The sequence below is a fragment of the Microbacterium arborescens genome, from assembly GCF_049707515.1.
Taxonomy (GTDB): domain Bacteria; phylum Actinomycetota; class Actinomycetes; order Actinomycetales; family Microbacteriaceae; genus Microbacterium; species Microbacterium arborescens_B.
In genome coordinates this window covers 223,669-281,339 of the sequence record NZ_JBNAFI010000004.1, presented here as the reverse complement: position 1 = coordinate 281,339, position 57,671 = coordinate 223,669, and the positions used below count along the sequence as shown (strand labels likewise).

At 71.4% G+C, this 57,671-nt stretch carries 45 protein-coding genes and 1 tRNA gene (2 of these 46 only partly in view); 27 read left to right on the top strand and 19 right to left on the bottom strand.

The features are described 5' to 3' along the window. The 10 genes from ACPYN5_RS10625 to ACPYN5_RS10580 all read right to left on the bottom strand — a co-directional run. On the bottom strand, window positions 1-690 hold the 5' portion of the coding sequence (locus ACPYN5_RS10625; RefSeq protein WP_424448946.1) for a protein kinase domain-containing protein. It extends 753 nt beyond the left edge of the window; only the first 690 of its 1,443 coding nucleotides appear in the window; its start codon is at window positions 688-690; its stop codon lies off the left edge, out of view. Continuing rightward, a complete protein-coding gene (locus tag ACPYN5_RS10620; RefSeq protein WP_424448945.1) occupies window positions 683-1,537 on the bottom strand; it encodes a PP2C family protein-serine/threonine phosphatase in 855 nt (284 codons plus the stop codon). The genes ACPYN5_RS10625 and ACPYN5_RS10620 overlap by 8 nt, the downstream gene beginning before the upstream one ends. Further along, entirely contained in the window at window positions 1,537-2,847 is a 1,311-nt protein-coding gene (locus tag ACPYN5_RS10615) for an FHA domain-containing protein (protein ID WP_424448944.1), read from the bottom strand. Before ACPYN5_RS10615 ends, ACPYN5_RS10620 begins: the two co-directional genes overlap by 1 nt. 51 nt (window positions 2,848-2,898) lie before the next feature. Next, entirely contained in the window at window positions 2,899-5,403 is a 2,505-nt protein-coding gene (locus tag ACPYN5_RS10610) for a transglutaminase domain-containing protein (protein ID WP_424448943.1), read from the bottom strand. Beyond that, on the bottom strand, window positions 5,400-6,755 hold the full coding sequence (locus ACPYN5_RS10605) for a DUF58 domain-containing protein (protein ID WP_424448942.1): 1,356 nt from the start codon (window positions 6,753-6,755) through the stop codon (window positions 5,400-5,402). Before ACPYN5_RS10605 ends, ACPYN5_RS10610 begins: the two co-directional genes overlap by 4 nt. Continuing rightward, complete coding sequence (locus ACPYN5_RS10600) at window positions 6,752-7,717, bottom strand: AAA family ATPase (protein ID WP_424448941.1); 966 nt, start codon at window positions 7,715-7,717, stop codon at window positions 6,752-6,754. Before ACPYN5_RS10600 ends, ACPYN5_RS10605 begins: the two co-directional genes overlap by 4 nt. Window positions 7,718-7,747: 30 nt before the next feature. After that, entirely contained in the window at window positions 7,748-13,690 is a 5,943-nt protein-coding gene (locus ACPYN5_RS10595; protein WP_424448940.1) for an Ig-like domain-containing protein, read from the bottom strand. A 1-nt stretch (window position 13,691) separates the two neighbouring features. Next, on the bottom strand, window positions 13,692-14,837 hold the full coding sequence (locus ACPYN5_RS10590) for a serine/threonine-protein kinase (protein ID WP_424448939.1): 1,146 nt from the start codon (window positions 14,835-14,837) through the stop codon (window positions 13,692-13,694). 113 nt (window positions 14,838-14,950) lie between these two features. Then, window positions 14,951-16,000: an FHA domain-containing protein gene (locus ACPYN5_RS10585; protein ID WP_424448938.1), complete on the bottom strand. Its 1,050-nt coding sequence runs from the start codon at window positions 15,998-16,000 to the stop codon at window positions 14,951-14,953. 33 nt (window positions 16,001-16,033) lie between these two features. After that, a complete protein-coding gene (locus ACPYN5_RS10580) occupies window positions 16,034-17,629 on the bottom strand; it encodes a dolichyl-phosphate-mannose--protein mannosyltransferase (protein WP_424448937.1) in 1,596 nt (531 codons plus the stop codon). 22 nt (window positions 17,630-17,651) lie between these two features. Here ACPYN5_RS10580 and rsmI point away from each other — a divergent pair, with 22 nt between their 5' ends. Continuing rightward, window positions 17,652-18,476, top strand: a complete 825-nt coding sequence (gene rsmI, locus ACPYN5_RS10575) for a 16S rRNA (cytidine(1402)-2'-O)-methyltransferase (protein ID WP_424448936.1) — start codon at window positions 17,652-17,654, stop codon at window positions 18,474-18,476. Between the two features lie 115 nt (window positions 18,477-18,591). On the opposite strand, the gene ACPYN5_RS10570 is transcribed toward rsmI, so the two are convergent. The 4 genes from ACPYN5_RS10570 to ACPYN5_RS10555 all read right to left on the bottom strand — a co-directional run bounded on the left by ACPYN5_RS10570 (window position 18,592) and on the right by ACPYN5_RS10555 (window position 24,571). Continuing rightward, window positions 18,592-19,482, bottom strand: a complete 891-nt coding sequence (locus ACPYN5_RS10570; RefSeq protein ID WP_424448935.1) for a sugar ABC transporter permease — start codon at window positions 19,480-19,482, stop codon at window positions 18,592-18,594. Then, on the bottom strand, window positions 19,482-21,110 hold the full coding sequence (locus tag ACPYN5_RS10565; protein ID WP_424448934.1) for an ABC transporter permease subunit: 1,629 nt from the start codon (window positions 21,108-21,110) through the stop codon (window positions 19,482-19,484). The genes ACPYN5_RS10570 and ACPYN5_RS10565 overlap by 1 nt, the downstream gene beginning before the upstream one ends. Window positions 21,111-21,171: 61 nt before the next feature. Then, window positions 21,172-22,404: a sugar ABC transporter substrate-binding protein gene (locus ACPYN5_RS10560; RefSeq protein ID WP_424448933.1), complete on the bottom strand. Its 1,233-nt coding sequence runs from the start codon at window positions 22,402-22,404 to the stop codon at window positions 21,172-21,174. A 145-nt stretch (window positions 22,405-22,549) separates the two neighbouring features. Then, entirely contained in the window at window positions 22,550-24,571 is a 2,022-nt protein-coding gene (locus ACPYN5_RS10555; RefSeq protein WP_424448932.1) for a beta-galactosidase, read from the bottom strand. A 200-nt stretch (window positions 24,572-24,771) separates the two neighbouring features. Between ACPYN5_RS10555 and ACPYN5_RS10550 the strand changes: the two genes are divergently transcribed. From ACPYN5_RS10550 to ACPYN5_RS10540, 3 genes are read left to right on the top strand one after another with little or no spacing between them, the layout of a single operon-like run. Further along, window positions 24,772-25,788: a LacI family DNA-binding transcriptional regulator gene (locus ACPYN5_RS10550; protein WP_424448931.1), complete on the top strand. Its 1,017-nt coding sequence runs from the start codon at window positions 24,772-24,774 to the stop codon at window positions 25,786-25,788. Between the two features lie 59 nt (window positions 25,789-25,847). Then, window positions 25,848-27,416, top strand: a complete 1,569-nt coding sequence (metG, locus tag ACPYN5_RS10545; RefSeq protein WP_424448930.1) for a methionine--tRNA ligase — start codon at window positions 25,848-25,850, stop codon at window positions 27,414-27,416. Between the two features lie 2 nt (window positions 27,417-27,418). Beyond that, window positions 27,419-28,309 carry a TatD family hydrolase gene (locus ACPYN5_RS10540; RefSeq protein WP_424448929.1) on the top strand — a complete coding sequence of 297 codons (891 nt, stop codon included), beginning with the start codon at window positions 27,419-27,421 and terminating at the stop codon, window positions 28,307-28,309. 41 nt (window positions 28,310-28,350) lie between these two features. Here ACPYN5_RS10540 and ACPYN5_RS10535 read toward each other — a convergent pair whose 3' ends face one another. Both ACPYN5_RS10535 and ACPYN5_RS10530 read right to left on the bottom strand, forming a co-directional pair. Beyond that, window positions 28,351-29,328, bottom strand: a complete 978-nt coding sequence (locus ACPYN5_RS10535; protein WP_424448928.1) for a LacI family DNA-binding transcriptional regulator — start codon at window positions 29,326-29,328, stop codon at window positions 28,351-28,353. After that, window positions 29,325-30,641 (bottom strand): glutamyl-tRNA reductase, encoded by a 1,317-nt coding sequence (locus tag ACPYN5_RS10530; protein WP_424448927.1) that lies wholly within the window; start codon window positions 30,639-30,641, stop codon window positions 29,325-29,327. The genes ACPYN5_RS10535 and ACPYN5_RS10530 overlap by 4 nt, the downstream gene beginning before the upstream one ends. A gap of 116 nt (window positions 30,642-30,757) precedes the next feature. Between ACPYN5_RS10530 and hemE the strand changes: the two genes are divergently transcribed. The 10 genes from hemE (at window position 30,758) to ACPYN5_RS10480 (ending at window position 41,095) form a co-directional block, all read left to right on the top strand. Beyond that, window positions 30,758-31,828 (top strand): uroporphyrinogen decarboxylase, encoded by a 1,071-nt coding sequence (gene hemE / locus ACPYN5_RS10525; protein ID WP_424448961.1) that lies wholly within the window; start codon window positions 30,758-30,760, stop codon window positions 31,826-31,828. Continuing rightward, window positions 31,825-33,228, top strand: a complete 1,404-nt coding sequence (locus ACPYN5_RS10520; RefSeq protein WP_424448926.1) for a protoporphyrinogen/coproporphyrinogen oxidase — start codon at window positions 31,825-31,827, stop codon at window positions 33,226-33,228. The genes hemE and ACPYN5_RS10520 overlap by 4 nt, the downstream gene beginning before the upstream one ends. Beyond that, a complete protein-coding gene (gene hemQ, locus ACPYN5_RS10515; RefSeq protein WP_424448925.1) occupies window positions 33,228-33,917 on the top strand; it encodes a hydrogen peroxide-dependent heme synthase in 690 nt (229 codons plus the stop codon). Before ACPYN5_RS10520 ends, hemQ begins: the two co-directional genes overlap by 1 nt. Beyond that, window positions 33,917-35,131: a ferrochelatase gene (locus ACPYN5_RS10510; RefSeq protein WP_424448924.1), complete on the top strand. Its 1,215-nt coding sequence runs from the start codon at window positions 33,917-33,919 to the stop codon at window positions 35,129-35,131. The genes hemQ and ACPYN5_RS10510 overlap by 1 nt, the downstream gene beginning before the upstream one ends. Further along, window positions 35,128-36,105 (top strand): hydroxymethylbilane synthase, encoded by a 978-nt coding sequence (gene hemC, locus ACPYN5_RS10505; protein ID WP_424448923.1) that lies wholly within the window; start codon window positions 35,128-35,130, stop codon window positions 36,103-36,105. Before ACPYN5_RS10510 ends, hemC begins: the two co-directional genes overlap by 4 nt. Then, entirely contained in the window at window positions 36,102-36,869 is a 768-nt protein-coding gene (locus ACPYN5_RS10500; protein ID WP_424448922.1) for a uroporphyrinogen-III synthase, read from the top strand. The genes hemC and ACPYN5_RS10500 overlap by 4 nt, the downstream gene beginning before the upstream one ends. Continuing rightward, window positions 36,866-37,861 (top strand): porphobilinogen synthase, encoded by a 996-nt coding sequence (gene hemB / locus ACPYN5_RS10495; RefSeq protein ID WP_424448921.1) that lies wholly within the window; start codon window positions 36,866-36,868, stop codon window positions 37,859-37,861. Before ACPYN5_RS10500 ends, hemB begins: the two co-directional genes overlap by 4 nt. Then, a complete protein-coding gene (gene hemL, locus ACPYN5_RS10490; RefSeq protein ID WP_424448920.1) occupies window positions 37,858-39,171 on the top strand; it encodes a glutamate-1-semialdehyde 2,1-aminomutase in 1,314 nt (437 codons plus the stop codon). The genes hemB and hemL overlap by 4 nt, the downstream gene beginning before the upstream one ends. A gap of 57 nt (window positions 39,172-39,228) precedes the next feature. Further along, window positions 39,229-40,074, top strand: a complete 846-nt coding sequence (gene rsmA / locus ACPYN5_RS10485; RefSeq protein ID WP_424448919.1) for a 16S rRNA (adenine(1518)-N(6)/adenine(1519)-N(6))-dimethyltransferase RsmA — start codon at window positions 39,229-39,231, stop codon at window positions 40,072-40,074. 100 nt (window positions 40,075-40,174) lie between these two features. Then, window positions 40,175-41,095 (top strand): phosphodiesterase, encoded by a 921-nt coding sequence (locus ACPYN5_RS10480; RefSeq protein WP_424448918.1) that lies wholly within the window; start codon window positions 40,175-40,177, stop codon window positions 41,093-41,095. Here ACPYN5_RS10480 and ACPYN5_RS10475 read toward each other — a convergent pair. Next, the gene (locus ACPYN5_RS10475; RefSeq protein ID WP_424448917.1) at window positions 41,040-42,455 is read right to left on the bottom strand and encodes a stealth conserved region 3 domain-containing protein; all 1,416 of its coding nucleotides are present in this window, start codon (window positions 42,453-42,455) and stop codon (window positions 41,040-41,042) included. The two genes, ACPYN5_RS10480 and ACPYN5_RS10475, sit on opposite strands and share 56 nt — an antisense overlap. Between ACPYN5_RS10475 and ACPYN5_RS10470 the strand changes: the two genes are divergently transcribed. From ACPYN5_RS10470 to ACPYN5_RS10430, 9 genes are all read left to right on the top strand, one after another. Next, complete coding sequence (locus ACPYN5_RS10470) at window positions 42,423-42,671, top strand: hypothetical protein (RefSeq protein WP_424448916.1); 249 nt, start codon at window positions 42,423-42,425, stop codon at window positions 42,669-42,671. The two genes, ACPYN5_RS10475 and ACPYN5_RS10470, sit on opposite strands and share 33 nt — an antisense overlap. Window positions 42,672-42,830: 159 nt before the next feature. After that, window positions 42,831-43,901, top strand: a complete 1,071-nt coding sequence (locus ACPYN5_RS10465; protein ID WP_424448915.1) for an aldo/keto reductase — start codon at window positions 42,831-42,833, stop codon at window positions 43,899-43,901. Continuing rightward, window positions 43,898-44,839 (top strand): 4-(cytidine 5'-diphospho)-2-C-methyl-D-erythritol kinase, encoded by a 942-nt coding sequence (locus tag ACPYN5_RS10460; protein WP_424448914.1) that lies wholly within the window; start codon window positions 43,898-43,900, stop codon window positions 44,837-44,839. The genes ACPYN5_RS10465 and ACPYN5_RS10460 overlap by 4 nt, the downstream gene beginning before the upstream one ends. Then, the gene (locus ACPYN5_RS10455; RefSeq protein WP_424448913.1) at window positions 44,836-46,146 is read left to right on the top strand and encodes a GNAT family N-acetyltransferase; all 1,311 of its coding nucleotides are present in this window, start codon (window positions 44,836-44,838) and stop codon (window positions 46,144-46,146) included. Before ACPYN5_RS10460 ends, ACPYN5_RS10455 begins: the two co-directional genes overlap by 4 nt. 113 nt (window positions 46,147-46,259) lie before the next feature. Beyond that, complete coding sequence (locus ACPYN5_RS10450; RefSeq protein ID WP_424448912.1) at window positions 46,260-46,550, top strand: DUF427 domain-containing protein; 291 nt, start codon at window positions 46,260-46,262, stop codon at window positions 46,548-46,550. A 4-nt stretch (window positions 46,551-46,554) separates the two neighbouring features. Continuing rightward, on the top strand, window positions 46,555-47,418 hold the full coding sequence (locus ACPYN5_RS10445) for an ABC transporter ATP-binding protein (protein ID WP_424448911.1): 864 nt from the start codon (window positions 46,555-46,557) through the stop codon (window positions 47,416-47,418). 1 nt (window position 47,419) lies between these two features. After that, window positions 47,420-48,103 (top strand): ABC transporter permease, encoded by a 684-nt coding sequence (locus ACPYN5_RS10440; protein ID WP_424448910.1) that lies wholly within the window; start codon window positions 47,420-47,422, stop codon window positions 48,101-48,103. Beyond that, window positions 48,100-48,816, top strand: a complete 717-nt coding sequence (locus ACPYN5_RS10435; protein ID WP_424448909.1) for an ABC transporter permease — start codon at window positions 48,100-48,102, stop codon at window positions 48,814-48,816. The genes ACPYN5_RS10440 and ACPYN5_RS10435 overlap by 4 nt, the downstream gene beginning before the upstream one ends. A 67-nt stretch (window positions 48,817-48,883) precedes the next feature. Continuing rightward, window positions 48,884-49,801: an ABC transporter substrate-binding protein gene (locus tag ACPYN5_RS10430; RefSeq protein WP_424448908.1), complete on the top strand. Its 918-nt coding sequence runs from the start codon at window positions 48,884-48,886 to the stop codon at window positions 49,799-49,801. 107 nt (window positions 49,802-49,908) lie between these two features. On the opposite strand, the gene ACPYN5_RS10425 is transcribed toward ACPYN5_RS10430, so the two are convergent. After that, window positions 49,909-51,735 (bottom strand): ABC-F family ATP-binding cassette domain-containing protein, encoded by a 1,827-nt coding sequence (locus ACPYN5_RS10425; RefSeq protein WP_424448907.1) that lies wholly within the window; start codon window positions 51,733-51,735, stop codon window positions 49,909-49,911. A 58-nt stretch (window positions 51,736-51,793) separates the two neighbouring features. Continuing rightward, window positions 51,794-52,312, bottom strand: a complete 519-nt coding sequence (locus ACPYN5_RS10420; RefSeq protein ID WP_424448906.1) for a MarR family winged helix-turn-helix transcriptional regulator — start codon at window positions 52,310-52,312, stop codon at window positions 51,794-51,796. Window positions 52,313-52,414: 102 nt separating this feature from the next. Here ACPYN5_RS10420 and ACPYN5_RS10415 point away from each other — a divergent pair. From ACPYN5_RS10415 to ACPYN5_RS10400, 4 genes are all read left to right on the top strand, one after another. Then, a tRNA-Gln gene (locus ACPYN5_RS10415) sits at window positions 52,415-52,486 on the top strand. A gap of 1 nt (window position 52,487) precedes the next feature. Then, a complete protein-coding gene (gene glmU / locus ACPYN5_RS10410; RefSeq protein ID WP_424448905.1) occupies window positions 52,488-53,960 on the top strand; it encodes a bifunctional UDP-N-acetylglucosamine diphosphorylase/glucosamine-1-phosphate N-acetyltransferase GlmU in 1,473 nt (490 codons plus the stop codon). Next, entirely contained in the window at window positions 53,935-54,969 is a 1,035-nt protein-coding gene (locus ACPYN5_RS10405; RefSeq protein ID WP_424448904.1) for a ribose-phosphate diphosphokinase, read from the top strand. Before glmU ends, ACPYN5_RS10405 begins: the two co-directional genes overlap by 26 nt. A 117-nt stretch (window positions 54,970-55,086) precedes the next feature. Next, window positions 55,087-57,671, top strand: the 5' portion of a protein-coding gene (locus ACPYN5_RS10400) for a cation-transporting P-type ATPase (protein ID WP_424448903.1). It continues 124 nt past the right edge of the window; only the first 2,585 of its 2,709 coding nucleotides appear in the window; it begins with the start codon at window positions 55,087-55,089; the stop codon falls past the right edge of the window.

The window sequence follows — 57,671 nt, the reverse complement described above, 5'->3', positions numbered from 1 at the left end:
GGTCGCGGTGGCCTCGAGCGTCGCGATCACGAGGGCCTCCAACGCGGCGGGCACCGAGTCGGCGCCCGCCCGGGATGCTCCGGCCTCGGCGATGGGTCTCCCCGTCAGCAGCTCCGTCGCGGCGACCGCGAGGCCGTGGACGTCGGCTGCCCGTGCGCTGGACGACCCGGTGCGCTCGCCCCGGCGAAGCAGTGCGTCGCTGTCGAATCCGATCAGCGCCGGCCAGCCGTAGTCGGTCATCAGCACGTTCTCGATGCGGAGCCGGCCGTGGGCGATGCCGGCGAGGTGCGCGGTCTCCACCGCGCCGCACAGACGGACGAGCAGGCTCAGCGCCTCAGGGACGCTCGCCGGCCGGCGAGCCGTCGTCTCGGCGAGGTCGGCGCGTGAGCAGTACTCCATGACGAGGTACATGCGCCCGTCCTCCGTCGTCCCCGCTGTATGAATCGACGCGACGCTCGGATGCGACGACAGGTCGATCAGATGCGGCCACGCGGTCGCGAACGCAGCCTGCTCGTCGTCGGCGAGAGCATCTCGCAGGATTTTCACCGCGACGGGATCGCGGCCCGCGGCATCCCGGTACAGGTACACGTCGGCGCGGTCGCCCGAGGCGAGCAGCCGGTCGACGGTGCGGCCGGCGATCTCGCTGGGGGCGTGCGCCTCGGGCCGGGGGCGGCGGCGCAGCTCAGCCATGATCCGCGCGGCGCCGTCGAGACCGTGCCGTCGCCACCTCGACCGTCGCGGTGACCGACTCGCTGTTCATGATGCCGCCCGTCGTGTCCTCCAGGCGAGGGCTGATGCCGCCGGCGACGACATCCAGGACGATCGTGCTGATGTTGTCGCGGCCCCCGTGCGAGAGAGCCTGGGTCACGAGCGACTCGGCCGTCTGCGCCGGCGAGCCGCCCATCATTAGCCCCGCGCGAAGCGCCTCGTCGGAAAGTTCGCCGGTCAGCCCGTCCGAGCACACGACGATGCGTTCGCCCGTCACGATCGGGATCAGCCAGAAGTCGGCACGGCTGCGCTCGCCGCCGATGGCGCGGGTGATGACGTTCCGCCCCTCGTAGGTCGCCATCTGGTCGCGCGTCAGCTGCCCGGCATCCACCAGTTCCTGCGCCACCGAATGGTCGATCGTGAGCTGTTCGAGGCGCTCGGCGAGCAGGCGGTAGACGCGCGAGTCGCCGACGTTCACGATCAACCAGCGCCGCACCCCGCCCTGCTGGACGGCGACGACCCCCGAGAGCGTGGAGCCGGCTCCGCGGGTCGTCCCGGCGGCGACGGCGGCGACGGCGGAGTGAGCGCGATCGACCGCGTCGGCCACCTCCTCCGGCCGCAGGTCGTCGCGGCCCACGAGCGGGCGGAACACCTCGACGACCGCCGCCGACGCCCGGTCTCCCGCGTCGTGCCCGCCCATGCCGTCCGCCACCACGAAGACGGGATACTGCGCGAGCAGGGCGTCTTCGTTCACGGCCCGGCGCAGCCCGGTGTCGGTGCGGCTGCCGCTGGTGACGTGGACGTCGATCGGGGGTGTCGCGGTGGTCATCAGGCCTCGGAGAGGTGCAGCTCGGCGTCGCCGAGATGGAAGACGCCCGAAACCGTCGTGGGTCCGGTCGCCTCGACCTCGTCCGGGCCCACGAACACGCCGTTCGTGGATGCGAGGTCGGTGATCGTCCAACCCGCTGCGGAGTGCTGCAGCAGCGCGTGGGTCTTCGAGATCGTGCGGGTCACATCGTCGACGGGGACGATCTGCGCGTCCGGGATGTCGTCGGGGGCGAGCGGGTTGCGTCCGAGCACGGCGGCCGACGATGACAGGACGACCGACGACCCGTCAGGAAGCAGCAGCGTCGCCTGCGGAGCGCGACGAGCGGCCAGGACGGTGTGCTCGTCGAGCTCGCTCTCGTCGGACTGCGGCGACGGCGAGGCCGGGGCGGGGATCGGGCTCGGGATCGGACTCGGGGAGGGTACTGCTACCGGGGCCGGGACGGCGGAAGCGGCGGGAGCGGACCAGGACTGCGGTGCCGGGTCGAGGTTCTCGGATGCGGCAGGCGGGGGCGGCGGGGCCCAGGGGCTCGCACTGATCGGCTCGGGCGCGGCGGGAGCGGCCGAGCCGGCGGGAGCGGAGGATGCGTCGGCGGCGGGGGTCGACGGTGCGAACAGCACGGGAGCGGGCACCGCCGCGGACGCGGGGGCGGTGGTGGCGGAGGCCGGGCCTGTGAGGGGCGCCGATGGGCCGACCTCGGCGCCGCCGCCGGATCGGAACGGAGCGGGCTCGACGGGAGCGTCGCGGCCGAGCCAGCGTGCGGAGCCCCACCCGACGATGCTCGCCCAGACCGGGAACAGCAGGGCCCCCAGCACGACGTATCCGGTGCCCAGACCGAACCCGCGACACAGCGCGCGCAGCATCCGGATGTGGATGACGAGTGCGAAGGCGAGGAAGCCGAGCCACAGCAGCGACGGGACAATCGCGGCTGCGGCGAGCGCGCCGGCGGCGCTTCCCGCGTCGCCGCCGAAGCCGGCGTTGAGCGCGACGCCGGCGAACAGGCCGCCGACGATGGCGGCCACGATGGTGACGAGCACGGCCCCACCCGCGAGGACCGCCGCCCACCAGCCGCGCATCCCGGCGAGGACGAACAGCTCCCAGATGTTGAGAACCGGGACCCAGGCTCGCCACGGCTCGATGCCGACCTTACGGAACACCGCCGTCAGCGCCAGCGCCGTCCAGACGTAGACGGCGATGCCGAGCACGACCTGGACGACGCCCAGCGCCGCGAACGCACCCGCGGGGGAGGCGTTCCCCCCGCCGAGCGCGATCATCGCCGTTGCGTTCTCGATCGTGAAGCCGTGTGCCCTCACTTGTTCTCCTGCCCTCGAGCGCGGTGCATCCTGCGCGTGCCGCGTGCCACCTTATCGATCCCGCCGTCCGCGCGGCAGCCGTTGCGCAGCGCGCGCCCGACGCTCCCGGCTCAGCAGGGAACGGAGCGACACCCGGGTGCGCAGTCGAGCCCAGAAGCCGAGGCCCTCGTCCAGCCGGGAGCGTTCGGACTCGACGATGTCCCAGAAGCGTTCGCCCTCGGCCTCGTCGGGGGGAGCGACGTCGAAGACGGAGCGGTCGGCGAGGGTCGCCAGCTCGGTCGCGCCCGTCGATCCGCCGTATGCGGCCGCCAGCTCGTGCCTTGTCCGCGATCCCGGGCCGGGAAGGCCGTGGTCGACGGCGGCGTCGACGAACTCCTGCCAGCCACCGGTGAACTTCTCCACGGGATCGGTGGCGGCGCGGCGGGCGCGCCGCCGCACGACCTTCACCAGGACGATGAGGGCGAACGGTCCGAACAGCAGCAGCACCACGAGAAGGGACACGCCCCCGATCCGCAGCGCCGTCCACAGTGCCGTGAGGTCCTGCGACGTCGCGGTGTCGTCGCTGGGGCTCCGGCCTCCGTCGCTCGGGTTGGCGTCGGCCGGCTGCACCGTGTCGGCCTGCTCCTGGCGCACCTCGGTCGGGATCTTCGGGTCCTGACGCTGCTGGGTGTCGGGTGAGGGGAAGACGGCGTGCTGCGGCGTGACGTCGACGGGCACCCACGCGGCATCGACCCCGCGGACCTCGAGCCATGCCGCCACATCGCCGGCGGTGCACACGCCGTCGTCGCAGGTCGCCAGCGTCTCGTCCGCCGAGGTCAACCGCGTTCCCACGACGATGCGGGCGTCGAAGCCGAGACGGTCGGCGATCATCATCGCGGCCACGGCGAACTGCTCGTCGTCGCCGACGGCAGCCACGAGCGCGGCGTCGTCGGCGTCGCCGACCTCGTCCTCGCGGGCGAGGAGATCGGCGAAGAGCTGGTCGATGCGGTCGGTGGAGTGCCCGGCGCGGCTCGGCTGGAAGGCGTAGTCGCCCAGAGCCCGCGCCCACAGCGGCGGCGCGGCGGGGTCGATCGTGAGGGCATGGCTGAGGAATCCCCGCGCGCGCAGGAGCTCGATGAGCTCCTCGAGGCTCGCGCCGCCGCTGCCGCTCGCATGTTCGTCCACCCAGCGGATGAGACTCTCCGGCACGAGATCCTCACTGAGCGTCGGACCCGACCGCGCCGGCTCGAGCGACCCCAGTGTCGGGATCTCCTCCGCGAACGCCGTGCCCTGCCGGTACTCGCTGCCCGCGGCCAGGCCCGGCTCGGCCAGTTGCACGCCCGCAGCGGTCTCGGCGTTGTAGTAGAAGCCGTCGGCGAGGGCGGCACCGTCGTCACCCTCGAAGGCCATCGAGGTGACGTCGCCGACCGTCGGCATCCAGACCTCGTTCCAGCCGTCGATCGCGACAGTGGCCGACCCGGTCGACGACCCGGTCGCGGCGGGAAGAGCAGAGGGCACGCGGGTGAAGGAGGACCGCGGGTCATCGGGCGCGGCGGCTGGGTCGACGACGCGGGCCGCGCGACCGTCGTAGAACGGCAGGGTCGCCAGACGCACCCGATCGATTCCCGCCGGCGCCTCGACGCGGAACATCGGCTGCTCGAACTGCTCGTCCGAGAACGACGCACGGTACTGCCCCAGGGGGCTGAGCTCGGCGGCGAGCTCGAGCCGCGGGTCGATGTCGGCGCGAAGCACCTCGCGCGGCGAGCCCGCGAGCGCCCACGGCGCCACGACGGTCGCGCCGACGACGGCGACAGCCACCATCCCCGCCGCCGTGGCCGCCCGACCGGCGAGCCCGCGCACGGGGCGGCCACCGATGCGGACGCCCGACGCGGCCGTCGCGGTGGCGATCGCGCGCCGCCGGTCGGCCGTCGTTCGCCACACGATGGCCACGAGCCCGGCCACGAGGGCCGCCATGCCCACGAGCGCCTCACGGGCGAGCGTCACCGGTCCGATCCCCACCGCGGGCATGGGGGCTGTGGAGCCGAAGGCGACGCCGAACACGGTCGGCACGAGCGCGACGACGACGGCGAGCGCCCACCATCGTCCGCCGCGCCATGCGACGGAGAGCGCGAGCACCGGGACGGCGAGGAACACCAGCAGCGCCGGAGCGAGTGTGGCCTGATAGCTGCCGAGGGGCAGCTCGAGGGTGAGAAGGTCCTTCCAGCCCGTCACGGGTGCCGTCAGGATGCCGCGCAGACCCTGCAGCGCCTGGGCCGGCGATCCGAGCGAACCGGGCGCAGCCAGCGGCAGGCCGAGCCCGATGTAGGCGACGATCGTCGCCAGCGTGAGCCACCAGCCGTTCCATCGCCACCGCAGCCCGGCGGTCGCGATGGCTCCGCCGGCGACGACGGCGACCACGACCAGCACGACGAAGGAGACGCTGCGGTAGATGGGCCACGCGGCGAGCGCGCCGACCGCCACGACGAGCGCGAGCACCGCCGCCTGCGTGAGGAGGAAGCGGAGGGGCGTACGGGACGCGCGGCGGGCGCGCAGGTCGCGGCGAGCCGGCGCGCTCACGACTGCGCCGCCCGGGACAGGAGGTGGCGGAGGTCGTCGAGCAGGCCGATCGAGAGCACGGACATCGCGCCGAGCGCGCGGAACCCCGGCTCGGCCTCGAGCGAACATGTCACGGCGATGACCCCGACGTCTGCGGGGAACGCCAGAGCGGCGGACTGCAGCTGGGCTGGGGTGAGCGGCGACCCGCACACCAGGAACGCGATCGAGACGTCCGGGTGGCTCTCGGCCGCGAGCGAGGCGGCATCGCGCAGGGGGCTGACGTGTTCCCGGCGGTCGAGCCCGGCGAGGTCGTCGAGCAGGGTGCGGGTGGTGATCGTCGTGAGCTCGCGGATGGTGCGGATGCGTCGCCGGGCGAACTCGGGCACCTCGCCGCCGACGACGACATCGACGTCGCGGCCGTCGCGGATCCCCCGGATGCCCAGCGACGCCGCGGCGCTCACGGCGAGCTCGAACTCGTCGTCGGAGGCGTATTCGTCGTCGCCGGCCGCGAGCGCGATCACCATGCGGCTGCGCCGGGTCTCCTCGTACTGCCGGACCATCAGCGTGCCGGTCTTCGCGGTCGACTTCCAGTGGATCTGCCGCTGCGAATCGCCGGCGACATAGGGGCGGATGGCGTGGAAGGAGAAGTCCGCGTCGACGACGGTGCGCGATGCGCTGCCCTCGAGGTCGCGGATGTAGCCGGTCGTGGTGCTGCGCAGCGTCGTGGTGACCGGGTGGATGTAGAGCGTGTGCACGTCGTCCCACGTGCCCTCGCGCTTGAGGATGCCGAGGGGGTCGCCCCGGACGGTGCGTGCGGGACCGACCGTGACGATGCCGCGCCGGTGGGTCGGCACCACGACCTGCTCGGTGTGCGTGTGGCCGTGGCGGAGCAGCGGAACGTGAACGTCGACGATGCCGTCGCCGACGGGCACGTCGATGCGGCCCGGGAGAGCCGGGGCCGCCCCGACATTGGTGACGACGAGCGTTCCCTCGACCTGCGTGCCGGCGACCACGCGATCGTGTTCCAGCCGGAGGTCGACCTGGTAGGCGCGGGCACTGAAGAGGAAGGGAACCGAGAGCACGAGGAGGACGAGCGCCACCACGCCGGCGGCGACGAACTCCATGAGCCCGAGGCTGAGGCCGATGCCGAGTCCCGCAACCGCCGTGACGACCATCAGCCAGCCGGCGACGGTGACGGTCTCGGCGACCCACCGCGCACTCGCCGTCGCCGCGCGCCGCAGCCGGCGCCACGACTGCACGCCGCGCACCGCGAGCACGGTCGTGCGGCCGGTCGTTCCGAACCGCGTGCGCGCGAACCCCGTGCCATCCGCGATGGAGGTCCGGGTCAGACGGGACTCGGTGTCGAAGCTCACACGGTCTCTCTCTGGCTCGGGGGCACCGTGTCGAGGAGCACCTGCCCGATCACGGCGCCGGCGGTGACGCCGTCGAACTCCGCCTCCGGGTCGAGGATCAGCCGGTGGGCGAGCACGGGCTCCGCGAGAGCCTTGACGTCGTCGGGGGTGACGTAGCTGCGGCCGTGCGCGACGGCCCAGGTCTTCGCCGCCTTCGTCAAGCCGATGGCGCCGCGCACGCTGACGCCGAGTCGCACCTCCGTCGCCAGCCGGGTGGCCTCGACCATCCGGGCGATGTAATCGAGGACGAGAGCGTCGAGGTACACGCCGCGGGCGATGTCGGCCATGCTCACGACACCCTGGGGGGTGATGACGGGGGAGACCTCGCGCCGCGCGTCGGCTGCCCCCTCGAGGATGCGGACGGTCGCGGCGTGATCGGGGTAGCCGAGCGTCGTCTTCATGAGGAAGCGGTCGAGCTGAGCCTCGGGCAGCCGGTAGGTGCCGGCCTGCTCGACGGGGTTCTGCGTGGCCACGACGAGGAAGGGCACGCCCACCCGGCGGCTGACGCCGTCGACGGTGACCTGTCCCTCTTCCATGACCTCGAGCAGTGCCGACTGGGTCTTGGGAGATGCGCGGTTGATCTCGTCGGCGAGGACGATGTTGGCGAAGATCGGCCCCTGGTGGAACTCGAACTCGCCCCGGCTCTGGTCGTACACCGTGATGCCGGTGACGTCACCGGGCAGCAGGTCGGGGGTGAACTGGATGCGGCTGCTCGTGCCCTGCACGGTCTGACCCATCGCTCGTGCGAGCGAGGTCTTGCCGGTGCCGGGGTAGTCCTCGAGCAGCAGGTGTCCCTCCGAGACCATCGCGGTGAAGGCGAGCTCGATGACGTGCCGCTTGCCGAGGACGACCTTCTCGACGTTGTCGACGAGCGTCGCGAACGTCTCCTGGAACCAGCTCGTCTGCTCCGGGGTGATGCTCATGGTGTCCTCTCGCTTCGCCGTGCGGCGGGGTCAGGGGGTGTCGCCCGTGGGTGTGGGCGTCGGCGTCGGTTCAGGGGTGGGCGGCGGGGCGATCAGGCGACACTCGATGCGCACCGTCAGCGGATCGAGCCCCGCGAGGGCGCCACGCCAGGTGAGGCGCCACTGCACGCTGCGCGGTCCGCCGAGCGGTCCCTCGTCGACGGTGCGCTCGACGTCGACGACGTTCGAGCCGAAGCCCGCCGGAGACCAGTCCGGCGCCGCCTGGTCCGACCGGCAGGTCGGCAGGTTGTCGGTCGCGACGGACACCGGGTAATCAGCGCTGCGGGACGCGGCCGAGATCGGGCTGGCATCCGAGCACGCCCCGTCGACGCCCAGGAGGGAGTCGCACCACCTCGCGGTCCAGCGGTCGTCGGGGGCGTTGTGGCGAGGTGCGAACGAGTCGCGGGGCTCGCCGTTGAGGTACAGGCGCAGGACCGCGTCGTCGAACGGCTTCTCACCCGGCTCGGACAGGCCGCTGGCGTCGTAGCGGAAGCCGGACGCCTGCGACCCGGAGGGGCGGGAAGCGACGTTGAACGTCATGGGTGCGGGGGCTCCGATGCGGCCGACCGGGCGCGCCGAGACCTCGGCCGTCGTGGTTCCGAAGCCCCGCTCGCCGTCGAAGGTGTGCTCCGCGCACGCCCACACGGTCTTGCGGCGGAACGCCTGAGCCTCGAACTGCTGGCTGGTCGCCGAGCTGGTCGGTCGGCACGCCTCGGCCGACTGGTCGCTGAAACCGATGAGTGTCTGCGTCCCGTCGCCGTTGCGCGCGATGGATGCCGTCACGGTCATCGAGTCCGACGTGTTCGTCTCGGCGAGCGTGAGCCCGGGGGCGCCGACACCATGCGCCGTGACCGCGCGCGCCTGGCCCTCGGAGGAGCCCGCGGCGATGGGCGGCAGGTCGAAGGTCGTCAGGGGGGTCGCCGTCAGGGTCGTCGCCGAGTTCGAGCCGACGTCGTAGTTCGTGAAGGTGGCCGTGCCGCCGACGACCGGACGCGTGTCGGAGCCCTGCCTGCCACCCGTGAGGCGGACGCTGCCGGTCGTGGCATCCAGCCCGGTCACGGTGATGGTCGCGCGGCCGCCGTCGCGCCCGTTGGGCACGGGCTCGAACGACGAGCCGCTGGGCTGTGCCGGCGGGCGGTAGGCCCAGGCCTGTGCACGCACCGTCGAGCGCGATTCGCCGACGGAGCTGTAGGCGCGGGCTTCGTACGTGATCTTCTCGCCGACGGGGGCTGAGATCGGCGAGCACGAGCCGGAGGAGGGGCAGGAGGCGACCTCGCGTCCGTCCGCCAGGATCCGGTAGCCCTGGACGGCGGGGTACGAGCCGCCGTCGGAGGTGACCCGCAGGGTCACCGAGTCTCCGGTGTACGCGGTCCACTCCATGCGGGCGGGGTTGGCAGGCAGGCCCTGCAGGTCGAGGATGACCTGGCCGTTTCGCGCTCCGCTGGACTGCCGGCCCTGAGCGTCTTCGACGGTGAAGCTGCCGGTGCACTCCGCCGCGCCCGGGGCGTCGCCCTGCCAGGTGGCGCGGACCGCGGTGTCGCTCGCGCGCGAGAACGAGACACCGGTGCAGTTGCCGGGGCCGCTCGCCGCCACGAGGCGCAGCGGCGTCCCCGGAAGCGGGTTGACCTCGCCGGCACCGCCGATGACCTCGATCGTGCACGAGGTCGCGCCGCCCGACTGCGAGCATGTCTGCACAGCCGACCCGCCCTTCGGGAGCGTCGATGGCGCCGGGCCGACGGTCAACAGCAGATTCGCCGGACCGGTGTCGGCGTGGCTGGGAAGCGTGATGGCGACGGGTTCCTGGCGACCCGGGCGCGCGGCATCCGCCGCCGTCACGGTCGCCGTGCCGCCCTCGATCGTCACGGCGAACTGATCGCCGCCGTAGGCGCCGGCGTAACGGACCGATTCCCAGTCGGCGCGGCCGGCCCACTGCACCATCTGCGCGAGGTCGTAGGTCTGGGTCGACCCGGGGCTCACCGTGAGCGACGCGCTCCGCAGGCTCGGCTGCGGGATCTCCGCCTCGATGATCACGCGCAGGGTGAGGAAGGTCGGCTCATCCTGCGTGTCGAGTCGTGCCGGCACGATGCAGCTGTCGGTCCAGGGAGCGCCGGCGCCGGCGGAATAGCGGATGGTGGTTCCCGACACGACGCTGCAGACCGCCTCGGAGCGCGCGCCTCCCGGGCGGAGGCCCTCGTCGATCACGAGCGTCGCACCGCGCGGGATCCGCACCGCGTCGGCGAGATCGACCTCGACGCTCTCCTTCTCTCGCACCTGCAGCGGCGGGAAGCCCTCGCGCAGGGCGAGCCGGACGTCGGCTTCGCCCGGGACGCGCAGGAAGCCGTACGAGGTCACCTCCGTGCCGTCGAACGCGGTGCCCGCGACCTCGAAGGGGATGAGCCGCGAACGTTCGGGCAGTTCGCCCGAGATCTCCCAGCCGTCGACGGTCAGGTCGTCGGCCTCGCCCCACAGCGAGAGGCGGAGGCCGGAGACGTCGCCGGTGTTCCACGACACCTGGCCGTCGAGGACATCGATGCCCTGCGGGAAGTCCTCGCGGTTCTCGAGCGTCAGCACGGTGTCGCGCACGACGGGGTAATCCGGTACCGGCTCGCGCACGGTCTTGACCACGATGAGGCCGATGGCGGTGTCGCCTCGTTCGTTGCGCACCGAATAGGTGTACGAGAACGTGCCGAGCACCTCGCCCGCGCGCAGCGTCACCGCGCCGTTCTCGACCGTTCCGATCAGGGCGCTCAGCGCGTCGTACTCGCTCGACCCCTCCTGCGCGTTCGGCGCGACGCTGAGAAGCTCGAGGTCGCTGCCGGCGGGGTCGATGTCGTTGTCGGTGGGGCGCACGACGGCCGTGCTGTCGGCACCCACCTGCACCTGCAGGTAGTCGCTGTACGTGACCGGGCTCGGGTCGGTCTGGGTGTCGATCACGCCGATGCGGACGTCGGCGGTGCCGGTCGCGCCGCTGGGGTCGCGCACGGCGTAGCGGAACCTGACCTGTCCGCTGAAGCCGTCGGGGCTGGTGTAGACGATCGCCGACCCGTCGGCGGAGATCGTCGCCGAGCCCTGCTCGGGCTGCGCGGCGATGCGATCGAGCACCACCGGGTCGCCGTCGGGATCCACGGCGTATCCGTCGAGCGGGATGCTGACGGACTGGCCGCTCAGCACCCGACCGACGAGCGTGCGGGGGAGCGGCGCCTGGTTCGACTCGTCTCCCACGACGGTCACGGTCACGCGGGCGGTGTCGGTGACCTCGGGGAACCCCAGGCGGAAGACGGTGTAGGTGAGCGCGTAGGTGCCGGCCTGCTCGGGAGCGAGGTAACGCAGCAGACGGGTCGTCGCGAACGCGAGCCCGCCGCCGGTCTCGTTGACGATCGATGACGGATCGATCGCGATCAGGGCACCCGACGGGGCGGTGTCGTTGTCGAGCACGGGGATGTCGATCTGGGTGCCGGCGCGCACCGTCACCGCGTCGTCGACCGCGATCGGCGGTTCTGCGCTCGCGGTCGGCAGCAGCACGACGGTCAGCTCGCCCTGCGCGGTCGCCGCAGCGCTGCCGCTGCCGTCGGAGACGGTGTAGCGCACCACCCCGAGTCGGCCGGGCTCGCCCGAGTCGGTCGTGCCGCTCACTCGGAGGAGGCTCTGGCCGACGACATCGACGCCCAGCGAGGCGAAGGGGTCGCTCTCGGGACGGATGTCGCTGAGGAGCAGCACCGAGCCGGCGGGGTTCGACACGGCCGACGCGACGTCGATGGTCGCGTCCTCGTTCGGCCGCACGAAGGCCGTGAGGGGCGGTGTGCTGATCCCGGCTGCCTCGGGGGCGAGCATCGTCACGCGCACGGTCGCGGTGACCTCGGTGAGCGCGTCGCGGACGCTGTACTGCACGAGGTAGGAGCCGGGCGCCGAGGCGCCGACCACCATGCTGAGGGCGGCGGGGTTGGCCGCTGCCGTGGACTGCGCCTCGTCGAGGGCGACCACGCCGCTGAGGGCGACCGGCCCGGCCGCGCCCGTGACGTACGGGGCGACGGAGACGTCGAGCGGTTCGCCCACGACGCCGGTGACGGCGAACGATTCGGCGGTGAGCTCGGGCGTCGGCGTCACCGTGATGGTGAGCGGCTGGGTGACGGTCGCACCGCGCGCATCCGAGACCGTCACGGTGACGGTGACGGCGAGCGCCTCGGTCGCGTTCGGGTCGGGATGCTGGTAGGTCAGCGTGCCCTCGGGAGAGGTCGTCACGGTTCCGACGCCGGTGTCATTGGCGGCGCCGGCGAGGAAGACGGGGTCGCCCTCGGGGTCCACCCAGCCCTCGAGCAACTCCGCCGACACCGTTCCGCCGGGGGCGACGTTCAGCGAGGGCCACGTGGCGAGGCACCCCTCGAGACCGCACCACACCGGCGCGGTGTTCTGGTCGTCACCGACGACGGTGAGCGTCACCGTCGCGGCATCGGAGAGGAGCCCGTCGGCGGCGGTGCCGTCGGTCACGCGGTAGCGGAGCGTCGCGGTCCCCGAGGCATCCGGCGACACCGCGACCGTCAGCTGCTGCTGCTCTCCCGTGATCGACGCCGTGCCGAACGCGGGATCGAGGTTCTCGAGCGACGCGGGGTCGATGCTGAGCACGTCCTCATTGGGGTCGTGGTCGTTCAGCAGCACAGGCAGAAGCGTCACCGTGCCGGCCCGGACGCCGAAGCCGTCGTCGACGGCGACCGGGGGCTTCGGGTCGACGACCCGCTCCGACGTCGCGTCGTCCTGCTGCTCGGTGTCGATCTGGCGGTCGAGGTCCCACTGCTGAGACGACGCGATGAGCTCTCCGTCCGGGACGTTCCAGACCCATCCCGAGCGGCGATCGTTCAGGGCGAGCCGCGTGCCGTTGCCGATGAAGTCGGGGTCGACGTCGTCGCCGATGTCCGCACCGCGGTAATCGAGCGCGGTCACCGCCTCCGGGTCGGCGCTCGACCACAGCGAGCCGCCCGACTCGCCGTCGGCGAGCCACGCGGCGTACACGGTCGAGCCCAGCACGGCCGGTCTCGCCGCGGTGCCCGAGCCGGGGCGGTCGAGCGAGCGGGCGGCGGTTCCCTCGACGAGGTCCACCGAGACGATGCCCTCGGTGTCGGCGACGTACGCCCGGTCGCCCTCGGTCGCGGCATCCTGCAGTCGCGCGCCCGGGGCGAGGTCGGTCGTGATCGGCTCGTCGCGCCCGCGCACCCAGATTTCGCCGGTGGCTTCGTCGAGGAGCACCCACCGGGTGCCGACCACGCTCAGCTGTGCGGTCTCCGCCTCGGCGGGCGCATCATCCTCGCCGAGGACGCTGCCGGTGCGCGACTCGGCCCGCACGACGCGGCTCTCCGCGGCCGAGTAGGCGTAGACGGTGCCGGCCGCGTCGACGGCGACGGATGTCGCCACGAAGCGCGGGCGCTCCTGACCCTCGGGGACGTCGGCATCGGCGTACGGGTCGATCGGGATCGCCTCGCCGCCTCCGGACAGACTCGAGCCGTACACGCCTCCCGCCTCCGTGCGATAGGCGATCGCGTCACCGGAAACCGCGATGTCGGCGGTCCCGGGCGGAGTCGGCGTGAACACGTCTTCCGCCTCGTCGGTGAGGTCGGCGGGCCGGCCCATGTCGACGTCGGAGAACTGCGAGGAGCCGTCGCTGTAGACGAACAGTCGGTCGGTCGTCTGGACGAGCTCGCTGCCGTTGTCGACACGCTTGACGGTGTCGATCTCGCCGAGCTCGAGGTTCACCCGTGCATAGCCGCTGCCGGTGCCGTTCTGGAGTGCCCACACCGTGGGATCGTCCGGCGGTGTGGTCTGCGCGTCGTACCCGGGCCACACCACGGCGAGGGTCGCGGCGACGGCGAGGATCGCGGTGACGGCGCCGGCCGAGATCCACGTGGATCGGCGCACGCGAGGGCGCGTGCTGTCGCGTCGTGACACGTCAGAAGCCTCCGCCGACGAGGAGGAGGGTCGTCAGGGCGCCCGCGCCGGCCACGACCAGCGCGGCTCCCGCGATCAGCGCCACGCGTGCGGCCGTGCCGAGGCGGTGGGCCGGTTCCGCTCCGGCGAGGATGGTGCCTTCGTCGGGACGTCGGTCGACCGCCCGCGGGGTGCGCGCGGGCCGGCGCGACTCGTAGGCGACCGAGGGGCGCACGGGTCCGCGTGCCCGGTCGTCCGCGAAGTCGACGGTCGCCCCGGCCGCCGCCCACTCGTCGACCGCGACCTCCATGGGAGTGTGGGCGAGCCCGAGCTCGTGCTGGACGAGCTGGAGGTCGTGCGCGAGCTCGGCAGCCGTCGCGTGACGCGCGGAGGGGTCGCGGCTCATCGCCCGCGCCAGCACCTGCTCCAGGCGCTCGGGCACATCGGCGCGTCCGATCGGGGTGTACGCGGCCTTGCGGATGCGCGACTTCAGCTGCTCGCGACTGTTCTGCCCGCTGCCGGCGCGCTCGAACGGACTGCGTCCGGCCAGGAGCGAGTACAGGGTGGCCCCGAGCCCCCAGACCTCGGCGGCGACGGACCCGGACACGCGTTCCTCGATGATCTCGGGCGCGCTCCACGGCACCGACATCGCGAACACCTCGTCGCCGTCGGCGCGTCCCGTGATGGCGGCCGCGATGCCGAAGTCCGACAGGACGGGGGTCCCGAAGGTGGTGATGAGGATGTTGGAGGGCTTGATGTCGCGATGCAGCAGGCCCGACCGGTGCGCGGTCTCCAACGCCGAGCCGATCTTCACGCCGAGCTGCAGCACCTCGGCCACGGGGATCACCTCGCGGCGATAGCGGTTCGTGAGAGAGGTGGGGCAGTACTCCATCACGATGTAGGGCCGGCCGTCGGACGAGATCGAGGCTTCGTAGATCGTGAGGATGGAGGGGTGCGAGCTCAGCCGCGCCATGACGTCGGCTTCGGCGTTGAACATCCGCAGCAGGCTCTCATCGACGATGTCCTCCAGCAGCACCTTGACCGCCACGGGGCGGCGGGGAAGGTTCTGCTCGAAGAGGAAGACGTCGGCGAAGCCGCCGGTACCGAGCGGGCGGACGTACGTGAAGCCGGCAAGGCCGGGCGGTGCGGAGGGCAGTCTCGACGCCACGAGTCATGCACCCCCTGTCGACGGGGGCACTGTCTCAGGGTCCCCCGGAATCCGAATCCCGTGAGATTTTTCTAACACACGGGGGTCGGGCCGGGAAATCGCGGGACGCCGATTCACGGAGACGGTTCGAAGGCGGCCAGGATGCCGTCGCCGAGATCGAGGACGGCGCCCGGCGAGACGCGTGCGCTCGCCCCGCCCCGCAGCAGCGCCACCTCGCCCGTCGCGTCCCGCACGATCGTGCCGTTGGTGGAGCCGAGGTCGCTCACGACGAGCAGATCACCGTCCAGGCGGACCTCGACGTGCGTGCTCGACACCTCCTTGCGCGGTGAGGTGACGTTGACGATGCGTGCCCCGGGGTGCTCGGCGGCACGGGGCGCCCGTCCAAGGACGACGGGATGGTCGAGGGGCAGCTCACCGCCGGGCTCGAGACGGAGCACATACCGGCGCGCGGCGGGCGCGGCTGCGACGGCGGGGCCGGGGCGGCGCGAGCCGAGCACCGTGCTGTCGTCGACGTCCAGCGTCGGCGGCGCGGGCGGCGCTGCCGCATCGGCTGCGACGGCATCCCGGTGGTCCGCCTCCGCGCGTGAGCGACGCCGGGGGCCGAGGGCCTCGGACAGCGTGCGACGGTCGACCGCGAACGTTTCGAGCGGGTCGAGGTCGGCGTGCGCGGGGGCGCTCGGTGCGGCGGCCGGTGCCGGGGCGGCCGGTGCGGGGGCGGACGCGCCCCAGGCGAGTGCGTCGGAGCGGACGACGCCGCGACCGATGGGGAGGAGGGCGTGCCCGGGCGCTGCGCCGAGTCCGAGAGAGATGCCGGCGACGTGCTGTGCCGAGCCCTCGACCCAGGTGCCGACACCGCTGCCGGTGTAGCTGCTGCGCTGGGGCCCGTGGAGATCGATCGTGGCGGCGCCGCGGACGGCGACCGAGACGGCGCTCGAGCCCGCGTCGACGAGCTCGACGAGGGCGAAGTCCGGCAACGAGCCGATACCGACCGCAGCGATCACCGACAGCACGTCCTCGAAGGCGGCATCCCGTGCCGTCATCGTCTCCCAGACCGCGGCGGCGAGGCCGTCTCCCGCGCCCGCGCCGAGGAGAAGAGCGAAGCGGTCGGTGACCATCGCGTATCCCGCGCCGGGGGCGTCGTCGGGCGTCGGGTAGCGGAACACGCGCCCAGCCTACGGCGCGGCGACCATCGCGCGTCAGACCCAGCCGGGCAGCCAGTTGTGCAGCCGGTAGAACTCGTAGGGGACGGAGATCGCCGACCAGAGGGGGAACCAGAAGGCCGCCAGCACGATGACGAGCACCAGGAAGGCGAGCACGACCCGTTCGACGGCTCGCGGTCGGGCGGCATCCCTCCGCGACGCCCGCACGGCGGAGCGGATCGCGAAGACGAGCGCGAGCAGCAGGAACGGCTGGATCAGCACCGTGTAGAACTGGAAGATCGTCCGCTCGGGGAAGAGCAGCCACGGCACGTATGTCGCCACGATCCCCGTCAGCACGATCCCGTACACCTCGTCGCGCGTGCGGGCGAAGAGGTAGACGAGGTACAGGACGCTCGCGACGCCCGCCCACCACACGATCGGGTTCGGCATGCTGTAGAGGATCTCCCAGCATCCGTTGGGGTCGGCGCACGAATCCGTGCCCCCCGGGGTGCTCCCGGCGTACATCGAGGTCGGGCGCAGCAACAGGGGCCACTGCCAGGCGGGGCTCGCGTAGGCGTGGGGCGTCGACATGCCCGCCGTCGAGCCGTACATCGACTCGTGGTAGCGCCACAGGCTCTGCAGGGGCAACGGCACCACCGACCACAGGCCGGTCGCGGGCCGCGCGTCGGCGGCGTGACGGTCGTAGCCGCCGTCGGTCGCGAACCACCCGGCCCACGAGGCGAGGTAGACCGCGAGCGCGACGGGGACGAGGAGGACGAACGACACGAGGCCCTGCCGGACCGTCGCGTCGGCCGGCCAGAACAGGATGCCGCCGCGGCGCCGGGCGAGCGCGTCGCTGACGACGAGGTAGATGCCGATCGCCGCGAGCACCCACACGCCCGACCACTTCACCGCCGTCGCCGCGCCCGCGGCCGCTCCTGCCGCGATGACCCACGGGCGGTTCCACAGCACCGGTCCCCATGCGGGCGCGCCCACGTCGTCCCACCGTGCTGCGGTGCGCTCGGCCAGAACGACCCGGTGCCGGCGACGATCGAGCACGACGAACCAGAACGCCAGCAGCGTGAAGAGGGTGAGGAAGATGTCGAGCAGTGCGACGCGGCTCATCACGATGCCGAGGCCGTCGATCGCGAGCAGTCCCGACGTCAACGAGGCGAAGACGACCGAGCCCGACATGCTGCGTGCGAGGAGGTAGAGGACGAGGACGCACGCGGTCCCGGCGAGGGCCGCCCCCAAGCGCCACGCGAACGTCGAGTCGGCCCCGAACAGCGCCATCGGCAGCCCGATGAGGTATTTGCCGAGCGGGGGGTGCACCACGAAGCTGCCGGTCGTCGTGAAGATGTCGGTCTCGCCCGCGAGGAAGCGTTCGTCGGCGCCCTCGGGCCACGTCGCCGCGTAGCCGAGCACCCATTGGCTCCAGGCATCCTTGACGTAGTAGGTCTCGTCGAAGACCACCGCGTGGGGGTGCGCGAGGTTCCACATGCGCAGCACCGCCGCCAGCGCCGTGATGACCAGGGGCGCGATCCAGGCGACGCGTCGGGCGAACACGGGGTCGCCGTTCATGCGCCCGTGCCACCGGTCGAGGAGCGTCGCCGGGCGCGTCTTCGGCAGCAGCGGCTCAGCGGTCGTCGTCACGCCGCCAGCCTATGCTGGGGCGGTGATCATCCTCGCCGCGACGCCCATCGGGAACCTCGGCGACGCCACGGTCCGGCTCGTCGACGCCCTCGAGCGCGCCACCACGATCGCCGCGGAAGACACCCGCACCACGCAGCGGCTGCTGCAGGGGCTCGGGGTGGGCAACCGTCCCCGCCTGATCGCCCTCCACGACCACAACGAGAAGCAGCGTGCCGACGAGCTCGTCGAACGCGCACGCACGGAGGACGTGCTGGTCCTCAGCGACGCGGGCATGCCCACCGTGAGCGACCCCGGGTTCGGCCTGGTCGCCGCGGCGGCCGCGGCCGGGGTCACCGTGACAGTGCTGCCCGGACCGAGCGCCGTGCTCGCCGCGCTCGCCGTCTCGGGCCTGCCGACCGACCGGTTCGCCTTCGAGGGCTTCGCGCCGCGCAAGCCGGGGGAGCGGCGGCGACTGTTCGACCAGCTGGCCGGCGAGCAGCGCACGCTCATCTTCTTCGAGGCGCCCTCACGGATCGCCGACGTTCTCGAGGCGATGGCCGCCTCGTTCGGGGCGGATCGTCGCGCCGCGGTCTGTCGCGAGCTGACGAAGCTGCACGAGGAGGTCGCCCGGGGAACGCTCGCCGAGCTCGCCGCCTGGGCAGCCGACGGCGTGCGCGGTGAGATCGTGATCGTCGTCGACGGCGCCGGTGCGAGCGAGACCGATCCTGCCGATGCGCTCGTGCAGGTGCAGCGCCTCGTCGCCGACGGCATCCGACTCAAGGACGCCGCCGCCGAGGTCTCCGCCGCGACGGGTCTGTCATCGCGCGACCTGTACCAGGCCGCGCTCGCCGCTCGCGGTCAGAAGTAACGCGAGAACGCACCGCCGCCGCGAGAACGCACCGCCGAGGGTACGTTCTCGCGAGGACGGTGCGTTCCCGCAGGTCAGGCGTGCCGGGACCGGTCGAGTGGGGGTCAGGTGCGGGTCAGCCCTTGACGGAGCCCGCGGTCAGCCCGCCGATGATGTAGCGCTGGAGGCCGAGGAACAGCGCCAGCACCGGGATCGACGCCAGCACTGCGCCCGCGGCGAACAGGCCCCAGTTGCTCGCGAGCTGATTCGACACCCACTGGAACATGCCGACTGCGAGGGTCCAGTTGTCCTGGGAGACCAGCACGATCTTGGAGATGATGTAGTCGCCGAACGAGGCGATGAACGCCAGCAGCGCCACGACCGCGAGGATCGGGGTGACCAGCGGCATGATGATGCGCCAGAACACCTGTGCGTGGGTCGCGCCGTCGATCTTCGCCGACTCGTCGAGCTCCATCGGGATCGTGTTGAAGAACCCGTACATGAGGAAGGTGTTCACGCCCAGTGCGCCGCCGAGGTAGACGCAGATGAGGGCGATCTTCGAGTTCAGGCCGAGGGCGGGGAACACCTCGCCGAGGGCCAGGAGCATCAGGAAGATCGCGACGAAGGCGAGGGCCTGCGGGAACATCTGGATGATGAGCAGTGCCGTCAGGCCCGGCCGGCGGCCGCGGAAGCGGAACCGCGAGAACGCATAGGCCGCGGCGGCTCCCATCAGCACGGCGCCGAGGGCCGACGCGCCGCTGACGATGAGCGTGTTGCCGTACCAGGTCCAGTAGGCCGTGCCGCCCAGCGAGGAGAAGTTGGCGAGGTCGAACACGCCGAACAGCTGGTTGCTCGCAGCGAGGCTGCCGCGCGGGTTGAGCGCCGCAGAGAGCACGTACAGCAGCGGGAACATCGCGTAGAAGAGGATGACCAGCGCGACGAGGTACTTCCAGCCGACCTCGAGCAGCCACCGGCGACGGCGGGCGCCGGCGCGGCTTGACGTGGGGCGAGCGGTGGTGGTGGACATCACTGGTACTCCTCCAGCTTGCGGGTCTGACGGAACGCCAGGGCGGAGATCGCGCCGACCACGATGAAGACGAGGATCGACAGGGCGCTCGCGAGGCCGTAGTCGGCGGCGCCGCCCGAGACGCCCGAGATGTCCCAGATCGCGGAGATCAGGATGTCGGTGGACCCGAGCGCGTAGGGCGCGCCGGGGATCGCCGGCCCGCCGCTGTTGAACATGTAGATGACGGTGAAGTTGTTGAAGCTGAAGGCGAATGACGAGATCAGCAGCGGAGCGGTGGCCACCAGGACGAGCGGCAGCACGATCGCCCGGAACTGGCGGACGCGGCCGGCCCCGTCGATCGACGCGGCCTCGAGCGTGTCGGACGGCAGCGCCTGCAGGGCGCCCGTGCACACCAGGAAGTAGTACGGGTACGTCAGCCACACGTTGACGAACAGCACGGCGATGCGGGCGAGCCAGGGATCGCCGAGCCAGTCGATGTTCGCCCCGCCGAAGAAGAACTCGTTGATGACGCCGAACTCGGCGTTGAACATGCCGCGGAACAGCAGCGCGGACATGAACGCGGGGAATGCGTACGGGAGGATGAACAGGGTCCGCAGGATCTTCCGGCCCTTCACCCTCGGATCGTTGAAGATCAGGGCCACCACGAGACCCATGGCGAACGGGATCAGCACCGAGAGGGTGGCCCAGACGAAGGTCCAGAGGGTGACGAGGGCGATCGGTTCGAGGAGGCCGGGATCGGTTGCGAGGCGCAGGAAGTTGTCGAATCCGACGTTGACGACCCATCCGGTCGGCAGCGCTGCGCCGTCGGCCGTGACGAACCTGCCGTCGTCGGAAGCGGTGTAGACGGCGCCGGATGCCGTGTCCGTGATGGTCTGCGCCTCGGCATCCCACGTCAGGGTCGAGAGGTAGACGGCTCCGGTCGAGCCGTCGCGCGTGCGGATGGAGCCGTCGTTGGGGTCGTCCGAGACGGGAACGCGCAGTTCGACGATCTGCTCCTGCAGTGCGGGGTCGCTCAGGAACGTGCCGCGGGAGACGACGTTCCAGCCCGGGACCTCGGTCGGCGCTCCGGTCGCGGACGTGTCGCCCACGACCTCGAGCGGCTGGTCGGCCGATCCGGCCTTGACCTCGCCGTCGTCGACGATGGCGAAGCCGTACTCGCCACCCCGCTCGACCACCGAGAGCGGGTACGTGGGCGAGGTGTCGACGCGGCGCTCACCCTGGGCGAGCGCGGCGGCGACCGCCTGCTCCTGCGATCCGACGTGGCCGGCGCCGTAGTTGGTGAACGCGATGTACGCGGTGTAGCCGAAGATGAAGACCTGGAAGATCAGCAGGAACGCCAGTCCCGGCAGCAGGTACTTCAGCGGCAGTGCTCGCTTGGTGAAGTAGACGATGTCGGCGGCGATGAGCAGCACCGCGGCGGCGGTCGCGATGATCCACGACTCGGCCTGGACGGCGGCGAAGATCCCCATGAGACCGAACGCGTTGACGACGGCCATCAGCACGAGCTTCACGACGAAGCCCCAGCCGAGGCCCGACCAGCGACGGCCGTGGGGTTCGGCCTGCTGCGGCCGATCGGGGGTGCGGGGCGGCGGCGCGCTCTCGCTCACGGTTCCCTGGGGGACCGACATGTGCATCTCCTTCACGAGAGGGGTCCGGGGGCGAAGCGGTGTGCCTCGCCCCCGGAGCGGGTCAGCCGATGGCTGCCTGGACGTCGGTCACCATGGTGTTCCAGGTGCTGACGGGGTCGCCGCCCTTGATGATCTGCACCTGTGCGGCGTTCCACAGGTCCCAGACCGAGCCCATCTCGGGGATGGAGGGCTGGGGCACGCCGTTGGCGGCGGAGGCGAGGAAGCCGGCGACGACCGGGTCGGACGAGACCTCGGCAGCGAGGGTCTTCCAGGCCGGCAGACGGGGGTCGGCCTCGTACAGCGCGCGCTGGGCGTCGTCGGTGGCGAGGTAGGTGGTCAGGAACTCCTGAGCGAGGAGCTTGTTGGTGCTCTCCGAGCTGACGTAGAAGCCCTGCACGCCCACGAACGGCGCAGCGGTCTCGCCGCCGGCCGAGGGGATGGGGTTGACCTTGACGTTCACGCCGTTCGCGGTGAGCGCCTCGATGGCCCAGGGTCCCTGCACGGTGTACGCGGCGGTGCCGGCGGCGAAGAGTTCGTTGTTGGTGTCGTAGTCGATCGTCGTGGAGATCTCACCCGAACCGGCCTCGCCGTGGGCGCCGAGCCACGTGGCGAAGGACTCGCCGCCGGCGCCGCCCATGCCGACCTCGGTCGTGTACGAGCCCGAGGCGTCCTGGACGAACACCGGGGCGCCGAACGAGGTCTGGAACCCGTACATCGTGTACGCGTCGCCCTTCTGTCCCGCCGTGTTGATCACGAACGGACGCTCGGCGCCGGCGGCCTGGGCGCGGGCGATCATGTCGTCGAAGGACGACGGCGCCTCCTCGCCGACGAGAGCGGTGTTCTGCACGAGAGCGATGGTCTCGAGAGCGTAGGGGAAGCCGTAGACCTGGCCGTCGTAGGTGAACGCGTCGATGGCCACCTGCTCGAGCTGCTCGGCCTTGTCGCCGAGGTCGACCGTGTCGACGACACCCGCCGAGACGAACGAGCCGAGGAAGTCGTGGGCGCCGACGGTGATGTCGGGGCCCTCGCCGGTGGGCACCTGGTTGATGAAGTCGTTGCGGATGTCTTCGAAGTTCTTCTGGACCAGCTCGATCTTCGTGCCGGTCTCCTGCTCGAAGGCCTCGGCGGCCGCCTCGATCGCCGGCGCGCGGTTCGCGTCGGTCCAGACGACCAGCGAGGCGCCCGAGCCGCCTTCGGCGTCGCCGCTCTCGCTGGGGGTGCTGCCGCCGGAGCAACCGGCGAGCAGGACGGTGGTCGCCGCGATGGCGACGATTCCGGTCCCGATCTTGCGCATGGATCTTCCTTCCGAAGTGGTCGATCGGAAAACCTCGAGGGAGGTCGCTCCGTCACGACCGGTGTGGATGCCGCTGCCGGATGGCGTCGGCGTTCTTCTCAGTGCGTGCCGGGAGACGTCGGCTGTCTCCCGGCGTTGGGGTCGGTCAGCGACCACCCCCGGGTGCTGTGCGCGGTGCACGGACGACGGCGACGTCGCCCGCACTCACCTCCAGCGTGCCCTGGGTGGCGCGTCCTGTCACCAGGTCGACGCCCTCCAGAGCGAGTTCCGCGTCCGTCGCCGCGTGGTTGATCACGATGACGTACTCGTCGGTGTCCCCGGTGCGGCGCACGATCTCCAGGCCCGCCGGCGCGTCGAGGGGAGCGAGCCCCGCGTCGGCGTAGACCTCGGTCATGATCGCCGCGAGGCCGGCGGCATCCGGTCGGGTGCTGATGTACCAGCCGGTGCCGGCACCGTGGCGGTTGCGGGTCACGGCGGGCATGCCGGCGCCGGGGCCGTCGACGTAGGTGGCCCGCGTCTCCGCGGCCGAGACCACCAGGTGCTCGTGCCAGATGTCGGCTGCGTGCTGCGCGCCGCCGAGATCGATCGACGTCGTGTCACCGGCTCGCAGCGGCAGATGCTCTTCGACCCGGATCCCGAGTGCGGGCTCGAGGGGAGCGGCGAAGCCGCCCGGGTGCACGGCGTCGTTCTCGTCGACGACAGCGGAGAAGAACGACACCACGAGCGTGCCGCCGTTTCCGACGTAACGGTTGAGGTTGTCGGCGTCGGCCTGACGCAGCAGGTACTGGGCGGGCGCGACGACGAGCTTGTAGCCCGACAGGTCGTGGCCGGGCAGCGCGAAGTCGACGGTGATGTTGTCACGCCACAGTCGCTCGTAGAAGGCGCGTATGCGCTCGTCGTGCGAGACGTCTTCGGACGGACGCCACTCGAGGTCCTGCGCCCAGAACGACTCGAAGTCCCACAGGACGGCGACGTCGGCGTGCACGCGGGAGCCCCGCAGCTCGGACAGGCGGTTCAGCTTCGCGCCCAGGTCGACGACTTCGCGGAAGACGCGCGAATCGGTGCCGGCGTGCGGCAGCATCGCCGAGTGGAACTTCTCGGCGCCCGAGCGTCCGGCCCGCCATTGGAAGAAGAGGATGCCGTCGGCGCCTCGGCCGAGGTGCGCGAGGGAGTTCCGCGCCATCTCGCCGGGGCGCTTCGCGATGTTGCGCGGCTGCCAGTTCACCGCCGACGTCGAGTGCTCCATCAGGATCCAGGGCTTGCCGCCCCCAACCGAGCGCGAGAGGTCGGCGGCGATGGACAGGCCGATCTCGCCCTCGACGTCGGCGGCCCACAGATAGTGGTCGTCCGACACGATGTCGACTTCGCGAGCCCAGGCCCAGAGGTCGCAGCCGTGGTGCTGGTTCGCCATGAAGTTCGTCGTGACCGGGAGGGAGGAGAACCGGCGGATGGCATCGCGCTCGGCGACGAAGCACGCTCGCAGCTGCGCATCGGTGAACCGCGCGAAGTCGAGCCGCTGGGCGGGATTGATCACCGAGGGAGCGGCGGCGGGGACGCCGACGTGCTCCCATGCGCCGTAATGCTGGCCCCAGAACGCGGTGCCCCACGCTGCGTTGAGGGCGTCGAGCGAGCCGTACTTCTGCTGCAGCCAGATCCGCCAGGCGCCGAGGGCGTGGTCGGAGTAGTCCTCACCGACGGGGACGCCGAACTCGTTGTGGACGTGCCACATGACCACGGCAGGGTGTTCGGCGTAGCGCTCGGCGAGCGTGGAGGCGATGCGGACGGCAGCTTCGCGGTACGCCGGCGCCGAGTGCGACGCCATGCCGCGCGAGCCGAAGCCCATGACGACACCGTCGCGGTTCACCGCGCGTGCGTCGGGGTGCTGGGCGAAGAACCAGGCCGGCGGGGATGCGGTCGGTGTGCCCAGATCGACGGCGATGCCGTTGTCGTGGAGGAGCCCGATGATCTCGTCGAGCCACTCGAAGTCGAACACGCCCTCGCTCGTCTCGATGAGCGCCCACGAGAAGATCCCGACGCTGACGAGGTTGACCCCTGCCGCGCGCATCAGCCGGACGTCTTCACGCCACACCTCGCGGGGCCACTGCTCGGGGTTGTAGTCGCCGCCGTAGGCGATTCCGTCGATGGCGGGCCAAACGCTCGCGGGCATGAAACGCGTCCTCGTGTCTCGTCAGCGTGACGGTCGGGCTGTGACCGGTCACAGGTGGTGTGTGACAACTGTAAGCGGGCGAGCGATCCGGCGACGGTGCCGTTATCGAACTGTGATCGGTCCCAGTGCAGCTGCCAGCCGCGGCGCGTCCCGATCCGTCCCGGCATGCGGGGGGAGTGCCGCGGAGTAGGCTCGCCGACGTGAACGGCACCACCGGCGCGGCGCGCAAACCGACCATCCGCGATGTCGCGGCTGCCGCCGGAGTATCGCACGGCACCGTCTCGCGGGTCATCAACGGTGGGCACTGGGTCTCTCCCGAGGCTCGCGAGGCCGTCGACCGTGCCATCCGCGAGACCGGCTACACCGCCAACCACGCCGCGCGCAGTCTCGCGACCGGACGGTCGAACTCGCTCGCCTTCCTTCTCACCGAGCCCCAGCACCTGCTGTTCGCCGACCCGACCTTCGCGCTGCTCCTGCGCGGCGCCACCGAGGCGCTCGCGCAGCGGTCGATGACGCTCGTCCTCATGATCGCCGACACCGCCGCCGAGCGCGCCAACGTCGAGCGGTACGTGCGGGCCGGGCACGTCGACGGCGTCCTGCTGATCTCGTCGCACGAGTCCAATCCGCTCCTCGCGTCGCTCATCGCCGCGGGAGTGCCCACCGTCTGCACCGGCGTGCCCCTGGGTGATCGCGCCCATGTGCCCACGGTCTCCGTCGACGAGCAGGAATCCGCCCGCACGATGACGCGGCACCTCCTCTCGCGCGGCCATCGCCGCATCGCGGTGATCACGGGACCGGACGACACCCCGGGTGGCCGTTACCGGCTCGAGGGCTTCCGCGACGAGATGGGCGACCTGTTCGACCCGGCCCTCGTCGAGCAGGACGTCTACTCCAGCGACGCGGGCGCTGCGGCGATGACGCGACTGCTGGAGCGGGCTCCCGACATCGACGCCGTCTTCGCCGCCTCCGATGTCATGGCGGTCGGCGCGATCGCCACGATCCGGCGCAGCGGCCGCCGCGTGCCCGATGACATCGCCGTCGCCGGTTTCGACGATTCGGGCCTCGCGGCGACCCATGATCCGCCGCTGACGACGATGCGTCAGCCGTGGAGCGACATCAGTTCGGCGATGGTCGACATGGTGCTGCAGGTGATCGCGGGAGGCGACCCCGATCCGCTCGTGCTGCCGACATCCCTCATCGTCCGCGACACGGCGTGAGCCTCCGCGGCGGCGTCATGCGGCTCCGGCGACCTGCGGGGTCGAACTAGAATCTCGGGGTGAGCAACGGGCGCAGTTTCTACATCACCACGCCGATCTACTATCCCAGCGACCTGCCCCACATCGGGCACGGGTACACGACGGTGGCGGTCGACACGCTCGCGCGCTGGCACCGCCAGGCGGGCGATGACACGTGGATGCTGACGGGCACCGACGAGCACGGTCAGAAGATGCTCCGCGCCGCTGCGGCGAACAACGTCACGCCGCAGGAGTGGGTCGACAAGCTCGTCGAGGAGTCGTGGTTCCCGCTCCTGCGGACGCTCGACGTGGCCAACGACGACTTCATCCGCACGACGCAGGAGCGCCACGAGGAGCGCGTGAAGGTCTTCGTGCAGACCCTCTTCGACCGCGGCTACATCTATGCCGGCGAGTACGCCGCGCTCTACTGCGTCGGGTGCGAGGAGTTCAAGCCCGAGGCCGAGATCGTGAACGGCACGGGTGCGTTCGAGGGCCTCAAGGTGTGCGCGATCCACTCGAAGCCGCTCGAGCTGCTGCAGGAGAAGAACTACTTCTTCAAGCTCAGCGAGTTCCAGGACCGACTGCTCGAGCTCTACAAGACCGTGCCCGACTTCGTGCGCCCGGAATCCGCGCGCAACGAGGTCGTGTCGTTCGTGAAGTCGGGGCTCAAGGACCTCTCGATCTCGCGCTCGGCGTTCGACTGGGGCATCACCGTGCCGTGGGACCCGTCGCACGTCATCTACGTCTGGGTCGACGCGCTGTTGAACTACGCCACCGCCATCGGCTACGGAACCGACCCCGACGAGTTCGACCGGCGCTGGCCGGCGTATCACGTCGTCGGAAAAGACATCCTCCGCTTCCACGCAGTCATCTGGCCCGCGATGCTCATGGCGGCGGGTCTCGACGTGCCGCGGGGCGTCTTCGCGCACGGCTGGCTGCTCGTCGGTGGCGAGAAGATGTCGAAGTCGAAGCTGACCGGCATCGCTCCCACCGAGATCACCGACGTCTTCGGTTCCGACGCCTATCGCTTCTACTTCCTCTCGGCGATCGCGTTCGGTCAGGACGGTTCGTTCTCGTGGGAGGACCTCTCGGCTCGGTACCAGGCCGAGCTGGCCAACGGCTTCGGCAACCTCGCCTCGCGCTCGATCGCGATGATCGAGCGCTACTACGAGGGCATCGTTCCGGCGCCGGCGGAGTACTCCGAGGGCGACCGTGCGATCCAGCGGGTCGTGGCCGATGCCGTCGATGCGGCCGATGCGGCGATGGAGCGTTTCCGTCCCGACGAGGCGATCGGAGCGATCTGGACGATCGTCGACGCCCTGAACGGCTACATCACCGAGAACGAGCCGTGGGCGCTCGCCAAGGACGAGGCGCAGCGCGCGCGCTTGGGAACCGTGCTGTACACGGCCGCCGAAGGCCTGCGGGCGCTCGCGGTGCTGCTCTCACCGGTGATGCCCGAGTCGACGCGCAAGCTGTGGCTGGCGCTCGGCATCGACGCCCGCCTCGAGGATCAGCTGCTCCGAGACGCCGGGAACTGGGGTGTGCTCCCCGCCGGCACGACGGTGAACGGCCTCGCGCCCCTCTTCCCGCGCGTCGAACAGACCGCCTGAGCATGGTCGACTCGCCGACGGATGACGTGTCGCAGTACGTTCGGCAGCGGTCTCAGGCGGCGCGCGACGTGCGCTGGCCGGATGCACCGGAGCCGCTGAGCGTCCCCGTCTACGACAACCACACCCACCTCGAGATCGAGGACGGTGACGAGCCGCGCTCACTCGAGGAGCAGCTCGAGCTCGCGGCATCCGTCGGCGTCATCGGGGTGGTCCAGGCCGGGGGCGACATCGAGTCGTCGCGGTGGTCGGCGTGGGCTGCGGCATCCCACCCCCGGGTACTCGCCGCGGTCGCCATCCACCCGAACGAGGCGCCGGTCTACGCCGAAGCCGGCCGCCTCGACGAGGCCATCGCCGTCATCCACGAGCTCGCCGCGCAGCCGCGGGTGCGGGCGATCGGCGAGACGGGCCTGGACTTCTTCCGCACGGGCGAGGAGGGGCTGCCCGCCCAGTTCGCGAGCTTCGAGGCGCACATCGAGCTCGCCAAGAAGCACGGCATCGCGATGCAGATCCACGATCGCGACGCCCACGACGCGGTTCTCGAGACGCTGCAGCGCGTCGGCGCCCCCGAGCGGACGGTGTTCCACTGCTTCTCGGGCGACGCCGACATGGCCCGCGTCGCGGCCGACCGCGGCTACTGGCTGAGCTTCGCCGGCAACGTGACGTTCAAGAACGCGCAGAACCTGCGCGATGCCCTCGCGGTGACGCCGCTGGAGCGGATCCTCGTCGAGACGGATGCGCCGTTCCTCACGCCGACCCCGCACCGCGGGCGGCCGAATGCGCCGTACCTGATCCCGGTGACGCTGCGGTTCCTGGCCGCGGAACTCGGCCTCGGCGTCGATGAGCTCGCGGCTCGGGTGACGGCGAACACGCTCGAGGTCTACGGCGAGTTCTGAGCTCGGCGAGTTCTGAGGTCCGGGTTCGACGGGACGGCGCCTCAGCGGGTCGACGAGCCGCGGACGATCTCCCACGGGAGGTCGACGACGTCGGGCGCGGCGGCGTCGCGGATGCTGCTGAGCGCCTGGAACATCGCCGCCGGTGCGAGCTCCGGGTGCACGCACACGTGCGTCACCCCGAGGCGGGTGTTGACGGCGCAGTCGCTCGTGCACAGTGCGACGAACTGCATGTCACGCGGGATGACGAAGTCCATCTCCTCGAGCTGCAGGTAGATCGCCGGACCCTCCTCGGCGAACGAGAAGATCGCATCGGCACCGGCGTCGCGCAGCTCGCCGACCCGGCGGGGGAGCGCGCCGTGCTCGGCGTCCAGGTAGGCCACGAGGGGTTCGCGGCCGCGCACGGTGCTCCAGGCGCGATAGGCGGTCTCGCCGATCTCGTCACGGGGTGAGCCGGCGTCGTCGACGAGGAAGCCGATGCGGCGCGCGCCGCCGGCTTCGAGCAGGCCGAGAGCGGCGCGCACGGCTTCGTCGTAGCCGGTGCGCACGGTCATCGACAGCTCGGTGTCGACGTAGAGGTCGTTGGTGGCGACGGGGATGCCGCGGGCGACGGCCTCGCGCAGCAGCAGGTCGTCTGCGGCCACCTCGGCGAAGTAGACGACGTCGATCTGCGCGCCGCGCAGCAGGTCGGGTCGCGCGGCGGGGAGCATCGTGACGGTGAAGCCCTGCTCGGCGGCGGCGCTCACGAGCGCTCCGATGTGCCGGCTCCGGTGCAGCGCGCCGCGCTTGGACAGGTCGAGCTCGGCGTCCTGGGGCACCACGAAGCCGACCGACATCGTGCGGCCGCTGCGGAGGGCGGCGGCGTACTTGTTGGGCTGGTATCCGAGCTCGGTGGCGATCGCCTTGATGCGTTCGCGCGTCTCGGGACGCAGGCTTCCGCGATCGTTCAGGGCCTGGCTGATGGCGGCCGTGGAGACACCCGCGCGCACCGCGATGTCCTTCAGGGTCACCTGCCGGGTCATGACCGGTCGGCTCCTGCCTCGGCCTCGCCGGGTGCGCTCTCGGTCGGGACCGTGCCGGGACGGGCGGGCGATGCGCTCGCGGTGGGGAACACCGTGCTCACGGCGTCTGCCCACGCCGCTCCCGACCCGGAGGAGGCGAGGGTGTGTCCCTGGGCGATGAGGCGATGCAGCAGCACGCCGGAGAAGTGACGCAGCGCCGCCTCGACCTGGGGTGACTCACCGCGCAGCCGGGCGCGATCGAGCTCGTCGTCGAGGATGCCGGTGATGTACCCGCGCATCGCCACGACCGAGGGCGCGACCTCGTGCACCCGCCGGGCGGCGGCGTGCCGCGCCGCGGCGCCGGCGACGATCTCGCGGGCCTCGTCGAGGGTGGCGAACTCGTCGATCGGCGCGTGGATGCGGATGGTCTCGAGGTCGAGCAGCTCGACGTCGGGCACGTCGCGCAGTGCGGGCTCGACGTTCCGCGGCAGACCGAGATCGATGATCAGCTGCGTGCGATCGGCGCCACTGCGGCGCGCGGCGTGCTCGGCGGCCGTCAGCGCGTAGGTGTCGGTCGTCGTGGTGCACGTGATGATGACGTCGGCCGCCGCCGCTTCCTCGGCGTAGTACGCGGCGTCGACGGCGACGAGGTGCTCGCGCTGCGCGAAGCGGCTGCGGCCCGACCTCGAGTGGACGCGGACATCGACGGCGCCCTTGTCGCGCAGGGCGGCGAGGGATGCCGCGGCGTACCGCCCCGTGCCGACGAGCAGGACCCGCGCCGCCGACCAGTCGGCGACACGCGAGGAGGCCAGTTCGAGGGCCAGCCGCACGAGCGAGCGTCCGGACTCGCCGATGCGCGTGCTGTTCTTCACGGCGCGCGAGGTCTCGGTGGCCCGCTGGAAGAGGTGCTCGAGGGGCGCGGTGGTCAGGCCGCCCCGGCGGGCGTCGTCGAGGGCGCGCCGCACCTGGCCGGCGATCTCGTCCTCACCGACCGCGACGGAGTCGAGTCCCGACGCCACCGAGAACAGGTGGTGGGCCACCTTGTTGCCGTGGGCGAAGTCGACGGTTTCTCGAACGGTGCGGAAGGGCAGGTCGCTCAGCTTCGCGATCTCTTCCATCGCGGCATCCATGGCCGGGATGGTCGAGGGGAAGTCGGCGTCGTCCTGCAGGTCGAAATACGCCTCGAAGCGGTTGCAGGTCGCCAGGACCACAGCACCCTGGATGGCCTCGTGGGCCTCTGTCAACCGGGTGCCGACTTCGTCTCCGATGACGGAGAGTCGCTCGAGTGAAGCGAGTGGCGTGGAGCGCTGATGCGCGGTGAGAGCGACGAGCACGTGCGGAAGAACCCCCTGGAATCGTGACTAGTATATCGATTAACTCATTCGAGGAGATCATCATTCCGGCATCCGCCCACCCTCTCGTCGCGCACGCCACCGGCTCGAGCCGGCTCGTGCGCACCCTGCTCGGCGAACGCGTCGAGAAGACCCCCGTCTGGTTCATGCGGCAGGCCGGCAGGTCCCTGCCGGAATACCGCGCGCTGCGGTCGCAGGGGACCATGCTCGAGGCCTGCCTGACGCCCGAGCTGGCGAGCGAGATCACGCTGCAGCCGGTGCGCCGCCACGGCGTCGACGCGGCCATCTTCTTCAGCGACATCATCGTGCCGCTCGCGATCCTCGGCATCGAGGTCGAGATCGCGGCCGGCCGCGGCCCCGTCTTCGCGCAGCCGCTGCGCACGGCCGCCGACATCGCCCGCGCCGTCGAGATCGATCCGGCGCTCGTCCGCGAGCGCGGTGAGGCGATCGCCCGTGCCGTGCAGCTGACGACCGACATGCTCGCCGAGGAGTCCGAATCGCGGGGCGAGCCGCTGCCGCTCATCGGCTTCGCCGGCGCGCCGTTCACCCTCGCGGCCTACCTCGTCGAGGGCGGCCCGTCGAAGGATCACCTCGCCGCCCGGCGTCTGATCCACGAGGATCCGGCCGCCTGGCGGGCGCTCACCGAGTGGCTCTCGCGGGTGACGGGGGAGTTCCTCGCGCTGCAGGTCGCGTCGGGCGCGAGCGCGGCTCAGCTGTTCGACTCGTGGGCCGGCGGCCTTCCCCCCGAGGACTACCGCGCCGCGGCCCTCCCGGCGTCGGCGTCGTCGTTCGACGCCGTCCGCGCCCTGGCCGTTCCGGAGGGCGCGGGGATCGACCACATCCCCCTGGTCCACTTCGGCGTCGGCACGGGGGAGATCCTCCGCGACATGGCCTCGATCGGCATCGACGCGCTCGGGGTCGACTACCGCGTGCCTCTCGATGAGGCCGCGCGTCGCGTGGGGTCCGACCTGACGCTGCAGGGCAACCTCGACCCCGCCCTGCTGTTCGCCCCCGCCCCGGTGCGGGATGCGGCGATCGTGCGCATCCTCGAGGCCGGACGTGCCGCGCGTGCCCACGTGTTCAACCTCGGTCACGGCGTGCCCATGGAAGCCGACCCCGACGCCATCAGCTCGGTGGTGCGCACGGTGCACGACTGGCGGCCGGCGTGACCGCCGACACCGATCTCGTCGTGGTCGGCGCCGGCATCGCCGGACTCGTCGTGGCCCTCGAGGCCGCGACCGCCGGCGCGCGCGTGACGGTCGTCGAGTCGGACGACCAGATCGGCGGGATGCTGCGCCGCGGTCGCATCGCCGGACTCGACATCGACCTCGGTGCCGAATCGTTCGCCAAGCGCACCGACGCGGTGCCGCGGCTCATCGCCGACTTCGCGCTGCCGCTCGAGGTGGTCGCACCGCGCTCGGGTCCGGCGCACCTCGTCTCACAGCGGGGGCCGGGTCTCGGCGGTGGACGCTGGAGCCGCCTGCCGCTGCCGCGCCGCACGGTGATCGGCATCCCGGCCGATCCGCTCGCACCCGACGTCGTCGCGATCATCGGCGACCGCGCCGCCGAGCGCGCGTCGGCCGAAGTGCTCGATGCGCCGATCGACCCGACCGCCTCACTCGCCGACCTCGTCGAAGAGCGCCTGGGAGCGGGGCTGGTCCACGACCTCGTCGACCCCCTGTGCCGCAGCATCTACTCGCAGCCCGCCGCGGCCGTTCCCCTTCCGCGCCTGCACCCGAAGATGTGGGCGGCGTTCGAGCGCACCGGCTCGCTGCTCGCCGCCGCCGCCGAGGTCGCCCCGAACGCGCCCGGCGGAACCGCCGTCGGCGGGATCGCCGGCGGCATGTGGCGCCTGGCCGATGCCGTCGCGACGCTGGCCCGCGAACGTGGCGCCGTCATCCGGACCGGCATCGCGGTGGCGGGCCTCGACGCGGGCTCCGGTACCGGGGTGGGGGTGGCCCTCGCGGGCGGCGAGCGCGTTCGAGCCGGCCGCGTCGTCATCGCGACCGGCCCGCGCGGAGCCGCGGCCCTTCTCGGCGAGGACGGCGGGACGATCGATGCGGCCGCCTCTGCGCCCATTCAGCCGGCGGTCCGCCTGCTGACGGCAGCCGTCACCTCGTCCGACCTCGCCGCCGAACCCGTCGGATCGGGCGTCATCGTCGCCCCCACGGCCCGCACGGCGGCCAAAGCCCTCACCCACATCGACGCGAAGTGGGCCTGGGCTCGCGCTGCCCTGCCGGAGGGAACGCACCTCGTCCGCCTCTCGGCACGCGCCGACGACACCGTCGGACTCGACTCCGCCGCAGCAGTCGCGCGCGAGATCTCGCATCTCACCGGCGCACGCGTGGATCGGGGCGACATCGGCGAGATCATCACCACGCGCTGGCGCGACGCGGTCGTGCCGGCCGAGTCCGACGCGTGGACGATGACGGTGACGGATGCCGCCGCCCGCGGCATCCACGTCACCGGCGCGGTCGCCGCCGGAACCGGCCTCGCGTCGGTCATCCCGCACGCGCGCGCACTCGCCCACGAACTTCTCGCCGTTCCCTCCGCACGAAAGGAGTCCTGATGACCGAACAGATCCCGCTCGGTTACACCCTCTTCGCGATCCTCGCCGGTCCCCGCCCGCGGCCGCAGGCGCCGACCGACGCCGACCTCTCCGAGCTCGAGCGCGTCGTCTCCGGCCTGCCCGAGGCCGGAGTCACGGTGCGCGGGCTCTACGACGTCACGGGGATGCGCGCAGGCGCCGACCTCATGGTCTGGCTGCACACGTCGCCGGGGTCGGCCGACGACCCCGCGGCACTGCAGCGTGGTCTGCGGGAGCTGCGCCGCACCGCGGCCCTCGCCGCCTTCGAGCTCGAGTGGAGCGCGATGGGCGTGCACCGCGAGGCGGAGTTCAACAAGCGTCACGTGCCCGGCTATCTCCGGGGCGAGCACGCCCGCGAGTGGCTGTGCCTGTATCCGTTCGTGCGCAGCTACGAGTGGTACCTGCTGCCCGAGGACGAGCGCTCGGCGATGCTCGCGCAGCACGGCCGTCGCGGGGCGAAGTTCTCGGACGTCATCGCGAACACCGTGTCGACCTTCGCACTGAGCGACTACGAGTGGCTGCTGCCGCTCGAGAGCGACGAGCTGATCAGCCTCGTCGACCTGATGCGCGATCTCCGCGCGACCGACGCGCGCCGGCACGTGCGCGAGGAGGTGCCGTTCTACACGGGACGGCGCGTCGAGGTTTCCGAGCTGTCCGAGGTCCTGTCCTGATGAGCGCTGCCGAGTTCCGTCCCAAGCCCCCGCGCGCGCAGAGCGCGCCGGCGTGCGCCCCCGGCTGCGCGGTCCCCGCCGCCGGCCCCGCCTCGTGCGGCGGCGCGCCCCACGTCAGCGAGCCGACCTCGTACGACGCCCTGCTGCTGCTCGGCTTCGGCGGACCCGAGGGACAGGACGACGTCCTGCCGTTCCTCCGCAACGTCACCGCCGGTCGCGGCATCCCCGACGAGCGCCTCGAAGAGGTCGCGCACCACTACCGCCACTTCGGCGGCGTCTCGCCGATCAATCAGCACAACCGCGAGCTGAAGGCCGCGCTCGAGGCGGAGATCGCGGCTCGCGGGCTCGACCTCCCGGTGTACTGGGGCAACCGCAACTGGATGCCGTACGTCGACGACGCGCTCCGCGACCTGCACGCCGACGGTCATCGCCGGGTCATCGCGGTCGCCACGAGCGCCTACAGCTCGTACTCGTCGTGCCGCCAGTACCGCGAGGACCTGGCCGACGCGATGGAGGCCACCGCTCTCGCCGGCGAGGTCGAGATCGACAAGGTCCGGCAGTTCTTCGATCACCCGGGCTTCGTCGCGCCGTTCGTCGACGGCATCCGTGACGGGTTCGCGAAGATGCGCGAGCGCGGAATCGCGGAGGAGGACGTGGAGATCCTGTTCTCGACGCACTCGATCCCCAATTCCGACGCCGACCGCTCCGGCCCGCCCGAGCGCGGGTTCGGTCCCGGCGGCGCCTATGTCGCGCAGCACACCGCCGTCGCCGAGGCGATCGTCGCCGAGCTCGGCACCACGAGCCCCTGGCAGCTGGTGTTCCAGAGCCGTTCCGGCCCGCCCTCGGTGCCGTGGCTCGAGCCCGACATCAACGACGCGATCGCGGAGCTTCCCGCGGCCGGCCGCAAGGCCGTGCTCATCGTGCCGCTCGGGTTCGTCAGCGACCACATGGAGGTGCTCTGGGACCTCGACACCGAGGCGATGGAGACCGCCGAGGAGCACGGGCTGTTCGCGGTGCGCACCGCATCGCCGAGTACGCATCCCGCCTACGTCGCCGGTCTCGTCGATCTCGTCGAGGAGCGCCTGAAGGGTACGCCCGTCGAGGAACGGCCCGCCGTGACCCCGCTCGGGCCGTGGTACGACGTGTGCCGTCCGGGATGCTGCGAGAACAAGCGTCTGGGCTTCCAGCCGGCGCTCGCGGGAGTGGCACCGTGACAGCCGAGACGACATCGGGCGGATTCGCACCACCGGTCCTGCGACTCGGAACGCGCGCGAGCCTGCTCGCCACGACGCAGTCGCGCCACGTCGCCGATGCGATCACGGCCGCGACCGGCATCGCCGTCGAGCTCGTCGAGATCACGACCGACGGCGACGTGCTGACAGGGTCGCTCGCGCAGATGGGCGGCACGGGAGTCTTCGCCACCGCGCTTCGCGAGGCGCTCCTGCGCGGCGACTGCGACCTCGTCGTGCACTCGATGAAGGACCTGCCGACGGCGCCCTACCCCGGACTGACGATCGCGGCCGTCCCGCCGCGCGCCCCGCAGCGCGACGTGCTGTGCGGCCCGGCGGGAGACGCGACCCTCGACGCCCTGCCCCACGGGGCGGTCATCGGCACGGGTTCGCCGCGACGCGTCGCGCAGGTGCTGCGGCGCCGGCCCGACCTGCTCGTCCGCGACATCCGCGGGAACATCGACACCCGCCTGCGCAAGATGCGCGACGGCCAGTACGACGCGATCGTCCTGGCTGAGGCGGGGCTTCGCCGCATCGAGCGAGACGCCGCGATCGGCGAGGTGTTCGCCCTCGATCAGTGGCCGACCTCGGCTGGCCAGGGCGCTCTGGCCGTCGAGATCCGCGCGGTGGACGCCGACGGCCCGATCGGTCGTGCCGTCGCCCTCATCGACGACCCCGCATCCTCCTCGCGCGCCCTTCTCGAGCGCGCCGTGCTGCGCCGGCTCGAGGCCGGGTGCGCCGCACCCGTCGGCATCTCCGTCAGCGGGGTAGGCGCCGACTCGGTCTTCGTCGCAGAGGTGTATGCGCCCGACGGTGCGCGCACCGTCCGGTCGCAGCGTGCCGTGATCGACGACCTGGCATCGGCCGAGGCGCGCGAGACGGTCGCCGCGGACGTCGTCGCCGAACTGCTGGACGGCGGTGCCGCCGACATCGCCGATCTGCCGGGGACGAGCCGGTGACGGGGGGCCTCCACGGGCGCCGCATCCTGATCCCCCGAGGCGGCGCGTGGGGCGAGCGCGTGCGCGCCGAGGTCGAACGGCGCGGAGCGACGGGCGTCGTCGCCCCCCTCATCGAGTCGCGGCCGCCGCGCGACCTCGCAGCCCGCGACGCAGCCTTCGCGCGTCTGGCGGCAGGCGACTACGCCTGGGTCTTCATCACGAGCGCCGCCACCGTCGAGCAGCTCGTGGCACAGCGGGTGAGCATCCCGATCGGCACGCGCATCGCGGCCGTGGGGCGACCGACGGCCCGGGCCGTGGCGGATGCGGGATTCGAGGTCGAGTTCGTGCCGGTGGGCACCTCGTCGGCGACCAACATGATCGCCCAGTGGTGCGCGGGACGTTCGCCGCGGTCGACGGGACGATGCCTGGTCCTGCGCTCCGACCTCGCGATGGCCGTCATCAGCGACGAGCTCGAGCTGCAGGGCTACGAGGTCGACGTCTGCATCGCGTACCGCACCGTCGGCGTCGACCTCGCCCCCGAGGTCGCCCGCGACGTGCGGTCGGGGGCGATCGACACCGTCCTCCTCACGTCCCTGAGCGTCGGCCGCGAGCTCCGTCGCCAGGTCGGCATCCCGGGGCCCGAGGTGCTCATCGCCTCGATCGGACCCGGCACCACGCGCGACGCCGAGAAGCTCGGCTACACCGTGCACCACACCGCACACTCGCAGAGCGTCGACGCCCTGATCGCAGAGCTCGACGCGCGACCCGCAGAGGATTCCCCATGAGCACCTTCCCCGAGCGGCGCCTGCGTCGCACCCGCCGCACGCCCGCGATGCGGCGCCTGTCGACCGAGCACCACCTCGTCGCCGCCCAGCTCGTCCTTCCCGTCTTCGTGAAGGAGGGCATCGACGCGCCGCAGCCCATCGCGAGCATGCCGGGGGTGATGCAGCATCCGATCGAGGCCATCGCGAGCGTCGTGACGGATGCCGCGGACGCGGGCGTCGGGGGCATCATGCTCTTCGGCGTGCCGGCTGTCCGTGACGCCGAGGGTTCGGGCGCCGTCGCTCCGGACGGCATCCTCAACCGCGCGATCCGCGTGGCGCGCGATGCTGCGGCGGGGCGCATCACGGTGCAGGCCGATCTCTGCCTCGACGAGTTCACCGACCACGGTCACTGCGGGCTGCTCGCCGCCGACGGCTCGGTCGACAACGACGCGACGCTCGAGGTGTACGCCGAGATGGCGCTCGCGCAGGCGGAGGCCGGGGCGGAGGTGCTGGGGCTCTCGGGGATGATGGACGGCCAGGTCGCCGTCATCCGTGCCGCGCTCGACACCGCCGGACGCAGCGATGTCGCGCTGCTCGCCTACTCCGCCAAGTACGCCTCGGCCTACTACGGTCCGTTCCGCGATGCCGTCGAGTCGACCCTCCAGGGCGACCGCCGTACCTACCAGCTCGATCCCGCGAACGGCCGCGAGGGTGTCGCGGAGGCCATGCAGGACATCGCCGAGGGCGCGGACTACGTCATGGTCAAGCCCGCCGGCCCGTACCTCGACGTGCTCGCCCGCGTCGCCGAGGCCGCCACCGTGCCGGTCTGGGCCTACCAGGTGTCGGGGGAGTACGCGATGATCGAGCTCGCCGCCCGCGCCGGGGCCATCGACCGTGAGCGCACCATCGCGGAGTCGCTCGTCGGCATCCGCCGCGCCGGCGCCGACGTCATCCTCACCTACTGGGCGCGAGAGGTGGCGGACTGGATCCGCGCCGGTAAGGACTTCGCATGAGCCGCAACGACGACCTCTTCGACCGCGCTCGCGCCGTCATCCCCGGCGGGGTGAACTCTCCGGTCCGCGCCTTCGGTTCGGTCGGCGGCACCCCCCGTTTCTACGTGTCGGCCAGCGGTGCCCACGTCACCGACGCGGAGGGGCGCGACTACGTCGACCTCGTCGCGAGCTGGGGACCGGCGCTCGTCGGGCACGCGCATCCCGAGGTCATCGAGGCCGTCGTGGGTGCCGCACGTCGCGGCCTGTCCTTCGGGGCCTCGACCCCGGCTGAGACGGAGCTGGCCGAGGAGATCCGCCGGCGCGTTCCGATCGCCGAGAAGGTCCGTCTGGTCTCGACGGGCACGGAGGCCACGATGACGGCGATCCGTCTCGCGCGCGGCGCGACCGGTCGGGATCTGCTCGTGAAGTTCTCGGGCCACTACCACGGCCACTCCGACGGTCTGCTCGCTCAGGCCGGCTCGGGGCTCGCGACCCTCGCGCTGCCCGGATCCGCGGGCGTGCCGGCGGCGATCGCCGCTCAGACGCTCGTCGTGCCCTACAACGACGAGGCCGCGCTCGAGGCCGTCTTCGCCGAGCACGGACCCAGCATCGCAGCCGTCATCACCGAGGCGGCCGGCGCGAACATGGGCGTCGTCCCGCCGGCGCCGGGTTTCACGACGTTCCTCCGCGAGCTGACGACGCGCCACGGCGCGCTGCTCATCAGCGACGAGGTGCTGACCGGCTTCCGCTCCGGCCCCGCGGGCTATTGGGGCGTGCTGCGCGACGCGGGGGAGGACGTCACCCCCGACCTGCTGACCTTCGGCAAGGTCGTCGGTGGTGGGCTCCCCGTCGCCGCGCTCGCGGGACGTGCTGAGATCATGGACCTGCTCGCCCCGCTCGGCCCGGTGTACCAGGCGGGCACGCTCTCGGGGAATCCCGTCGCGGTGGCCGCCGGCCTCGCGACCCTGCGCCTGGCGGACGCCGAGGTCTACGCCCGCATCGGGCGTGCAGCCGACACCGTGTCGGGCGCGGCGTCGGCTGCTCTCGACGCGGCGGGCATGCCGCATGTCGTGCAGCGCGCGGGAACCCTCTTCAGCGTCTTCTTCGGCGCCGAGGTCGCCGCCGGAGTGCCCGATTACGAGACCGCGACCCGACAGGATGCCGGCGCCTACGCGGCCTTCTTCCACGCGATGCTCGACGCGGGAGTGGCGCTGCCGCCCTCCGCGTTCGAGGCCTGGTTCCTCACCGCGGCGCACGACGACGCCGCTCTCGGCCGCATCCTCGAGGCGCTGCCTGCCGCGGCCCGGGCAGCGGCGGCGGCCGCCGCATGACGCCCGCGCCGCGTCGTCCACCGGGCGACGCGGCGCGTCGCAACTAGGCTGGTCCTCATGCCTGTGACCCTGCTCGGTGCCGCCGAGATCCGCGCCCTCGCGGCCGACCTCGACGTGACTCCGACGAAGAAGCTCGGGCAGAACTTCGTCGTCGACGCCAACACCGTCCGCAAGATCGTGGTCGCCGCCCGCGTGCAGCCGGGGGAACGGGTCGTCGAGATCGGCCCCGGCCTCGGATCCCTCACCCTCGCGATCCTCGAGACCGGCGCGAGCGTCACCGCGGTGGAGATCGATCATCGACTCGCGGCACACCTCCCGGTCACCGCCGCCCGCCACGGCGTCGCCGAGGGGGCGCTCACGGTCGTCGACGCCGACGCGATGCGCGTGACGGAGCTTCCGGGCGTGCCGACCGTGCTCGTGGCGAATCTGCCGTACAACGTCAGTGTGCCGGTGCTGCTGCACTTCCTCGAGACCTTCCCCTACCTCCAGCGCGGCGTCGTGATGGTGCAGGCCGAGGTCGCCGAGCGTCTCGCGGCCGCACCGGGCTCGAAGATCTACGGATCCCCGAGCGTGAAGGCCGCCTGGTACGGTTCCTGGCGCCTCGCGGGAACCGTCTCACGTCAGGTGTTCTGGCCCGTGCCCAACGTCGACAGCCTCCTGGTGGGCTTCGAGCGCGACGCGGTGTCACGGGGTGACGAGGCCCTTCGCCGCCGCACCTTCCAGATCGTCGACGCCGCGTTCGGGCAGCGACGCAAGATGCTCCGACAGGCGGTCGCGCCGCTGTTCGGCGGCACCGCCGCCACCGCGTCGGCTGCGCTCGAGGCCGCGGGCATCGACCCGACGCTGCGCGGCGAACAGCTCGGCATCGACGATTTCGTGCGGCTCGCGGCATCCGTTCACTGAATGCTCATCAGCGCGTCATCGGGTTCTCCCGAAACACGTCTGTAACATCTCCAGGGAGCCGCGAGCGTCGCGGCGAGCATCACCCGACCTGGAAGAGACGATGCGAACCGCCGAGTACCCGGCACCTGAGAGGGTGCTGCTGCACCTGAGCGACACCCACCTGCGAGCGGCCGGCTCGCAGCTCTTCGACCGCGTCGACGCGGCCGCACACTTGCGTCGGGCCCTCGACGCCATCGAGGCGGCGGCCCTCCGCCCCGACGGAATCGTCTTCACCGGCGATCTCGTCGACCTCGGGGAGCGCGGTGCCTACGCCGAGCTGCGCGATCTCGTCGAGCCGTTCGCCGAGCGCCTCGACACGCGCGTGTTCTGGGTCATGGGCAATCACGACGACCGCGCGGGCTTCCGCGAGACCCTGTGGCGTGAGCCGGGTACGGCGCAGACCGCCGACCGGGTCGACGAGATCGACGGTCTGCGACTCATCACGCTCGACACGAGCGTGCCCGGCGCCCACCACGGCGAGGTGCGCCCGGAGCAGCTCGCCTGGCTGCGGGAGGTCCTGTCGACCCCCGCGCCGCTCGGGTCGATCCTCGCGATGCACCACCCGCCCGTCCCCAGCGTGCTGCCGCTGGCCGCGAGCGTCGAGCTTCGCGATCAGCGAGCGCTGGCCGCCGTTCTCGCCGGTTCTGACGTCCGCGCCATCATCGCGGGGCACCTGCACTATTCGACCTTCGCGACCTTCGCCGGCATCCCCGTCTCGGTGGCCTCGTCGACGTGCTACGCGCAGGACCTCACCGTGCCCGTCGGCGGCACACGGCCGCAGGACGGCGCGCAGTCGTTCAACTTCGTGCACGTCTACGACGACACGATCGTCCACTCGGTCGTGCCGCTCGATGTCACGTCCACCCTCGAGTACACCGACGCGGGCGAGGCCCAGCGCCGGCTCGCCGAGGCTGGCATCGCGCCGGTCAGCGCTTCGCGCCGGAGCGCGCCGCCGACGCGCCCCGTGCCCGTCCTTCGCTGACGGCCGGGATCTCCCACGGCGCGCGGATGGGGAACATCCGCTCGAGGACGTCGCGCAGAGACGCCACCCGGATCTCCTCCGGTACCTCGGTCTCGCCGCCGTCGTTCAGGCAGAACATGTCGATGTCGCGGCGCTTGGCGAGACGCTCCATGCCCGCGAGCGAGCGGGCCAGCGTCGTCTGGACATAGCGGGTGCGCGGCACCGCCGTGGGAAGCGCACGACCGGTGAACATCGCGTAGTAGTGGTACAGCGAGTTCGTCACCGAGATGTCGGTGGCAGCGCGGAACCGGGATGCCGCCGTGCGGCGGAAGTCGTCGGGGAAGGTCTCTTCGAGCTCCCGCATCACGCTGCGACGAAGCGGCGCGGCGCAGTGCTCGAGGTCGCGCACGATGACGCGTCCGAACCGCTCCTCGAGGAGCGCCCGGTTCACGCGCAGGCCGTTGTCGTGTCCCGAGCGATCGAGACGGGGATCGCCCGCGCCGATGCGCACGTCGCACTCGACGAACGATGAGATGCCCCCGGGCGAGAAGAAGAGCTCGGGGTGCACCGGACGGCCGAAGAACATGTCGTCGTTGGAGTAGAGGAAGTGCTCGGCGAGCCCCTCGATGCGGTGCAGCTGAGACTCGACGGCGTGGGAGTTGTGCGTCGGGAGCGTCGTGGGGTCGGCGAAGAACTCCTCGCTGCGGACGATCGTCACCTTCGGGTGGTCGGCGAGCCAGGCCGGGGCGGGGGAGTCGGTGGCGATGAAGATGCGACGAACCCAGGGCGCGTACATGTGAACGCTCCGCAGCGCGTACCGCAGCTCGTCGACGTGACGGTAGCGGGCCGGGCCGTCGTCGCCCTCGCCGACGACGTACTCCGACAGCTGCGCGGCGCGCTGCCGCTGGAACTCGCTTGTGGAGCCGTCGACCCACGAGAACACCATGTCGATGTCGTGGGTGACCTCGCGGGGGTGCGAATCGAGCATGCCCGCCACGGTGCGCCATTCGCGTCCGTAGCGCGCCGCAGTGACGATCGTCACGTCCTGCGACGGGGTGATGCGCCGCATGAGCGCGTTGGCCTGCGGTGCTTCGACGGAGGTCTCGCCGAAGCGCCAGAACTCGACCCGAACGCCGTATTCGTGGTCGTAGCGGCGCCCACCGGCGGCGCTGACCCGCGGCCGGTACGCCCGCACCGCGTGCGGCACGGAATCGGGGATGACCGCGTCGACGGCGAAGACGGGAGCCGCACCCTTCGCCTTGAGGTACAGCGGCTCGCGCTGACCGAGGGCGCGCAGCGCCACCGCCGCTCGCTCGGCATCCGCGAGATCGATCGCGAGTGCGGGCGTATGGAGATCGTGCCGGATGAGCAGCGTGCGCACACCGGCTTCGTCGAACGCATCGGCGATCAGCAGAAGGTCGGCGGTGCGCGCGGCGTCGGGTGTCGTGTCGTCATGGACGAGGCGCAGAACGCCCTCGTCGAAGACGACGTCGTCGCGTCGTGCGGGCAGATCGATCCAGGGGTTCTCGCGGCGGGGCAGAGCAGAAAGGGCCAGGGTTTCCTCCTTGGGAAATGGGTGCTTCAGTATGCAGACTAGACATTCTCCGTTACATCGGTGTTTCCCCGCACGTCGAGCGACTCTGCTCCGAGTGCGGACATGGGTCACCGCGAGGCGTCATCCGTCTCTCGAGGTACAACGCGTGCCGGGCCAGGTTCTTCCCGCGCGCCGGTCGCGGGCTGTCGATAGGCTCGGACCGTGACCGCCTCGCCCCGCTTCCCCGCTTCGCGCGGCGGAGACCTCCACCGTCCCTATGCCGCCGCGCCCGACCGCTACGAGAGCACCGGATACCGGCAGGTCGGCTCGTCCGGCCTCTTCCTGCCGCCCATCTCGCTCGGGCTCTGGTGGAACTTCGGCGACAACATCCCCTTCGACCGCCAGCGCGAGGTGCTGCGCCACGCCTTCGATCGCGGCATCACCCACTTCGACCTCGCGAACAACTACGGGCCGCCCTACGGTTCGGCCGAGACGAACTTCGGCCGGATGATGCGCCAGGACTTCGCTCGTTACCGCGACGAGCTGATCATCTCGTCGAAGGCCGGTTACGACATGTGGGACGGCCCCTACGGCAACCACGGGTCGCGCAAATACCTCATCGCGAGCGCCGAGCAGTCGCTCACCCGGATGAGCCTCGACTACGTCGACATCTTCTACTCCCACCGCGAGGACGACACGACCCCCGTCGAAGAGACCGTCGGCGCACTCGACACGCTCGTCCGCCAGGGCAAGGCCCTCTACGTCGGCATCTCGTCGTACTCCGCGGAGAACTCCGCACGGGCCGCCGCGGTCGCCCGCGAGCTCGGCACGCCGCTGGTCATCCACCAGCCGTCGTACTCGATCCTCAACCGATGGATCGAGGACGGCCTCACCGACCAGCTCCGCACCGACGGCATGGGCGCCATCGGCTTCATGCCGCTGCAGCAGGGCCTGCTCACGGGACGCTACCTCGACGACGGCACGTCCGACCGCTCGATGCAGCGCTTCTCGCTGCCCGAGGACGGCCGGCTGTCCGAATCGGCGCTCGCGGGCCTTCGCGAGCTCGGCGATCTCGCTCGCGAGCGCGGCCAGACCCTCGCGCAGCTCGCGATCCGGTGGACGCTGCGCGACCCGGTGGTCGCATCCGCGCTCATCGGCGCCTCGCGCACCGCTCAGCTCGACGAGAACCTCGCCGCCCTGGACGGGCCCGACCTGAGCGACGAGGAGCTTCGGCGCATCGACGACATCGCCGCCCGCATCGGTCAGATCTGGGACGGGCCGGACGGCGCATGAGCCTCACCGCCGTCCCGGACCGCGTGCGGGTGCGGGCCCCCGGCAAGATCAACCTCTTCCTCGAGGTCGGAGCCGAGCAGGACGACGGGTATCACGATGTCGCGTCGGTCTACCAGGCAGTCTCGCTCTACGAGGACCTCGTCGCGACACCGGCCGACGACTTCAGCGTTCGCGTCGTCGACGAGGCGGGCCGGCCGGTCGCCGGCGTGCCGGTCGACGACCGCAACCTCGCACTGCGAGCGGCCCGTCTGGTCGCGCGCGAAGTCGGATACCTCGGCGGCGTGCACCTCGACATCCGCAAGGCCGTGCCGGTCGCCGGCGGCATGGGCGGGGGATCGGCGGATGCCGCCGCCGCGCTCGTCGCGTGCGACGCGCTGTGGGGGGCGGGCCTGACATCACCTGCGCTGCAGGAGATGGCGACGCGCCTCGGAGCCGACGTCCCGTTCTCGCTGATGGGCGGCAGCGCGGTCGGCACCGGGCGAGGCGACCGGCTGAGCCCTGCGCTCGGGCGCGCGCGCTTCGACTGGGTCGTCGTGCCCGACGACGGCGGGCTCGCGACACCCGAGGTGTACGGCGAGCTCGATCGGCTGCGCGCGCAGCGGCGTCCCGACATCGCCCCCGAGCCGGTCGCGCCGGAGGTCGATCCCGTCGTGCTGCAGGCGCTGAGGTCGGGGTCGCCCGACCTGCTCGCGGGCGCGCTGCGCAACGACCTCCAGGAGGCCGCGTGCGCGCTCCGTCCGGACCTCCGCGACCTCCTCGACCGTGCGACCGAGCTCGGGGCGCTCGCGGGTCTGGTCTCCGGATCGGGCCCGACGGTCGCCTTCCTGGCTGCTGACACCGATGCCGCTCGCGCGATCGAACATGTCCTGTCCGCGTCGGGCCACCGCGCCCGCCACGTCTCCGGCCCGGTGACGGGCGCGAAAGTGATGACCCGATGACCGATACACAGAACTCGCTGCTTCTCCGCCCCGTCGACGAGCGCTCCCGCCGGACGCTCGAGCAGCGCGGACTCGACTACCGCACGGTGCCGGCCGCAGAGCCGGCGTTCGACGGGTGGATCCAGGCGGTCTCACGTGGCTTCCAAGACGGCGAGCGATCGGCCGAGCAGGTCGGCGCCGCGCGCGGTCGCAACTCCGCGCGCCGGCTGACCGGCGTGTTCGATGACACCGGACCGATGCCCGGTGTCGCCGTCGGCACGATCGCTTCGTGGCCTTCCGAGCTCACGGTGCCCGGCGGGACGGTCCCCGCCGGTGCCATCAGCGCCGTGACCGTCGCGCAGACCCACCGGCGTCGCGGAATCGCGCGGGCCCTGCTCGAGGGCGAGGTGCGCACGATGGCGGCCGCGGGCCTGCCCCTGGCGATGCTCACCGTGACCGAGTCGACGCTGTACGGGCGCTACGGCTTCGCTTCCGCGGCTTCGGCGGCCACGCTCGACATCGACACGCGTCGCGTCCACTGGACGGGGCCGACCCCGGACGGGCGACTCGACTTCGTCGAGCGGGAGGCCGCACGCGATGCCGTCGCGATGCTCCACGAGCGCACGCGTCGGCGCACCCCCGGCGACATCGCGCTGCCTCCGGGGCACGGCAACCGGTTCACCGGCACGGATCCGGATGCGAAGGACGGGGGAGACATCCGCTGCGTCCAGTACCGCGACGCGGCGGGGGAGGTCCGCGGCATCCTCACCTACACGCTCGCGAGCCACGAGCGCGACATCGTGAAGGGCACGGCGAAGGTGACGTTCCTCGTGGCCGAGACCGACGACGCCTACGCCGCACTGTGGCGCTTCCTGCTCGAGCTCGACCTCGTGGCCCACGTCCACGCCGAGCTCCGCTCGGTCGACGAGCCGGTTCTCTGGATGATCGGCGACCGCCGCGCCGCTGCGGTCTCGGTCGTGGACCACCAGTACCTGCGGATCCTCGACGTGCCGGCGGCGCTCGGTGCGCGCACGTACGGCGCCGCGGGGCGCGTGCTGCTGCGGGTCAGCGATCCGCTCGATCTCGCCGCGGGGGAGTATCTGCTCACCGTGGACGAGAGCGGATCGCCGACCGTGTCGAGCGCGTCGCGTGCCGACGAGGATGCCGCCCTGCTCGAGCTCTCCGTCGTGGAGCTCGCCGCGATCTATCTCGGCGGGGTGTCTCCCGAGACTCTGGCGCGCGCCGGCCGCCTCACCGCCACGGACCCCGCCGCCTGCTCGCGGATGTTCGCCTCGACGACCGTCCCGCGGCTCGGCCTCTGGTACTGAGCGTGCGATCGGGTCGGGATGCGCGGTTTTAGTCCATTTCGCGACATGACGCAACACGGCCCCGGTGTCGGCTCCGAACGCTAGCGTGATAGTCCACAACGGAGGGCGGCGCCATGCGTGCACGACTGGGCGACACGATCATCGCCGAAGCCGAGGAGAGCGATCTCGTTCGGATCGAGGGCAACTGGTACTTCCCGCCGCGGAGCATCGCTCCCGGTGTCCTGACCGAGAGCGACACCGCGTATCGGTGCCCGTGGAAGGGTGACGCGCAGTACTTCGACGTCGCCGGCTCGTCGGACAAGGCCTGGTCGTACCCGACCCCCTATCCGACGGCGATCGAGCGCGTGGGCACCGACTTCTCGGGCTACGTCGCGTTCGACCGCTCGGTCGTGATCGAGAGCTGAGAGGGTGATCGAGTTCCGCGACGTCGTCAAGGAGTTCCCGGACGGCACCCGCGCGGTCCAGGACTTCTCGCTCGTCATCCCGTCGCATCAGACGACCGTCTTCGTCGGATCGTCCGGATGCGGCAAGACCACGCTCCTGCGCATGATCAATCGCATGGTCGAGCCGAGCTCCGGCACGATCGAGATCGACGGCGAGAGCGTGGCCGACGGTTCGCCGGTGCAGCTCCGCCGCCGTATCGGGTACGTCATGCAGAACTCCGGACTGCTGCCGCACTTCACCGTCGCGGACAACATCGCCACCGTGCCGGTGCTCACGGGCACGAGTCGGCGCGATGCTCGGCGACGGGCGCTCGAGCTGATGGAGACGGTCGGCCTCGACACCCGCATGGCCGACCGCTACCCGAGTCAGCTCTCGGGCGGTCAGCAGCAGCGCGTCGGTGTCGCCCGCGGGCTCGCGGCCGACCCGAACATCCTCCTCATGGACGAGCCGTTCGGCGCCGTCGACCCGATCGTCCGCGACGAGCTGCAGCAGGAGCTGCTGCGCCTGCAGCGCGAGCTCGGCAAGACCGTCGTCTTCGTCACGCACGACATCGACGAGGCCTTCCTCCTCGGCGACCAGGTCGTGATCCTCGCGGCCGGTGCGAAGAAGCTGCAGGTCGGCTCTCCCAGCGAGATCATCCGCGACCCCGCCGACGAGTTCGTCGCGAGCTTCATCGGCGTCGACCGCGGCAAGCGCGCGCTGCGCGTGGAGCGGACGGCCCGCGGCGCGGTACTAGTCGACTCGGAGGGGCGTACGCAGGGCACGCTGGTGGAGGGCGATGCGAGCGGTGCGAGCGGCGCCCAGCACCGGGGCGAAGGCGGCGTCTGACGTGTCGTGGATCTGGTCGAACCTCGACCTCATCTTTTCGCTCTCGCTGGACCACGTCCGTCAGAGCGTCATCGCGATCGTCCTCGGTCTCGTGCTGTCCGTTCCGCTCGGGTGGGTGGCCTGGCGCTACCGACTGCTGCGCGGCTGGGTCATCACCCTGACGGGTCTGCTCTACACGATCCCTTCGCTCGCTCTGCTGGTGCTGCTCCCGAGCGCCCTCGGCTACGGCATCCGCACCGAGACGAACCTCATCGTCGGGTTGACGATCTACGCGATCGCGATTCAGACGCGTTCGGTCGCCGACGGCTTCGACTCCGTCGACCCCGGCGTCCGGCAGGCGGCGACCGCGATGGGCTACGGCGGGTTCCGGCGGTTCTGGGCGGTCGACCTGCCCCTGTCGGGACCGGTCGTGCTGGCGGGTCTGCGCGTCATGGCCGTCTCGACCGTCTCGCTCGCGACCGTCGGCATCCTCGTGGGGGTGACGAACCTCGGCTACCTGTTCACCAACGGCATCCAGCGCCGGCTCCTCGAGGAGGTGTTCGCCGGCATCGTGGCCGTCGCCGTGATCGCGCTGGTCATCGACGCGCTCCTGGTCCTCATCGGGCGCCTCGTGATGCCGTGGGCCCACACCGGCTCGCGCCGCCGACGACGCCGCGCGCGCCGCCGAGTGGAGGCGACGGCATGAACGTCTTCGTCGACGCGCTGGCGTGGCTGCTCGATCCGGCGCAGTACACCGGCAGCAACTCGGTGCCCTTCCTCATCGGACAGCAGCTGTTCTACACGTTCGTCTCCGTGCTCATCGCCGCGCTGATCGCCGTGCCGATCGGGTGGGCGATCGGGCACACCGGCAAGGGCCGCGAGTTCGCTGTCGCGGTGTCGGGCGCGGCCCGCGCCATCCCGTCCTTCGGCCTGCTCATCCTGCTGATCCTCCTGCTCGGTGTCACGCAGAAGACCGAGGCGGCCTTCGTCACGTTCGTCGTCCTGGCGATCCCGGCACTGCTCGCGGGCGCATACAGCGGCCTGCAGGCGATCGACCGCCGCACCATCGACGCTGCGCGCGCGGTCGGGATGACGGAGTGGCAGATCCTCTGGCGTGTCGAGGTTCCGCTGGGATTGCCGCTGCTGATCGGCGGATTGCGCTCGGCGGTGCTCCAGGTCGTCGCGACCGTGACGATCGCGGGCTACACCGATCTCGGGGGTCTCGGCTTCCGCATCATCCAGGGCATCGATCTGCGCGCGATCGATCAGGTGCTCGGCGCCGCCCTCGTGCTCGCGCTGCTCGCCCTGATCCTCGACGCCGTGTTCGCCCTCCTGCAGCGGCTCAGCGTGCCCCGCGGCATCCGCGCCGCCGAGGCCGCGCCGCAGCGGCGCCGCCGTCCGCTGGCGGCCACAGCCTGACCGACCGTCCCACCCGCAGCACAGACCCACAGCTCAGACCCTTCGCACCATCAGAAAGAGGAAACCCATGTCCCGCTTCACCACCCGCCGTCTGCTGACGGCCGGTGTCGGCGTGATCGCCGCCACCACCCTGTTCGCCGGATGCGCCAGCTCCGACCCGCTCTCGGAGGGCGGCGGCGAGTCGGCAGCCCCCGCCGACGGCACCATCGTCATCGGCTCGCAGGACTACTACTCGAACGAGATCATCGCGGAGATCTACGCGCAGGCTCTCGAGGGCGCCGGCAAGACCGTCGACCGTCAGTTCACGACCGGCCAGCGCGAGGCGTACCTGCCCGAGCTCGAGAGCGGGGCCCTCACGCTCTTCCCCGAGTACACCGGCAACCTGCTGCAGTACTTCGACGAGAGCACCACCGCCCGCACGTCCGAGGACGTCTACGCGGCCCTCGGCGATGCCCTGCCCGAGAACCTGACGGTGCTCGACCAGGCGACCGCGAGCGACCAGGACTCGTACACGGTCACCGCCGCGTTCGCCGAGCAGTGGAACCTCACCACGATCGCCGACCTCGCGAGCGTCACCGAACCGCTCACCCTCGGCGGTCCCGCCGAGCTCGAGCAGCGGCCGTACGGCCCGACGGGCCTCGCCGACACCTACGGCATCGAGGTGGGCTTCCAGGCCACCGGCGAGACGACGGTCGACGATCTCGTCGCCGGCACCGTGAACGTCGCGAACGTCTTCACCGCCGACCCGCGCATCCAGACCGACGACCTCGTCGTGCTCGAAGACCCCGAGGGCCTGTTCCTCGCCTCGAACGTCGTCCCCGTCGTGAACAAGGACCTCGCGGGCGAGGTGGAGGAGACCATCAACGCGGTCAGCGCCAAGCTCACTCCCGAAGCCCTGGTCGCCCTCAACGTCCAGAGCACCGTCGACAAGCTCGAGCCGGCCGAGATCGCCCAGCAGTGGCTCGAGGAGAACGGTCTCGTCTGACCCCGTCCTCGAACCGCGAGACATCACGTACGCACCGAGACCGAGGCATCACGCCACGGTCTCGGCGCGTACGTGCGCTCTCGGCGAGATGACGCGGGCGACGGCGGTCAGTCGAGCGCCTCGCCGAGCTCGAGCCAACGCTCCTCGAGGGCCGTGGTCTCGGCGACGAGCTCGTCGCGGCGGCGCTGGAGGGTGAGCAGTCGGTCGTAGTCGTCGTGGGCCTCGGCGAGCTGCGCATCCATCCCGGCGATCTCCTTCTGGAGCTTCTCGAGCCGTCGGTCGATCGCCGAGACCTCCTTCTGGGCGGCGCGCCGTTCGGCGCCGCTCAGGACGGGCTCGACGGAGCCCGCCGGAGGACTCGCCGCCTTCGTGCCGCCGCCCGCCGCGGATGCCGTGGCGCTCGAGCCGGTGCGTGCCGGCTGCTCACGCCGCAGTCGCAGGTATTCGTCGACGCCGCCCGGCAGGTGCCGAAGGCGTCCGCCGAGGATGGCGTACTGCTGGTCGGTGACGCGCTCGAGGAAGTAGCGATCGTGCGAGACGACGATGAGGGTTCCCGCCCAGGAGTCGAGCAGGTCCTCGATGGCGGCGAGCATGTCGGTGTCGAGGTCGTTGGTGGGCTCGTCGAGGATCAGCACGTTCGGCTGATCGAGCAGGATGAGCAGCAGTTGCAGGCGCCGCTTCTGCCCTCCGGAGAGGTCCTTCACGGGAGTAGACAGCTGCGCGGAGGTGAAGCCCATCCGTTCGAGGAGCTGACCCGGGGTCAGTTCCTGCGCCTTCGAGCCCGCTCCGATCGTGTAGCTGGTGCGCAGGCTCGAGATCACGACGCGGACCGGCTGGTCGAGGTGCTCGTCGAGTTCGCCCATACGCTGCGAGAGCGTCGCGACCTTGACGGTCTTGCCGTGCTTCACGCGTCCCGACGTCGGCGCGATCGTGCCGGACACCAGTCCGAGCAGCGTCGACTTCCCCGCACCGTTGACGCCGAGGATGCCGGTGCGTTCACCCGGCGCGATGCGCCACTCGACCTTCTCCAGCACCACGCGGTCGCCGTATGCGACTCCGGCGTCGAGCACGTCGACGACATCCTTGCCGAGCCGCGAAACCGCGAGCGACTGCAGCGCCACCGGGTCCCGGATCTCGGGGACATCGGCGATCAGCTCGTTGGCTGCGTCGATGCGGAACTTCGGCTTCGCGGTGCGGGCGGGGGCGCCGCGGCGGAGCCAGGCGAGCTCCTTGCGGGCGAGGTTCTGCCGCCGGGCCTCGATCGCGGCGGACTGCCGGTCGCGCTCGACGCGCTGGAGGATGTAGGCGGCGTAGCCGCCCTCGAACGGCTCGACGATCCGGTCGTGCACTTCCCACGTGGCCGTGCAGATCTCGTCGAGGAACCACCGGTCGTGCGTCACGACCAGCAGCGCGCCCGACCCCGCCGACCAGCGGCGCTTGAGGTGCTCCGCAAGCCAGGAGATGCCCTCGACGTCGAGGTGGTTCGTCGGCTCGTCGAGGAAGAGCACATCGTGGTCGCCGGCGAGGAGGGCCGCGAGTGAGACGCGACGCCGCTGACCGCCGGAGAGGCCGCGGATGGGGCCCTCCCAGTCGAGGTCGCCGAGGAGTCCGGCGATGACGTCGCGAACACGGGCATCTCCCGCCCACTCGTGATCGGCGAGGTCGCCGACGACGGCGTCGCGGATGCGCAGGTCGTCGTCGAGGTCGTCAGCCTGCGAGAGCACGCCGACCCGGATGCCGCCGCGAACGGTGACCCGGCCCGAGTCGGGCTCGACGAGGCCCGCCAGCATCCGCATGAGGCTCGATTTGCCGTCGCCGTTGCGACCCACGATGCCGATGCGGTCGCCCTCGTCGACACCGAGGGATACCCCGTCGAACACCACTTTGGTCGGATACTCGAGGCGAAGGCCCTCGGCTCCCAGAAGATGCGCCATATTGCCTCCAGGCTAGGCCACCCCTGCTCCGCACGAGCTGCGGGGCGTGGTCGGCGGGTCAGCCCGTCGCGGGAGCGAGGGATCCGTCGAACCCCAACGAGAGTTTGCGCAGAAGCGACGCGAGGCGGTCGCGGTCGCCCTTGGACAGCCCCCCGAGAAGCACGGCCTCCGCGTCGACGAGTCGCGTGATGGCGGCGTCGACGCGCACGCGTCCGTCGTCGGTGAGGGTCACCAGGATGCTGCGGCCGTCACCGGGGTCGGACTCGCGCCGCACGAGCCGGCGCGCGACGAGCCGGTCGATGCGGTTGGTCATCGTGCCGCTGGAGACGAGGGTCTGTTGCAGGAGCTGCTTGGGGCTCAGCTGGTACGGCTCGCCGGCGCGACGGAGCGCCGAGAGGACGTCCCATTCCCACGGCTCGAGGTCGCTGCGGCGGAATGCCTCGCGTCGAGCCCGGTCGAGATGACGCGACAAGCGGTCGACACGCGAGAGCACTTCGAGCGGCGAGAAGTCGAGATCGGGTCGCTGCAGCGACCACGCGCCGACGATGCGATCCACCTCGTCGCTCTCGTGCGCCATGGCACCATTATCGCTCCCGCCCCGCGGAGGCCCGACACGGCACCGCGCAGACGTGGCCCGTGCGCTCTGGCAGACTTGACGGGCCGCACCTTCGTGCGGCGTTCCGCCGTGGTGTAATGGCAGCACGACAGCCTTTGGAGCTGTTAGGTCCAGGTTCGAGTCCTGGCGGCGGAGCATGAGCGACACATCACTCGACTCCGGCCTCGCCGTCGTCATCCTCGCCGCGGGTCAGGGCACGCGGATGAAGTCGTCCCTGCCGAAGGTGCTGCACCGCATCGGCGGCCGTCCCCTCGTCGGTCACGTTCTCGACACGGCCCGCGATCTCGCGCCGGCGCACGTCCTGGTCGTGGTGCGCCACGAGCGCGACCGCGTCGCCGACGCCGTGCTCGGCGTCTCGCCCGAGGTCGTCGTCGTCGACCAGGACGAGGTCCCCGGAACCGGCCGCGCCGTCGAGGTCGCCCTCGAGCAGCTGACGGGCTTCGACGGTGACGTGCTCGTTCTGAGCGCCGACGTGCCGCTCCTCGATCATGTGACCCTCGGCGATCTGCTCCGGACCCACCGCGCTTCGGGTGCGGCCGCGACGATGCTGAGCGCCCGACTCGACGACCCGACCGGCTACGGCCGCGTCATCCGCGACACCGCCGGGGGCGTCGACCGCGTCGTCGAGCACAAGGACGCGACGGATTCCGAGCGCGCGGTCGACGAGGTCAACGCCGGCGTCTACGCGTTCCAGGCGGCGCCGCTGCGCGACCGGCTCGGTCGCATCAGCACGGCCAATGTCCAGGCCGAGAAGTACCTCACCGACGTGATCGGGATGCTGCGGGCCGACGCCCTCGCCGTCGCTGCGCAGCCCGTCGCCGACGCGACGCTCATCGTCGGCGTCAACGACCGCGTGCAGCTGGCGGAGGCCGGGCGACTGCTCAACGCCCGCACGGTGCGCCGGTGGCAGCTCGAGGGCGTGACGGTGCAGGATCCCGCCACGACGTGGATCGATGTCACGGCGACCCTCGCCCCGGATGTCACGGTGCTGCCCAACACCCACATCCTCCGCACCACCGCGATCGCCGAGGGCGCCACGATCGGCCCCGACACGACGCTGACCGACTGCGAGGTGGGGCCCGGAGCGACCATCACCCGCAGCGACGCGACCCTCGCCGTCTTCGGAGCGGGCGCCACCGTGGGGCCGTTCTCGTACGTGCGACCCGGCACTCGGCTCGGGGAGCGAGGCAAGATCGGCACGTTCGTCGAGACCAAGAACGCCGTCATCGGCGACGGCAGCAAGGTTCCGCACCTCTCGTACGTCGGCGACGCCGAGATCGGTCGCGGAGTGAATCTCGGCGCGGGCGCGATCACCGCGAACTACGACGACCTCGCGAAGCACCGCACCGTCATCGGCGACGAGGTCCACGCCGGCTCGCACAACGTGTTCGTCGCGCCCGTTAAGATCGGTGAGGGCGCGAAGACGGGTGCCGGAGCGGTCATCCGCAAGGACGTGCCGGCCGGTGCTCTCGCGCTCAGCGTCGCCCCCCAACGAAACGTCGAGGGGTGGGTCGAGAAGAACAGACCCGGTACTGGCGCCGCCGCAGCAGCGGCGCGCGTGCGGTCTTCACAGGAAGCGGACGATGGCTCGCAAGAAGAACACGGTTGACCTCGACGTCGCGCGAGGCATCGCCCCGGGACTGGTCGCCAAGACCAAGAAGCGCCTCGTCGTGGCATCCGGCCGCTCCCACACCGCCCTCTCGAAGGATGTCGCGAGCGCTCTCGGCACCGAGCTGGTCCCCACCGAGCACCGCACGTTCGCCTCGGGTGAGATCCTCACCCGCTTCGAGGTGTCGATCCGCGGTTGCGACTTCTTCCTCGTGCAGTCGTTCGGCCCTCCGGTCAACGAGTGGCTCATGGAGACGCTGATCATGCTGGATGCCGCCAAGCGCGCATCCGCCAAGCGCATCACCGTCGTCGCGCCCTACTACCCGTACTCGCGGCAGGACAAGAAGGGCCGTGGACGCGAGCCGATCAGCGCCCGTCTCGTCGCCGATCTGTTCAGGACGGCGGGCGCCGACCGGGTGATGAGCGTCGACCTGCACGCGGCGCAGATCCAGGGCTTCTTCGACGGACCCGTCGACCACCTGTTCGCCAAGCCGGTGCTGCTCGAGCACTTCGAGCGCACCCTCAGCCCCGAAGACCGCGAGAAGCTCACGGTCGTCTCGCCCGACACCGGACGGGTGCGGGTCGCCGACACCTGGTCCGACAGCCTCGGCGCCCCGCTCGCGATCATCCACAAGCGCCGCGACCCCAACGTCGCCAACCAGGTGACGGTCAACGAGATCGTCGGCGACGTGCGCGGCCGGGTCTGTCTCCTCGTCGACGACATGATCGACACCGGCGGGACGATCGTCAAGGCAGCTCAGGCCCTGAAGAACAGCGGCGCGGAGCGGGTCATCGTCGCCGCCACCCACGCGGTCTTCAGCCACCCGGCCGTCGAGCGCCTGCAGGACGCGGCCATCGACGAGGTCGTGGTCACCGACACGATCCCGCTCGGCGACGACAAGCGCTTCCCGGGGCTCACGATCCTGCCGATCGCGCCGCTCCTGGCGCGCGCGATCAAGGAAGTCTTCGAGGACGGCTCGGTCACGAGCATGTTCGACGGCGCCGCCTGAGCGCTGCTCGCACGCCGAGGCCGCACGACCCCGGCACGATCCTGGCACGATCCGTGCGCCGCGTATTCTCCGGCGGGCTCCCGTGTCGCGCTGCGCCGTACGTCGTAGGATCGCGGCATGGCTGCCCCTGTCTCCGCGGCGGACCTCGAGTCGCCTCGCCCCTACGCTCGCCCCGCGGCCGAGGTCGCATCGGCTCTCGACACCGACCCCGACGGTCTCGCCTCCGACGAGGCGGCGCGTCGCCTCGAGGCGGTGGGGCCCAACGTCCTGCCCGAGGCGAAGCGGACGCCGGCTTGGCTCCGATTCCTGTCGCACTTCAACGACACGCTGATCTACATCCTGCTGGGCGCCGCCGCGATCAAAGCGGTCATGGCCGACTGGCTCGACGTGTGGGTCATCCTCGCTGTCGCGATCATCAACGCGGTGATCGGGTTCGCCCAGGAGGGACGGGCCGAGAAGGCTCTGGCGGGGATCCGAGGGATGCTGTCATCGGATGCCAGCGTCCGCCGGGACGGCGCGTGGCGGAGCATCCCCGCGGCGGAGCTCGTGCCCGGCGACGTGGTGCGCCTCTCGCCGGGGGACAAGGTGCCCGCCGATGTCCGTCTCATCCAGGCGAGTCAGCTGCGCATCGATGAGGCGGCGCTGACGGGCGAGTCGGTGCCCTCGTCCAAGCGGACGGACCCGGTCGACCCCGATGCCGGAGTGGGGGATCGCGCGTCGATGGCGTTCTCGGGCACGATCGTATCGGCCGGTCAGGGGCGCGGCATCGTCACCGGGACCGGAGCCCGCACCGAGATCGGCAAGATCCAGCAGCTCGTCGGCGGCGCGGGCGCTCTGACGACGCCCCTCACGAAGCAGCTCGACGCGTTTGGCAAGGTGCTCACGCTCGTCATCCTCGGCATGGCCGCCGCGATGATGCTCATCGGGCGCTTCGTACACGGGATGCCGTTCGGCGAGCTCGTCTCGGCCACGATCGGCTTCGCGGTCGCAGCGATCCCCGAGGGGCTTCCCGCCCTCGTGACGATCACGCTGGCGATCGGCGTCCAGCAGATGGCGCGGCGCCGCGCGATCACGCGCAAGCTGCCCGCCGTCGAGACCCTGGGGTCGGTGACGACGGTGTGCTCGGACAAGACGGGGACGCTGACGAAGAATGAGATGACCGTGCGGCGGATGATCACCCCGCTGGCCAGCTACGACGTCTCTGGGCTCGGCTATCAGCCGGAGGGCGAGATCGAGCGGGCGCACGGCGACGGCTCGGCCGGGGGAGACCTGGCGGCTCTGCTCGCCGTCGCCGACCTGTGCAACGACGCGCACGTCGTGCCCGGCGAGGATGGCTGGAAGCTCGTCGGGGAACCGACCGAGGGAGCACTGCGAGTCGTGGCGATGAAGGGCGGACACGACGGCGAGGCGCACGGCATAGAGCGCGTCGATGTCCTCCCGTTCGACTCCGAGAACAAGTTCATGGCGACTCTGAACGAGGGTGCCGACGGCTCCCGCGCGCTGCTCGTGAAGGGCGCGCCCGACCGCCTGCTCGACCGCTCGTCGCGTCAGCGCGGCGCGCAGGGCTCGAACGATCTCGACCGCGACTTCTGGGAGGCAGCCGTCGCGGAGCTGAGCGGTGCCGGTCTTCGCGTGCTCGCCGCGGCTCGCAAGCCATCGCGTCTCGATGCCATCGAGATCGATGATGTCGACGATCTCGAGTTCCTCGGGCTCTGGGGCATCCTCGACCCGCCGCGGCCCGAGGCGATCGAGGCGATCGCCGACTGCCACCGCGCCGGCATCCGGGTGAAGATGATCACCGGCGACCATGCCGGCACCGCCGTGGCGATCAGCCGTGAGATGGGACTCGTCTCCGACGACGCGCCTCGCGTGCTCACGGGAGCGGAGCTCGAGGCGCTCAGCCAGGAGAAGCTGAAGGAGGTCGTCCGCGACGTCGACGTCTACGCGCGGACGAGTCCCGAGCACAAGATCCGCATCGTCCGCGCCCTGCAGTCGCACGGTGAAGTCGTCGCAATGACCGGTGACGGCGTGAACGACGCGCCCGCCCTCACACGCGCCGACGTGGGCGTCGCGATGGGCATCAAGGGCACCGAGGCGACGAAAGAGGCGGCCGAGATCGTGCTCGCCGACGACAACTTCGCGACGATCCGCTCGGCCATCCATGAGGGGCGCCGAATCTACGACAACCTGCGCAAGTCGGTCGTCTTCCTCCTGCCGACCAACGGTGCTCAATCGCTCGTGATCCTCGTCGCGGTGGTCTTCGGTCTCGCGCTGCCTCTCTCGCCGGTGCAGGTGCTGTGGGTGAACATGGTGACGGCCGTCACGCTGTCGCTCGCGCTGGCCTACGAGCCGGCCGAGCCCGGCATCATGTCGCGAGCGCCGAGATCGAGCGGCGGATCCATCATCTCGATGCGGGAGCTCGGGTTCGTGCTGATCGTCTCGGTGCTGATCGGCGGCGCGACGCTCGCCGCCTTCGCGATCGCGCGAGGGGCCGGTACCGACCTCGACGGCTCGCGTACCGTCGCGGTGGCGGTGCTCGCGCTCGGGCAGTTGGCGTTCCTGCTGAACTGCCGGTTCCTCACGCGTTCGAGCCTCACCCTCGATGTCCTGCGCGGCAACCGCGTCATCTGGTGGTCGGCCGGGGCGCTGCTCGCGCTGCAGCTGATCTACACGTACGTTCCGTTCATGAATGCGCTGTTCGA

Excerpts from the sequence above, each read along its gene's own strand:
- ACPYN5_RS10535 (WP_424448928.1), bottom strand. The coding sequence starts at position 29,328 with ATGACCCGGCAGGTGACCCTGAAGGACATCGCGGTGCGCGCGGGTGTC.
- hemB (WP_424448921.1), top strand. The coding sequence starts at position 36,866 with ATGAGCACCTTCCCCGAGCGGCGCCTGCGTCGCACCCGCCGCACGCCC.
- ACPYN5_RS10430 (WP_424448908.1), top strand. The coding sequence starts at position 48,884 with ATGTCCCGCTTCACCACCCGCCGTCTGCTGACGGCCGGTGTCGGCGTG.
- ACPYN5_RS10420 (WP_424448906.1), bottom strand. The coding sequence starts at position 52,312 with ATGGCGCACGAGAGCGACGAGGTGGATCGCATCGTCGGCGCGTGGTCG.
- hemQ (WP_424448925.1), top strand. The coding sequence starts at position 33,228 with ATGACCGAACAGATCCCGCTCGGTTACACCCTCTTCGCGATCCTCGCC.
- ACPYN5_RS10565 (WP_424448934.1), bottom strand. The coding sequence starts at position 21,110 with ATGTCGGTCCCCCAGGGAACCGTGAGCGAGAGCGCGCCGCCGCCCCGC.
- ACPYN5_RS10425 (WP_424448907.1), bottom strand. The coding sequence starts at position 51,735 with ATGGCGCATCTTCTGGGAGCCGAGGGCCTTCGCCTCGAGTATCCGACC.
- ACPYN5_RS10480 (WP_424448918.1), top strand. The coding sequence starts at position 40,175 with ATGCGAACCGCCGAGTACCCGGCACCTGAGAGGGTGCTGCTGCACCTG.
- ACPYN5_RS10455 (WP_424448913.1), top strand. The coding sequence starts at position 44,836 with ATGACCGATACACAGAACTCGCTGCTTCTCCGCCCCGTCGACGAGCGC.
- ACPYN5_RS10450 (WP_424448912.1), top strand. The coding sequence starts at position 46,260 with ATGCGTGCACGACTGGGCGACACGATCATCGCCGAAGCCGAGGAGAGC.
- ACPYN5_RS10405 (WP_424448904.1), top strand. The coding sequence starts at position 53,935 with ATGGCTCGCAAGAAGAACACGGTTGACCTCGACGTCGCGCGAGGCATC.
- ACPYN5_RS10570 (WP_424448935.1), bottom strand. The coding sequence starts at position 19,482 with ATGTCCACCACCACCGCTCGCCCCACGTCAAGCCGCGCCGGCGCCCGC.
- ACPYN5_RS10540 (WP_424448929.1), top strand. The coding sequence starts at position 27,419 with ATGGTCGACTCGCCGACGGATGACGTGTCGCAGTACGTTCGGCAGCGG.
- glmU (WP_424448905.1), top strand. The coding sequence starts at position 52,488 with ATGAGCGACACATCACTCGACTCCGGCCTCGCCGTCGTCATCCTCGCC.
- ACPYN5_RS10620 (WP_424448945.1), bottom strand. The coding sequence starts at position 1,537 with ATGACCACCGCGACACCCCCGATCGACGTCCACGTCACCAGCGGCAGC.
- ACPYN5_RS10435 (WP_424448909.1), top strand. The coding sequence starts at position 48,100 with ATGAACGTCTTCGTCGACGCGCTGGCGTGGCTGCTCGATCCGGCGCAG.
- rsmA (WP_424448919.1), top strand. The coding sequence starts at position 39,229 with ATGCCTGTGACCCTGCTCGGTGCCGCCGAGATCCGCGCCCTCGCGGCC.
- hemL (WP_424448920.1), top strand. The coding sequence starts at position 37,858 with ATGAGCCGCAACGACGACCTCTTCGACCGCGCTCGCGCCGTCATCCCC.
- ACPYN5_RS10555 (WP_424448932.1), bottom strand. The coding sequence starts at position 24,571 with ATGCCCGCGAGCGTTTGGCCCGCCATCGACGGAATCGCCTACGGCGGC.
- ACPYN5_RS10600 (WP_424448941.1), bottom strand. The coding sequence starts at position 7,717 with ATGAGCATCACCCCGGAGCAGACGAGCTGGTTCCAGGAGACGTTCGCG.
- ACPYN5_RS10460 (WP_424448914.1), top strand. The coding sequence starts at position 43,898 with ATGAGCCTCACCGCCGTCCCGGACCGCGTGCGGGTGCGGGCCCCCGGC.
- ACPYN5_RS10470 (WP_424448916.1), top strand. The coding sequence starts at position 42,423 with ATGGAGATCGTGCCGGATGAGCAGCGTGCGCACACCGGCTTCGTCGAA.
- ACPYN5_RS10560 (WP_424448933.1), bottom strand. The coding sequence starts at position 22,404 with ATGCGCAAGATCGGGACCGGAATCGTCGCCATCGCGGCGACCACCGTC.
- ACPYN5_RS10510 (WP_424448924.1), top strand. The coding sequence starts at position 33,917 with ATGAGCGCTGCCGAGTTCCGTCCCAAGCCCCCGCGCGCGCAGAGCGCG.